This is a genomic window from Delftia sp. RIT313 (genome assembly GCF_000632165.1).
GTDB lineage: Bacteria > Pseudomonadota > Gammaproteobacteria > Burkholderiales > Burkholderiaceae_C > Comamonas > Comamonas acidovorans.
The window spans coordinates 1-53065 of sequence record NZ_JFYT01000059.1; the positions used below are offsets into that span (position 1 = coordinate 1).

Genomic DNA, 53065 nt, shown 5'->3' on the forward strand with positions numbered 1-53065 from the left:
CCCCTCTTTTCATCTTCCTCGCCCTTGCCCCCGCCCATTTCCGACGAGCAGTTGCACGCCCTGGTCGATGGCCGCCTGCCCGCGCAGCAGGCGCAGGCGCTGCGCGACCAGCTGGACGAAGACAGTGCCGCGCGCGTGGAGCAATGGCAACGCCAGCGCCAGTTGCTGCGCGCCCTGCATGCCGCCCGGGATGAACCCGGCATGCCCGACGAAATGCGCGCCGCCGCCGAACAGTTGCAGGGCCTGCACCAACGCCAGCAGCAGTGGTGGCGCTGGGGTGGCATGGCCGCAGGCTGGATGCTGGCCTTCGGCCTGGGCTGGCTGGTGCATGGGCAGCAGGCGGTGCCCGCTGCCGCGCCATCAACGGCGGCCACGCTGGCTGCCGCCACCCCGGCCCGCTTCGCCCACCAGGCGGCCGTTGCCCATGCGGTCTACCAGCCCGAGCAACGCCACCCGGTCGAGGTGGAGGCAGCGCAGCAGGCCCATCTGCTGCAGTGGCTGTCCAAGCGCCTGGGCCGGCCGCTGAAGCTGCCGGCACTCACGGACCTGGGCTATGAGCTGGTGGGCGGCCGATTGCTGCCCGGCGACAGCGGCGCACGCGCCCAGTTCATGTACCAGGACGCGGCCGGCGAGCGCATCACCCTGTACCTGGGCGCGCTGCAGGACCCGGCCACGCACAGCGAGACCGCCTTTCACTTCAGCAGCGACGGCCCCGTGCCCAGCTTCTACTGGGTGGACCAGGGCTTTGGCTATGCGCTCAGCGGCGCCCTGCCGCGCAACCGGCTGCTGCAGCTGGCCACGGCCGTGCACCAGCAGCTTTGAAGCCTGGGGCCACGGCTACCAGGGCAGCGGCGCCGCCTCGCCGTTGCCATGCTCGCCGTAGTACAGCGAGGGCAGGAAGCGCGACAGGTAGGTGAACTCCGTGTAGCAGTGGCGCAGCAGGCCCAGGCCCAGCGCGTCAGGCAGCTCGGCCGCCGGGTCGGCGCAGGACTGGCCCAGCAAAAAGCGGCTGCGCAGCACGCAGCCAAAAGGCGTGTCACGCGCCAGGTGCACCATCTGCCCGTCCATCGGGTCCCCGCTGGCGTCCAGCTGCACATGCTCGCCGAAGCCGATGCGCGCATACACGGCGGCCGAGGCGCGTTTTTCGGCAAAGGCCAGCTCCAGCTGCGCAGGGTCGAACAGCTCGCGCGGATCATGGAACTTGAGCCTGGCCGCCACGGGCGGAATATCGGCCAGGGACTCCACGGCCTCGATGGACGCGCCGATGTAGCTCTCGCCCTTCTTCCATTGCGCATCCCAGCCACGATGCGCGATGTGGTCATGCGGATGCCACCACTTGATGTGCTGCGTGGTCTCGAAGAACTTGAACCACCAGTCCAGCATGCGGCCGCTGCAGCCATGCAGGTCGGTGCGGCAGGCCACCACCAGGCAGCCGCTGGGCAGCCGCTGGATTCCCGTCTCCAGCCGCAGCGGCGTGATGTGCAGCAGCTCGTCGATGCGGGAAATGTCGGGCTCGAAGGCATGGGAGTTCATGGGTGTTTTCCGTTCCTGGATTGATGAGGAAAAGCCATCTTATATTAAAGAAACGAACATCGTTTCCAAACAATCGGATAATCCCTGCCGGGTAACAAAATGCTGCACAACCAGGCACGACCCTGCACAACACCGAACGGAACGACAAGAAATCCAATGGAATCCGAAATCACTCCTGCGGCCCCCAGGCCGCGCGGGCGGCCGGCCCGGCCCGAGCACGAGGCCAACGATGCCGCCCTGGCCGCCGCCACCTGGCTCTTGCTCAACGAAGGCTATGCCGCCACCACCATGGAAGCCGTGGCCAGGCGCGCGGGGCTGGCCAAGAAGACGCTCTACCGCTTTGCCGCCAACCGCGAGGACCTGGTAGCCCTGGTGGTGCGCGGCTGGACCGACGGTTTCCGCCCCGCCCTGTCGGCCGATGCGCAATCGGCCGCAGAGGTCGCGCCAGCGCTGGCCGAGATCCTGCGCGTGATTGCCGCGCGCGTGCTGTCGGCCGAGGCGGTGGGCATGTTCCGCCTGCTCACCACCGATTTCCCCGCCAAGCCCGAGCTGCTGGAGGTCTACCAGCGCAACGGCATAGAGCGCGGCCGCGGCATGCTGGTGGACTGGCTGCGGCGCCAGTGCAGCAAGGGGTTGCTGCGGGCCGAACAGCCCGAAGTCGTCTGCGACCTGCTGCTGTCCATGGTCATTGCCGAGCCCCTGCGGCAGATGGCCCTGGGCCTGACCCCGCCCGTGCCCGAATGGGACCCGGGGCCGCGCATAGAGCATGCGGTCCGGCTGCTTGCCGGCCAGGCCTGCAGCATGGAGCCGGCGGATCGTTGAATGAAAAAAGGCCACCCGGCATGGCGCCGGATGGCCTTTTGAACCCTTGGAGGTTTGAGCAACCGCCGCGCGATCAGTCCAGCGCTGCCAGCGGATGCGAATGCGCAGGCCAGGGGCTGTCGAAGAAGGCGCGCCATTGCGCTTCCTGTACCTCCTCGATGCTCGCAGGGTTCCAGCGCGGGTGGTGGTCCTTGTCCACGGCCAGTGCGCGTATGCCTTCGATGGTCTCGCTCTGGCCCGGGCGCAGGTAGAAGCAGTGGCGCACCATGTCGCGCTCCATGCGCAGGTCCTGGGCCAGCGTCATGCCGCGCGCGCGGCGGATCTGTTCCAGCACCACGTGCAGCATCAGGGGCGAGCGCTTGCGCAGCGTGGCGGCCGTGTGCCGGGCCCACTCGCCATCGGTGGCTTCAAGCGCCTCGACCATGGCAGCCACCGTAGGCAGGGCGAACACGCGGTCGATCTCGGCGCGAGGCTGGGCCGCAGGCTTGGCCGGGACCGTGAACTTCGACTTCACCAGGGCCTCGACGGCCGCTGCATCGGCAAAGCTGCCGGCGGCCAGCGCGTCCCACAGCGCAGGCTGCTGGTCCGAGGGCAGGTAGCCATCGGCCAGGCCGAAGTCCAGCGCATCGGCCGCGCCGATCACATCGCCCGTCAGCGCCAGCCACTCACCCGCGTGACCCGGGCAGCGCGAGAGGAAGTAGCCGCCACCCACATCGGGGAACAGGCCGATGGCCGTCTCGGGCATGGCCATCTTGGTGCGTTCGGTGACGATGCGCAGCGTGCCGCCCTGGCTGATGCCCATGCCGCCGCCCATGACGATGCCGTCCATGAAGGCGATGTAGGGCTTGCCAAAGGTGTGGATCAGGTGGTTGAGCGCGTACTCCTCGGTGAAGAAGTCCTCCAGCTGCGGATTGCCCGTGCTGCCCGCGCCATGCAGGAAGCGGATGTCCCCGCCCGCGCAGAAGGCGCCGAAGACCCCCTCCTTGCCCATGCCTCGGATGGCCACGGCCAGCACCTGCTCATCCTTTTGCCAGGCCAGCAGGGTGGCCAGCAGATCGCGCACCATGCCCAGCGACAGCGCATTCAGCGCCTTGGCCCGGTTCAAGGTGATCATGCCCATGCGGCCCCGCACTTCGCTGAGGACTTCGCCGGCAGCTCCCGTCATATCTTGCTCCTTGTTGCTATGCATGCCCTGCCCCGGCAGCCCGGGGCAATGAGCCGCAACCATAGCTGAAAAACCGCGCCCACCCCTGACAAACAGGTGCCAATATGCGCAACTGCGCGACTGCGCGACAGGCGCCGCAACGCCCCGCTCTCAGTCCAGAGAGACACCCGTGCTCTTGACCACGCCGGCCCAGCGCTTGATCTCGCTGCGGATGTAGGCGCCGTATTCCTCCGGCGTGGAGCCCAGGCCTTCGGCGCCCTGCAGCTGCAGCTTCTCGACAACGCCCGGGTCCTTGAGCGCGCGCATCAGCTCCTGGTTGAGCCGCTGGATGATGGCGGCCGGCGTTTTGGCCGGCACCATCACGCCCTGCCAGGCCCCGGCTTCGAAGCCGGACATGCCGCTTTCGGCCAGCGTGGGTGCATCGGGGAAGTTGGGCAGGCGCTTGGAGGAACTCACGGCCAGCAGCTTGAGCCGCCCCTCCTTGATGAAGGGCGCGACGGAGTTGATGGTGTCGGTCATGAAGTCGATCTGCCCGGCCACCAGATCCACGTCGGCCGGCGCGCTGCCCTTGTAGGGCACGTGGCTGGCCTCGATCTGGTAGTGCTGCACGACCTGGAAGGCCGCCAGGTGGGTGACATTGCCGTTGCCGGCCGAGCCATAGGACAGCTGGCCGGTCTTGTCCCTGGCATGGCGCACGAACTCCTGCACGTTCTTCACCGGCAGCTTGGGATTGACCACCAGGCCCAGCGGCACCACGGCCGTCAGCGCCACGGGCATCAGGTCCTTGCCCACGTCGTAGCTCATCTTCTTGTAGAGCGACGGGCTCAGCGCAATGGACGAGGTGTTGTAGAGCAAGGTATAGCCATCGGGCGCGGCCTTGGCCACCAGGGCATTGCCGATGTTGCCGTTGGCACCGGGCCGGTTGTCCACGATCACGGTCTGGCCCAGTTGCTGGCCGACCTGCTGGGCCAGCACGCGCGCCACCAGGTCGGTGGGGCCGCCCGGCGGGAAGGGCACGACCATCGTGATGGGCTTGCTGGGCCAGGGCTGCTGCGCCAGCGCGGCGCCGGGCAGTGCCGCACCCACTGCCACCGCCGCAGCCGCCGCAATGGGGGCCGCCAGGGTGACCAGCGCAATGCGGCGTCCTCTTTTGCGGGCCGCCTTGTCGATCTGCTTGTCCATGCTTTTGTCTCCTGATGTCGTTATGGGAATGCTTGTGGCCGCCTAGCTGCGCCCGGCCAGCAGGCGCACGGCCGTGTATTCCATGACCTTCTGGTGGCCATGGTTGAAGACCTCGATGCGCGAGGTGACGACGGCGCGGTTGCCCTTGGAGGTGGGCTTGATGGCGGTGACTTCGACCAGCGCCTCGATGGTGTCGCCCACCAGCACGGGGCCGAGGATCTTCTGGTGCAGCTCCAGCATGGCCAGGCCCGTGCCCTGGATCATGCTTTGCAGGATGAAGCCTTCGATCAGCGCATAGGTCATGGCGCCCGGCACGGGGCGGCCGGCAATGGCGCCGCCGTCGTAGCCCTCCTCGATGAAGATGGCCTCCAGCATGCCCGTGGCATTGATGAAGGCGACCAGGTCGGACTCGGTCACGGTGCGGCGGAAGGTGCGCAGCTGCTGGCCAACCTGCAGGTCCTGCCAGAAAAAGCCCTGGCCCATGCGGGGCACGGCGTTCCAGGCGGCGCCAGGGTGGGGCTGCGGGGTGTTCACTGTCATCTCATGTCTCCTGTTGCGTGATCTGCAGGCCGGCGATGCGCTCGGCGCTCCAGCCCGCCTGGGCCAGCAGCGCCGCCGTGTGCTCGCCCAGGCGCGGTGGCATGCCCATGGGGGCCTGCCGGCCATCCATGCGCACGGAGGAGCGAGGCAGGTGCACGGTGCCCATGGCGGGGTCCTGCAGCGGCACGAAGAACTCCGTGGCCTGCAGGTGTGGATCGGCGGGCAGATCGTCCATGCGCGCCACGGGGGCGGCGGGAATCTCCAGGCGCTGGCAGGTATCGAGCCAGTGCTGGGTGCCGTGCAGTGCCACATGCTCGCCCGCGGTCTCCAGCAGCTCGGCGATGTGGGCAGTGCGGCTGGCCTGGCTGGCAAAGCGCGCATCCAGGGCCAGCTGCGGCTGGCCCACGGCGGCGAAGAAGCGCTGCCAGTGCGCATCGGTGTACGGCATCATGCAGACGTGGCCGTCCAGCGTTCGGTAGGGCTTGCGCCAGGGCGCCATCACGCGCGGGTAGCCTGCGCCGCTGAGCGCGGGGCTGAAGTGCATGCCGTAGAAATGCTCGACCAGGTTGAAGCCCACCATGGTCTCGTACATGGGCACTTCCACAAAGCAGCCATGGCCGCTGCGCTCGCGCTGGAACAGCGCCGCCAGCACGGCATGCGCGGCCACCAGGGCGCAGGTCTTGTCGGCCGCAATGGTGGGCAGGTAGCGCGCCTCGCCCGTCTGGCGTTCCATCAGGTCGGCCAGGCCGCTCATGCCCTGGATGACGTCGTCATAGGCGGGCATGCCTGCATAGGGGCCGTCCTCGCCAAAGCCATGCAGGCCTGCATAGACCAGACGCGGATAGCGCTCGCGCAGCGTTGCGGGGTCCAGGCCCAGCGGGGCCAGCTTTTGCGGGCGCATGCTGTGCATGAACACATCGGCCGTGGCCAGCAGAGCATGCAGGGCCTGGCGCGACTCTTCCCGCTTGAGGTCCAGCACCACGCTCTTCTTGCTGCGGTTGGTGCCCATGAACATGGCTGCCATGCCGGGCTCCACGGCCGGGCCGGTATGGCGCGTGGAGTCGCCGGCCGGCGGCTCGATCTTGATGACTTCGGCGCCATAGTCGGCCAGCACCTGGCTGGCCAGCGGCCCGAACACCACGCTGGACAGATCCAGCACCCGAATCCCTGTCAACGCAGCCTGCACTGTGGTCTCCATGTTGCTTCAGGGAGCCAGTATTTGATATCTTCAAAGCTGCGTCTAAGACTTAATTCAGCATCTCTGATACACGGTAGATATCAATGGACCTGCGCCAACTGCGTCACTTCGTCACCCTGGCCCGCACGCTCAACTACCGGCAGGCGGCCGAGCAGCTGCACATGTCGCAGCCACCGCTGTCCCAATCCATACGCCGGCTGGAAGACAGCCTGGGCGTGCAGCTGTTCCAGCGCGACCGCCGGGGCACGGCGCTGACCGAGGCAGGCCTGGCGGCCCTGGAAAGTGCCGAGCTGGCCCTGCACCATGCGCGCCAGATGCAGGAGGTCTCGCGCGCCACGGCCGGCGGCGAGCGCGGACGCCTGCACATAGGCTTCATAGGCTCGGCCACGTTCTCGTTGATTCCGCGGCTGGTGCAGGCCTTTCGCAGCGAATATCCGCTGATCGACCTGGTGCTGACCGAATCGACCACGCGCGAGATCTGCGCGCAGGTGGCCAGCGGCGATTTCGATGCCGGCCTGCTGCGCTACCCGGTGACGCAGGCCACCGAGCTGTCCATCACGCCCGTGGAAAAGGACGAGCTGGTGGCCGTGCTGCCCGAAGGCAACCCGCTGCTGCAGCGGCCCGCCTTGCGGCTGCGGGATCTGGCGGACCAGCCCTTCATCAACTACCGCCCCAGCGAGGTGCCCGGCCTGCACGCGCTGGTGGTGCTGGCCTGCCAGAACGCGGGCTTCATGCCGCAGGTCAAGCAGCATGCCGTGCAGGCGCAGACCCTGGTCAGCCTGGTGGGTGCGGGACTGGGCGTGGCGCTGGTGCCAGCCGTGGTGGCCAAGGGCAGCACGCCGGGGGTGGTGTTTCGCGCGCTGGCAGATACCGAGAACCTGCCCTCCATCGGCCTGGCCCTGGCGCTCAATCCGCAGCAAAGCGCAGCGGCCGGGCAGCGCCTGCGCGAGTTGCTGCTGCAGCTGCAGTAGCAAGCAACAGCAGCAGCAGTTCCTTTGCCGTTGCGCCGGCACACCTGAGAGCGGCGCGCCAAAAAGACAAAGGCCGCAGATGCGGCCTTTGACAGTCAGGGCGGTGAAGCCAGGTGGCTTGCGTGCGCCCTGGTCGCAACAGCGCTTATGCGCCGCGCGAAGCGCGCTTGCGCTCGTTCTCGGACAGGTGGCGCTTGCGAACGCGGATGCTCTTGGGGGTGATTTCCACCAGCTCGTCGTCCTCGATGAATTCCACCGCGTATTCCAGCGACAGGTCGATCGGGGGCGTGATCTTGATGGCATCTTCCTTGCCGGACACGCGGAAGTTGGTCAGCTGCTTGGTACGCGTGGCGTTGACCACCAGGTCGTTGTCACGGCTGTGGATGCCGATGATCATGCCTTCGTACACGGGATCGTTGGCCTTGACGAACATGCGGCCACGGTCATCCAGCTTGCCCAGGGCGTAGGTGAAGATTTCGCCTTCGTCCATGGAGATCAGCACACCGTTCTTGCGGCCGCCGATTTCGCCCTTGTGCGGCTCGTAGCTGTCGAAGATGTTGGAGATCAGGCCGGAACCACGGGTCAGGTTCAGGAATTCGTTGGTGAAGCCGATCAGGCCACGCGCAGGAATGCGGTACTCCAGGCGCACGCGGCCGCGGCCATCGGGTTCCATGTTGACCAGCTCGCCCTTGCGCTCGCCCAGGGCCTGCATCACGCCACCTTGGTGGCCTTCTTCGATGTCGGCCGTCACCAGCTCGATAGGCTCGTGGCGCACGCCGTCCACGTCGCGGTAGACCACGCGGGGCTTGGACACGGCCAGCTCGTAGCCTTCGCGGCGCATTTCTTCCAGCAGGATGGTCAGGTGCAGTTCGCCGCGGCCCGACACTTCGAAGATGCCGTCTTCGTCGGTTTCCTTGACGCGCAGGGCCACGTTGGAACGCAGTTCCTTTTGCAGGCGGTCCCAGATCTGGCGGCTGGTCACGAACTTGCCTTCACGACCTGCCAGCGGCGAGGTGTTGACGCAGAAGTTCATGGTCAGCGTGGGCTCGTCGATCTTGAGCATCGGCAGCGGCTGGGGGTTCAGCGGGTCGGTCAGCGTGACGCCCATGCCCAGGTCGGCGATGCCGTTGACCAGCACGATGTCGCTGGGACCGGCTTCGGTCACTTGCACGCGGTCAATGCCCTGGAACTTCAGAACCTGGTTGATGCGGCCCTTGTAGCTCTTGCCGTCAGGACCTTCCATGACCAGCACGTCGGTCGAAGGCTTGAGCGTGCCGGAGGTGATGCGGCCCACGCCGATACGGCCCACGAAGGTGGAGTAGTCCAGCGCCGAGATCTGCATCTGCAGCGGAGCGGCAGGATCGCCCTTGACGGCGGGAACGTGCTTCAGGATGGTGTCGAACAGGGCCGACATGTCGGGGCCCCACTGTTCGCCGGGAGCGCCTTCTTCCAGCGAGGTCCAGCCGTTGATGCCCGAGGCGTACACCACGGGGAAGTCCAGCTGCTCGTCGGTGGCACCCAGCTTGTCGAACAGGTCGAAGGCGGCGTTGACCACGTAGTCGGGACGCGCACCGGGCTTGTCCACCTTGTTGACCACGAGGATGGGCTTCAGGCCCAGGGCCAGTGCCTTCTTGGTCACGAAGCGCGTCTGGGGCATGGGGCCTTCCTGCGCGTCGATCAGCAGCACCACGCCGTCCACCATGGACAGGGCACGCTCCACTTCACCGCCGAAGTCCGCGTGGCCGGGTGTGTCGAGGATGTTGATGTGCGTCTCGTTCCAGCTCACGGCGCAGTTCTTGGCCAGGATGGTGATGCCACGCTCGCGTTCGATGGCGTTGTTGTCCATCACCGTGTCCACGACTTTCTCGTGTTCGGCGAAGGTTCCGGATTGGCGCAGCAGCTGGTCCACCATGGTGGTTTTGCCGTGGTCCACGTGGGCGATGATCGCGATATTGCGGATTTGTTTGCTCATAGTGTTTTCCCATTGCCGCTGCGTCATGGGCGCGGCGTGTCTTCCAAAATCTGTTGAATTTCCAGTGAACTGAGCAGGCGCCCGGGGATGAGTTCCCCACGCACCACGCGCCCCACTCCCAGCAGAGCCTGTGGGTTCTCGCCATACACAGCCACCGCCTCGGCATCGGCCCAAGCGCCCTTGCGGGGCAGGCCCGTGAGAAAACGGGCCGCATCTTGCTCGCCCAGCGTGACAGCCGTGTGGCTGGCCAGCAGGGCGTCGACAGGCTGCAACTGCTGCAGACGCTCGCCCTCGCCCATGGCGGCCAGCGCCTCCAGCGAGATACAGCGCTCGACACCCAGCCCCCCGGTGTCGATACGGCGCAGCGCGCGCAGGTGCGCGCCGCAGCCCAGGGCCTCGCCCACGTCCTCGGCCAGCGTGCGGATGTAGGTGCCCTTGCTGCAGGTCACCAGCATCCGGATCGCAGGCAGCCCTTCGCTGTCTTGCGTCAGCGAAAGCTCCAGTGCGTGGATTGTCACTTCGCGCGCCGGGCGCTCGACTTCGATGCCGGCACGCGCATATTCATAGAGAGCCTTGCCGTCCTTCTTGAGGGCGCTGTACATGGGTGGCACCTGGCGGATCGCACCCGTGAAATGCGCCTGCACGGCGGCCAATCGCTCGGCCGTGAGGGCGGCGAGGTCAACGGCGCGCTCGCGCAGCACCTCGCCCTCGGCATCGGCCGTGGTCGTGGTCTGGCCCAGGCGCGCAATCGCCTCGTAGGTCTTGGCAGCTTCAAGCTGCAACTGGCTGAACTTGGTCGCCGCACCGAAGCACAGCGGCAGCACGCCGGTGGCCAACGGGTCCAGCGTGCCGGTGTGTCCGGCCTTTTCGGCGCGCAGCAACCACTTGACCTTTTGCAAGGCGTCGTTGCTGGACAGCTCCAGCGGTTTGTCGAGTAGCAACACCCCATGCACAGGGCGCCGCTGCACCCTTGTGCGTGGCGCGTTCATGGGGCTACTCTTCCTTTCCGCGCGAAGAAACGGCCTTGGCGATCAAGGCGTTCATGTCGGCCGCACGCTCGGAGGTGCGGTCGTAGATGAAGTGCAGCGTGGGCACTGTGTGGATGTGCAGGCGCTTGAACAGGCCATTGCGCAGGAAGCCTGCGGCCTGGTTCAACGCTTCCTGCGTCGCCTGTGGATCGCCCACGAGCAGGCTGAAGTAGACCTTGGCGTGGGCATAGTCCGGAGTCACCTCCACGCTTTGCAGCGTGACCATGCCCACGCGCGGGTCCTTCAACTCGCGCGCGATCAGCTCTGCCAGATCACGCTGGATCTGGTCAGAGACTTTGAAGCTGCGATTCGGCGCAGCGGACTTGCGTGTTGCCATGGCGAATTACAGCGAGCGCGCGATTTCCTTGATCTCGAACACTTCGAGCACGTCGCCTTCGCGAATGTCGTTGTAGTTCTTGAGCTTGATACCGCACTCGAAGCCTTCCTTGACTTCCTTGACGTCGTCCTTCAGGCGCTTGAGCGATTCGATCTCGCCCGTGTAGATGACCACGTTCTCGCGCAGCAGGCGGAAATGCGCATTGCGCGTGACCTGGCCTTGCGTGATGTACGAGCCGGCCACGGTGCCGATCTTCGAAGCCACGAACACGGTGCGGATCTCGGCCATGCCGATGATCTCTTCCTTGCGCTCGGGAGCCAGCATGCCCGACATGGCCGCCTTCACCTCTTCGACTGCGTCGTAGATGATGTTGTAGTAGCGCAGGTCCACATCGTTGCTCTCGGCCGTCTTGCGCGCCTGGGCATCGGCCCGGACGTTGAAGCCGATGATGATGGCCTTGGAGGCCAGCGCCAGGTTCACGTCGGACTCGCTGATGCCGCCCACGCCCGAGTAGACCAGCTGAACGCGGATCTCGTCGGTCGAGAGCTTGAGCAGCGATGTGCCCAGCGCTTCCTGCGAGCCCTGCATGTCGGCCTTGATGATGATGGGCAGGGTCTGGACCTCGCCTGCACCCATTTCGGCAAACATGTTCTCGAGCTTGGCGGCCTGCTGGCGGGCCAGCTTGGTGTGGCGGAACTTGCCGGCACGGTAGGTCGCGATTTCGCGGGCACGACGCTCGTCCTGCAGCACCATGAAGTCGTCGCCGGCCTGGGGCACGTCGGACAGACCCTGGATTTCCACCGGGATGGAGGGGCCGGCAGACTTGGTCTGCTTGCCGTCTTCGTCCAGCATGGCGCGCACGCGGCCGTAGGTCTGGCCTGCCAGCACCACGTCGCCCACCTTCAGCGTACCGGACTGCACCAGCACCGTGGCCACAGGGCCGCGGCCCTTGTCCAGCTGGGCTTCGATGACCAGGCCCTTGGCAGCGGCTTCCACGGGAGCGGTCAGCTCCAGCACTTCGGCCTGCAGCAGAACCTGCTCCAGCAGCTCGTCGATGCCCTGGCCGGTCTTGGAGGACACGGCGATGAACGGGGACTCGCCGCCGTACTCTTCAGGCACCACCTGCTCGGCCACCAGGCCTTGCTTGACACGGTCGAGGTTGGCATCGGGCTTGTCGGCCTTGGTGATGGCAACCACGATGGGCACACCAGCCGCCTTCGCGTGCTTGATGGCTTCCTTGGTCTGGGGCATCACGCCGTCGTCGGCCGCGCACACCAGGATGACGATGTCGGTGGCCTGGGCACCACGGGCACGCATGGCCGTGAAGGCCTCGTGGCCCGGGGTATCCAGGAAGGTGACGATGCCGCGGGGCGTCGTCACATGGTAGGCACCGATGTGCTGGGTAATGCCACCGGCTTCGCCCGATGCCACCTTGGTGCGGCGGATGTAGTCCAGCAGCGAGGTCTTGCCGTGGTCCACGTGGCCCATGACGGTGACCACGGGAGCACGCGACTCCTGGGCAGCTTCCTGCTGGGACACTTCCTCGGCCGTGAAGGCTTCGGGATCGTCCAGCGCAGCGACCTTGGCCGTATGGCCCATTTCCTCGACCACGATCATGGCCGTGTCCTGGTCCAGAGGCTGGTTGATGGTGACCATCTGGCCCATCTTCATCAGCACCTTGATCAGCTCGGACGCCTTGACCGACATCTTGTGCGCCAGCTCGGCCACGGTGATGGTCTCGGGCACGTGCACTTCGATGGCGCGGAATTCCGCTGCCGCGCTCTGGTGCTGACCGTCATGACGGTCATTGCCACGACGGCCGCCACGCGGGCCGCCGCGCCAGTTGGAACGGCCACCCACGCCACCGGAGCTGTCGCCACGGGTCTTGATTTCCTTCTTCTTGCCATCGCCAGCCCAGCTCGACGAGAGCTTGGCGGACTTGACTTCCTTGCCGGCACCGGCAGGCGCACCCGCACGCGCACCGGCTCCACCGGTGGTCGTGCCAGCGGGCTTGTGCAGCGTGGTCTTCTTGGCATCGCCGGCAGCGGGCGCTGCAGGCTTGGCCACGGGCTTGGGCTCTTCAGGCTTCTTGGCCACGAGCACCTTCTTGGGCGCAGCCATCATGGCGCGAATGGCTTCGGCCTCGGCCAGCGCCTTGCGGCGGCGGTCTTCCAGATCCTTGGCGCGTTCGGCTTCCTCGGCCGCACGGGCCTTGGACTCTTCCTCGGCCTTGACGCGAGCCGCAACCTGGGCTTCGGCGCGCGCGGCCTGGCCTGCAGCCTGCTCACGCGAAGCTTCCTGCTTCGCGCGGTTGGCCTCGAGGATCTTTGCGGCTTCTGCAGCCGCATAGGCGCTTGCGCGCTCTTCGGCTTCTCGTTCGCGTTGTTGAACTAGTTCGCGCTCTTCGCGCTCACGGCGTTGCTGTGCCAATTCTTCCTCCTCGCGGCCGATCATTTCGGCCTGGCGACGTGCTTCCCCTTCGCGGCGCACCAGATCCTGGGACTCGCGCTCCGATGCCGCGCGCTGCTCCTGGGCAGCGGCAACGACAGCGGGATCGGAGGCGCCCTCGGCGACCTCGTCACGCTTGACGAAGGTGCGCTTCTTGCGCACTTCCACCTGGATGGTGCGGGCGCGGCCCGACGAATCGGCCTGCTTGATCTCGCTTGTGGACCGTTTGGTCAGCGTGATCTTCTTGGCGCCACTTCCGTGGCTGGCCTGCAGATGGCTGAGCAGTTGCTGCTTGTCGCCGTCGGTCAACGCATCCGATGCGTTGTCCTTGGCGACGCCTGCAGCCTTGAGCTGCTGCAGCAACGTGTCAGGGGTCTTGTTGAGCTCTCTTGCAAACTCGGCAACCGTATTACTGGACATATATGCTCTGAACCTCCCTGACCTTACTCTTGCCCTTCGGTGAACCAGTGTTCACGCGCCTTCATGATCAAAGCCTTCGCTTCTTCCTCGGTCTGCCCGGTCAGCTCGGTCAACTCGTCGATGGCCAGATCGGCCAGATCGTCTCGGGTGTGCACATCGGCCTCGGCCAGCTTGTCCACGATCTCCGGAGTCATTCCCTCGAGCGTCAGCAGATCCTGCGACACTTTGCCCACGTTTTCCTCGTGCGCGATTTCCTGCGTCAGCAGTGCATCTTTCGCCCGGGTGCGCAACTCGTTCACCGTCTCTTCGTCGAACGCCTCGATTTCGAGCATTTCCTGCAGCGGCACATAGGCCACTTCTTCCAGGGTCTCGAAACCTTCCTCGATGAGGATGTTGGCGATTTCCTCGTCCACATCGAGCTTTTCCATGAACAGCTGGCGCGCAACAGCGGACTCGTCCGCCTGCTTTTGCGCAGACTCAGCCGCGTCCATGATGTTGATCTTCCAGCCGGTGAGCTCGGAAGCCAGGCGAACATTCTGACCGCCACGGCCGATGGCGATGGCGAGGTTTTCCTCGTCAACCACCACGTCCATGGCATGCTTTTCCTCGTCCACAACGATAGACGACACATTGGCCGGAGCCAGCGCGCCGATCACGAACTGTGCAGGGTCTTCGGACCACAGCACGATGTCCACGCGCTCGCCAGCCAGTTCATTGGTGACGGCGTTGACACGGGTGCCTCGCACGCCGACACAGGTGCCGATGGGATCGACACGCTTGTCATGGCTAAGCACGGCGATCTTGGCGCGGCTGCCGGAATCGCGAGCGCAGCTCTTGATCTCCAGCAGGCCCTGCTCGATCTCGGGCACTTCGTTGCGGAACAGCTCGACCATGAACTCGGGCGCCGAGCGCGACAGGATGATGGGCGCGCCGCGCAGCGTGGCGTCCACTTCCATGATCATGGCCCGCACGCGGTCGCCGTTGCGCAGGTTTTCCTTGGGGATCATCTCGTTGCGGCGCAGGCGTCCTTCGACACGGCCGGCCTCGACGATGATGTCGCCCTTGTCCATGCGCTTGACGGTGCCCGTGAAGATCCGGTCGCCGCGCGACAGGAACTCGTTGAGCAGCATTTCGCGCTCGGCGTCACGGATCTTCTGCAGGATGACCTGCTTGGCCGCCATGGCGCCGATGCGGCCGATGGGCACCGACTCGATCTCTTCCTCGATGTACTCGCCTTCGGAGATACCGGGGACGCGGTCCTGTGCGTCCATCAGCATTTCTTCGGCATCGGGGTTTTGCAGGCCCGCATCATCGGGCACCACCAGCCAGCGGCGGAAGGTGTCGTAGTTACCGCTATCGCGATCGATGGCCACGCGGATGTCCACCTCACCTTGGTACAGCTTCTTGGTGGCCTGGGCCAGGGCCGATTCCACTGCACCGAACACCAGATCGCGCTCCACGTTCTTTTCGCGCGAAATGGCTTCTACCAACATCAACAATTCGCGATTCATGCGACGACTCTCCTATTTCAATCACACAGGAAGGGGATGGCAGTGCCCTTCCTGCCCCAATGATTCGACGTACCCTGCCTGCTCCGATCAGACCGGCTTGGCAGAACGCCCCTTGAAATCCACGATGGGAGCCAGACGCGCCTCGCGCAGCTCCTCCAGAGTGAAGCCCAGCGCCTGCAGGGGCGCGGGAACACGCTTTTTGCTGACCTTCTGGCCAGGCTTGACGGGTGGCTCGTCGCTCCAGACGATCTGCCAGCCACCATCTTCGGCACGCTCCAGCGTGCCGCGGAATTTCTTGCGATTGGCGCTGACCTGCCCTTCAGCGGCGGCGCCGATGGGCTCCTTGAGGGTCAGGTCGATGACTTCACCGACAAAGCGGGTGAAGTCCTGCTCGTGCCGCAGGGGGCGGTCGATACCAGGGGAGGAGACCTCAAGGCGCGTGTAATCTGCGCCATCAACCTCAAGCGCGAACTGCAGCTGGCGCGTGATCTTCTCGCAGTCCTCGACTGTCACGAACTGCTCCGGCACCACCGGCTCACCCTCCACCGGGGGCTGCCAAGGCAAATCAATTGTGACGCGCAACAGCCCGCCCGCCGAGCGTTCTATTTCCACCAGGTCATAGCCCAGACCTGTCACGGTTTGTTCAACGATTTGCTGTAGTGCCACGTGTATTTAAATTCAGTCCTGCAAACACAAAAGACCCGGAACGCCCCTGAAACATTGGCAGCAGCCATGTCCCAACAGCGCCGAGCCCCATGGCAATCCCGAAGGTCGCCCGAAGATCGCCCAAAAAAAAGGGCGGTTGGTACCCGCCCGTTTGGTCGTGAATATGCCATTGTATCCGCAAACGACCTTCAGGCCAAGCCCGCCCCGCACAAAAGCGGGGACAGGACGGGGTGCTCAGGCCCGCCCGCGCACTCTTGGCCCGGCGTCAGGCGCCAACGCGCTCCAGCGCCTGCGCCGACTGGAGCCGCCGCAAGAGGGCCTGCGCCTCGGCGGGGTCGGCAGGGGCCGCGCCCGGGTCCTGGGCCAATGACTGCAGCATGCGCGCCACAACCCCCGCCTGGGGCAGCACCGGCCCCAGAAAACGTGCGCGCTCGCCATCGGCCACCAGCAGCGAGGGGAAGGTTTCGATGTCCAGGTCTCCGGCCACGTCCTCGCGGTCCTCGACATCAAGCCAGACAAAGCGCATCTGCGGGAACTGGCTTGCCAGTTCCGCAAACGTGCTTCGGTATTGGTTGCAAACGCCGCACCATTGCGCGCACAGGCAAACCACCCACCAGGGGCGGGTGGCGTCGCTGTCGTCCGGCAGCTTGCCGGCCATTGAATCCATGAAAGCCTCTCAGAAACCACGCCCTTCCCGGGCGCGATAAACCTCCATGTTACCGATTTCCGCCGCCTTGTTGCCCCAGGCGTTGCGCACATAGCTGGCCACGGCGGCCACCTGTGCGTCGGACAGCACATGACCGAAAGGCGGCATGCCGTGCGGCTGCGGCTGCTGCCGGGTGGAGGGTGGGTAGCCCCCCTCCAGCAACACCAGCAACAGGTTGCGCGGCTCGGCCAGGGTCACGGAGGCATTGCCCGCAAGCGCGGGAAACGCGCCCGGCGTTCCCTGGCCCTCGGCACCGTGGCAAACCGCGCATTGCCGCTCGTAGATGGCCCGCCCCAGGGCCATTTGCCCGGATGGCACGGGCGCGGCAGCAGGCCTGCTCCTGGGCGGGCCTGCTGCCGCGCCCTGCTCCTGCAGGTAGGAAGCGAGGGCCTGCAGATCCTGCGGCTGCCAGTGCTGTGTGCTGCGCGCCACGACTTCGGCCATGGGGCCCAGCGCCGATCCCGAAGGACCCGAGCCCGTCTGCAGCAACTGCACCCAGGCGGACTCCTGGCCTGCGCACACGCCAGCTTCTCCCGGATCAAGCAGCGATGGCGCATACCAGGCCTGCCCTGCCACAAAGCCACCGGACATGGCCTGGGACGAGGCACCCATGCCGTTGCGCGGTGCATGGCAGGCCGCGCAGTGCCCCAGGCCCTGGGCAAGATAGGCACCGCGATTCCAGGCAACCGCCTTCTGCGGCCGGTCCTGCCAATCCTGCGGGGTGAAGAACAGCGCGCGCCAGACAGCCAGCGAGCCCTGCCAGCCATAGGGAAAGTCCAGCGCATGCCGGGGCACCTGCGCGCGCACGGCAGGCAGGCTTTGCAGATAGGCAAACAATGCGTCCGAGTCGGCGCGCGTCACATGGGTGTAGCTGTCATATGGAAAGGCCGGATACAGCAGGCGCCCTTCCCGTGACCGCCCGTTATGCATTGCACGCCAGAAGTCCTGGGCCGTCCACAGCCCCAGGCCACTTTCCTTGTCAGGCGTGAGATTGCTGGTGTAGAGCGTGCCGAACGAGGTGGGCAGGCCCCGCCCGCCCGCATACTCGGCGCCGCCAGCCGCCGTATGGCAGCCTGCGCAGTTGCCCACGCGGGCCAGGTAGGCACCGCGCTCTATCAAGGCGGCCGGCGTTTCGCGCGCGCCTGACCAGCCGCCATGGCCGTAGGCGTGCACGCCCTGCTCGCCCCGCAGGTTGAGCCAGACCAGGAGCGCGCCCAGCAGGGCGATGATCAGCAACGCCAGCCCTGCCACCCTGGCCAGCCGCCGTCGCCCGTGTGTGTTCCCGCTTGCCGCGTTTTCTGCCAGGGTGTTCATGGCTTGCCCTCCTGGACAGCAATGGCGGCTACAGCGCCGCAGCGCAGCGGCATGGGCAGGGCCAGGGCTTCATGTCCGCCCGGCGCCGCCAGTGCAGGGCGCGATGACAGCCAGGCCGTGACGGCCACAACCTCCTGCGCCGTCAGCGCCTTGGCCACCTGGTCCATGCAGTCGGGCGCTGCCGCCTTGCGCTGGCCGGAGCGCCAGGCACCGATCTGGCTGTTCAGATAGTCGCGCGACAGGCCCAGCAGGCCCGGAATATCGTCACCCGCACCCATGAGCCGCTCACCATGGCAGGCAGCGCAGGCGGGCAGGCCGCGCTGCGCGTCGCCCCGCAAGACCAGTTGCTCGCCACGGGCGAGTTCAGCGGGCGGCAGTTGCGCCGGCACGGGCGGGGCATAGGGAAGCTCCAGGCCTGCGAAGTGCGTTGCGATCTGTCGCAGATAGTCGTCCGACATGAATTCGATCAGCCGGTTCATGGCGGGATAGCTGCGGCGTCCTTGCTGGAAGTTCTTGAGTTGGCGGTACAGATAGCCTGCGGGCTTGCCCGCAATGCGCGGAAAGTAACCGCTGGGCGTGGCCCGGCCCTCGGGACCATGGCAGGCCGTGCAGGCCAGCACCCTGGAGGCCATGGAGCCCACATCGGGCAGCGGGGCGCTGACCACGGCCGGCGGCAGGTCTGCCATGGGCACGCCTGGTGCTGGCTGCATGGTCTGCGCGGTCTGCGCCATCACCCCGCAGGTTCCACACGCGCCGGCCACCAGCCATGCGCCCAGCAGGGCCCTCCATCCCCTGGAGCCTGTGCGCCCCCGCCCAGCCCGCCACCGACTGCCATGTGCCATGTCCGACGCCTCCTGTTCCGTCCTGCCGACGCGCGAATGTAATGAACCCGTCACAAGATGCCAGTCAAGCAGGAAAAGGCACATCGGTTGAGACCCTGCCATGACCGGGCTATGCTGCTTTCGGGTTTGTCCAGAACATCGCCCGCAAGGGCCGGAGGACGGAAATTCATGGATTACAAGGACTACTACCGCATCCTGGCCGTGGACAGGCAGGCCAGTGCCGATGACATCAAGAAGGCCTACCGCAAGCTGGCGCGCAAGTACCACCCCGATGTCAGCAAGGAGGCGGACGCCTCCGAGCGCATGGCCGAAGTCAACGAAGCCAATGCCGTGCTGTCGGACCCCGAAAAGCGCGCAGCCTATGACGCCCTGGCCGATGCGCCGCGCCGCAGCGGGCCCGGCGCCGGCGGCTTCCAGCCACCGCCCGGCTGGGAAGGGCAGGACTTTCACTTTCGCAGCAGCGACGGCGCCATGCCGGAGGGCGACGCGGACTTCAGCGAGTTCTTCTCACAGATGTTCGGCCAGGGCGCGCGTGCCCGTTATGCGGGCGGAGGCGGCCAGCATCGCGCTCCGCCTGACCTGCGCGGGCAGGACCAGCACGCCAGCATCGAGCTGGACCTGCTGGACAGCTACCAGGGCGCGCAGCGCAGCCTGCACCTGCGCACCACGGTGCTGGATGACGACGGACACCCGGTGGCGCGCGACAAGGAATTGCAGGTCAGCATTCCCAAGGGCGTGCGCGAAGGCCAGATGATCCGCCTGGCCGGCCAGGGCGGCCCGGGCCTGGGCAACGGCCCGGCAGGCGATCTGCTGCTGGAAGTGCACCTGCGCCACGACCCGCGCTGGTGGGCAGAGGGCAAGGATGTCTACCAGCCCGTGTCCCTGGCCCCCTGGGAAGCCGCACTGGGCGGCCCGGTCCGCGTGGCCACCATTGCCGGTGAATTCGAGGTCAGCGTGCCCGCAGGCAGCCGCGCTGGCCGCAAGCTGCGCATCAAGGGCAAGGGCTTGCCCGCCGCCACGCCGGGCGACCTGTACCTGGTGCTGGGCATCGCCCTGCCCGAGCCCCAGACCGACGCCCAGCGCCAGGCCTATGCGGCACTGGCCCAGGCCTTTCCCTCGTTCGATGCCCGCCAGCACGCAGCGGGCCAAGGAGCCACGCGATGAGCACGCCGCTGTACCCCTTCTACGAACCCGCAGAACTGCTGGGCGAAGGCGCTCTGGACCTGCAGGATCTGGCCCGCCACTGCCAGCGCAACACCGCCTGGGTGGTGGAGCGTGTGCAGACCGGCGTGCTGTACTGCGAAAACGAGCCGTCCGGCGAAGCGGCCGCGCCGCAGGCACAGTGGCGCTTCAGCAGCCAGACCCTGGTGCGCGCGCGCCGCATAGCCCATCTGGAGCACAGCTTCGATGCCGACCCTCAGCTGGCCGCGCTGACGGCGGACCTGATCGAGGAAGTGCAGATGCTGCGCCGCAAGCTCCAGGCACTGCAGCATTGAGAACGCCGCCTCAAAAGCAAAAGCCCTCGTAAGAGGGCTTTTGCTTTCAGAACGCGGCCGCAGCAGGCGCGCATGCGGCCCGCCGTGCTCAGCGGTGACGCTTGCCGGGGTTCTTCTTGGTGTGGGTGTGGGCGCCACGGGCGCGGCTCACGCGCTGGCCACGGCCGGGCGTCGGCAGGGTGACGCCGTTGGGCAGGGGAGGCTGGGGAGTGAACTTGCGGTCGGCTTCGGTAACGATCTTGTTGCCCATGGCATTTCCTTCTTCAAAAAAATGAGAACGCGCAATTAGGCCATAGACCTGCATGACCGCGCACAAAAAAACACATGGCCTGCTCTGGCATAGGGAAAGTTCCAGCGTTGCGCGGCCCGCACAGCACCGGCGCAGGCAGCGCCGGCCTACACTGCGGCCCGGTTTTCTGTCCTAAAGTAGGAGCACGCTGCCAAGCGCGCAAGACCCTGGCATGCACGTCTGCCTGAACACGGAGTTCCGCACCATGTCACCCCGCCACCCCAATACAGAGTCAACCACCCCATCCACTTCCCGCCCCGCCTGGGTGCTGCCCACGGCCGGCCTGGCAGGGCTTGCCGTAGGCGCCGCCGCAGCAGCGTTGCTGTGGAAGGGCCTGCGCAACCCACCCATCCCCCCTACCGTGGAGCCGGTGCGCGGCTGGGACATCCAGCGCTACATGGGCCGCTGGTATGAAGTGGCCCGCATCGACCACAGTTTCGAAAAAGGCCTGGAGCGCACCCAGGCCGAGTACACACCGCTTCCCGACGGCACGGTGCACGTGCTGAACCGGGGCTACGACGCCCGCCACCGGCGCTGGAAATCCTCCGAGGGCAAGGCCCGCACGGTGCACGGCCCGGACGTTGCGGCGCTCAAGGTCTCGTTCTTCGGCCCGTTCTACGGCGGCTACAACGTGGTGGCTCTTGATGCCGAGTACCGCTGGGCCATGGTGGTGGGATCGGACCTGCGCTATTTCTGGATTCTTTCGCGCACGCCCGAACTGGCCGACGGCGTGGCGGCACGCCTGCTGGCACAGGCCCGGCTGCTGGGCGTGCCCGTGGACAAGGTCCAGTGGATCCTGCAGGACGGAGTCAATCCCACGGGCAGCTGGTAGCGCGGTCCGGCAACTGCCTCAGAACCCCTCGGGCATGCCGTCGCCCGAGAAGCCGGCGGCCTCCACCAGCCGCTGCGTGTACGCCTGGCGCGGCGCGCCCAGCACCTGGGCGACGGGGCCGGATTCGACGATGGCGCCATCCTTCATGACCACCACGTCATGGGCCATGGCGCGGATCACGTCCACGTCATGCGTGATCAGCAGATAGGCCAGTCCCCGCTCGCGCTGCAGCCGCTGCAGCAGGCCCAGCACCTGCTGCTGAATGGTCACATCCAGCGCGCTGGTGGGCTCGTCGAGCACCAGCACCTCGGGCTCCAGCACCAGAGCGCGTGCAATGGCGATGCGCTGGCGCTGACCTCCCGAGAATTCGTGGGGATAGCGGTCAAGCAGGCCGGGAAACTGTTCCTGCGTCAGGCCCACGGCCGACAGCATCTCCACGATGCGGTCGCGTTGCTGCGGCGCCGTCAGCGACGGCGCATGCACGCGCAGGCCTTCGCCAACGATCTGCTCCAGCGTCAGCCGGGGCGACAGCGATGAGTACGGGTCCTGGAACACCACCTGCACCTTGCGCCGCAGCGCACGGTTGGCGGGCGAGTTGCGCGTGGCTGGCTGCTGCCAGGCATGGCCGGCAATGCGCAGCCGTCCTTCATGGGGCAGCAGCCCCAGCACGGCCTGGGCCAGCGTGGACTTGCCCGATCCTGATTCACCGACCACACCCACGGTGCGCCCGGGCAACAGCGCCAGGTCTGCGGACTGCACGGCGACGAAGCGCCCCTGGCCGAACCATCCGCGCATGCCTGCCAGCGGCACCGGATAGCTGACCTTGAGGCCCTGGGCCTGCACCAGCGGCTCGCCAGCCGTGGCCTGGGCGCCTGCCTCCACCTCGATCAGGTCGCGGCGCGGCACGCTGGCCAGCAGCTTGCGCGTATAGGCATGGCGCGGAGCCGCCATGACCGCCGACACCCCGCCCTGCTCCACCAGTTGCCCGCGCTCCATCACCGCCACGCGGTCGGCAAAGCGCCGCACCAGGTGCAGGTCGTGCGTGATCATCAGCACGGCCATGCCGGTCTGGCGCTGCAGGTCATCGAGCAACTGCAGGATCTGGCCGCGCAGCGTGACATCGAGTGCCGTCGTCGGCTCGTCGGCCAGGAGCAGGCGCGGGCTGCTGGCCAGCGCCATGGCGATCATGGCGCGCTGGCGCTGCCCGCCACTGAGCTGGTGGGGAAAGGCGCGGGCGCGGCGCACAGGCTCGGCAATGCCGGTGGTCGCCAGCAATTCGGTGGCCTGGACCAGGGATTGCGCTCGCGTCAGCCCTTGCTTGAGGCGAAGCACCTCGCCCACCTGCTCGCCCACGGTCATCAGCGGGTTGAGCGCCGTCATGGGCTCCTGGAAAATCATGGCCACGTCGCCGCCGCGCACGGCGCGCATCTCGCGCTCGGGCAGGCGCAGCAGGTCGCGGCCGTCGAACAGGGCCTGGCCTCCCAACTGAGCGTCTCCAGCCAGCCGCAGCAGCGACAGCGCGGTGATGGTCTTGCCCGAGCCGGACTCGCCCACCAGCGCCAGCTTCTCGCCTGCCGCCAGGTCGAAGCTCACGCCGTGCACCACATCCTTGCTGCCGAAGCGCACGCGCAGGTTGCGCACGGACAGCAATGTCCGGCCACGGCCGGGGGGCGAAGGTAGCTCCATTGCCGGCTGCTCTGCGTTCATGCGGCGTCCTTTGCATCGACACCGGGGGCGGCATCGCTGGCAGCGGCCTTGCGCGGGTCCAGCGCATCGCGCAGCGCATCGCCCATGAAGGTCAGCAGCAGCAGCGTCACCACCAGCACGGCAAAGGTGGACAGCGAGATCCACCAGGCATCGATGCTGTTCTTGCCCTGGTTCAGCAACTCACCCAGGCTGGGGGTGTCAGGCGGCACGCCCAGCCCCAGGAAGTCCAGCGAGGTCAGGGCCAGGATGGCCGCACTCATGCGAAACGGCAAAAAGGTCACCACGGGCGTCATGCTGTTGGGCAGCAGATGGCGCCAGATCAGCGCGCCATTGCCCACGCCCAGCGCCCGCGCCGACTTCACATAGTCCAGCTGGCGGTTGCGCAGGAACTCGGCACGCACGTAGTCCGACAGGCCCATCCAGCCGAACAACGACAGCAGCACCAGCAGCAGCGAGACGCTTGGCGCCAGCACCGCGCTGAAGATGATCAGCAGATACAGCTCGGGCATGGAGCCCCAGATCTCGATGAAGCGCTGGAATGCCAGATCGGTCCTGCCGCCGAAAAAACCCTGGACGGCCCCCGTCACCACGCCCAGCACCACGCCCGACGCCGTCAGCGCCAGCGCAAACAGCACGCTGACGCGAAACCCGTAGATCAGCTGGGCCAGCAGATCGCGCCCCCGGTCATCGGTACCCAGAAGGTTGTCGCGCGAGGGCGGCGCCGGATTGGGCGAGGTCGCAAAGTAGTTCAGCGCCTGTGGCCCATAGGGATTGAGCGTATACAGCGCCCAGTTGTCGCCCTGGCTCAGGCGGTCGCGGATGAAGGGGTCCAGGTAGTCGGTGGCCGTCTCGAAGTCGCCGCCGAAAGTCTTCTCGGAATAATCGTTCCACAGCGGCCAGTAGGTCTGGCCTTCGTAGCGCACCACCAGGGGCCGGTCGTTGCTGATCAGCTCGGCGCCCAGGCTCAGCACCACCATCACGCAAAACGCCACCAGGCTCCAATATCCCAGCCGATTGCGCCTGAACCGCATCCAGGCCCGCCGCGCCGGCGAAACCGCCGCCGCCGCCAGCGGTGCAGGCGCCCCAGCCCCTGGCAGCCCCGTTCCAGAAACCACAACGGATTGCATTTCAGTGTCCATGTCGCTCCAGGAAACGAAGCCCGGCGCCACGCGCCGCCCGTCCGCCCCCCGCGATACAGGGCGCCGTGCATACCGGGCAAGCCGCGAAGCGGCTCGGAAGGTACCTAGTCAAACCGTACACGCGGATCCACCCACACATAACAAAGGTCACTGACCAGCTTGGTCACCAGGCCGATCAGCGTGAACAGATACAGCGTGCCCAGCACCACGGGATAGTCGCGCCGAATCACGCTGTCATAGCTGAGCAGGCCCAGGCCGTCCAGCGAGAACAGTGTCTCTATCAGCAGCGAGCCCGTGAAGAAGGCCCCGATGAAGGCGGCCGGAAATCCGGTGACGATGGGGATCAGCGCATTGCGCAGCACGTGGCGGTAGAGCACCTGCCGCTCGGACAGGCCCTTGGCACGCGCAGTCAGCACGTACTGCTTGCGGATCTCTTCCAGGAAGGCATTCTTGGTCAGCATGGCCGTGATGGCGAAGCTGCCCGCCACCATGGCCGTCACCGGCAGCGCGATATGCCAGAGATAGTCCACGATGCGCGCGCCCCAGGACAACTCGTCCCAGTTGGAGGAAGTCAGCCCGCGCAGCGGAAACCACTGCAACTGGCCGCCAAAGATCACCAACAGCGCCACGCCCAGCACGAAACCCGGAATCGCATAGCCGACCAGGATCAGCAGCGTGGTGGCGAAGTCGAACCGCGAGCCGGCCCGCACGGCCTTGGCAATGCCCAGCGGCACGGCAACGAGGTAGCTGATGAAAAAGGTCCACAGTCCCAGGCTGGCCGAGACCGGCAGCTTCTCCTTGATCAGCTGCCAGACATCCTTGTTCTGAAAGAAACTGCGCCCCAGGTCGAACCGCGCGAACTGCCCGAGCATCTGGAAGAAGCGCTCATGGGCCGGCTTGTCAAAGCCGTAGAGGGCCTTGATCTGCTCTATGCGCTGGGGGTCCACCCCCTGGTTGCCACGGTAGGCCAGGCCACCGCCCTCGCCGCCACGGCCCACGCTGGCCTTGGCCTCGGCCAGATACTGCTCGACCGGGCCACCGGGCACGAACTGCACGACCACGAAGGTCAGCAGCAGTACGCCCAGCAGGGTCGGCACCATCAGCAGCAAGCGTTTGAATATGTAGGCCCACATAAGAAGTCTTGCATTATGTCCATTGCGGGGAGGGGCCCCGGCCGGGGGACGCCCTCATCATGCAACGGATCGCAACGACACAGCCGCAACGCCGGCTCATGGAGGCGGCGCGGTCAGCACCGGCATGCGGGCCCACCAGGTGTCCATGGCCCAGCTCTCGCCCTTCGCATAGGCCGGAACCACGGCCGGCCGCACCAGGCGCCAGGAGTCGTAGACCATGCGGTGCGTGCCCGCGCTCCACTGCGGAATCAGATAGTGGTCGTGCGTGATGATGCGTTCGAGTGCGTGGCAGGCAGGCAACAGTTGCGCCTCTGTCTTGGCCTCGGTCATGCGGCGGATCATGGCGTCGACCGCCGGGTTCTTCACGCCGGGGAAATTGCCGGAACCCTCGGTTGCCGCCGCCTGGCTGCCGAACAGGTCGGCGAACTCCTGGCCCGGATTGTTCGTGCCCTGGTAGGCGATGGAGATGATGTCGTAGTCGAACTTCTCCACGCGCTGCTGGTACAGCGCAAAGTCCGCCGAGCGAAAGCGCAGCCGGATGCCCAGCTTTTCCAGATTGCGTATCCAGGGCGAGACCTGGCGTATGCCCGACTCGCTGCTGTCCAGGTACTCCAGCTCCATGGCCTGGCCCCGCGCGTTGCGCAGCACGCCATCCTGAATGGTCCAGCCGGCATCGGCCAGCAGTTGCCGCGCCTGGCGCAGATTTCCGCGCAACGAGCTGTCGCCATCGGTGCGCGGCGGCTCGGCCATGGGGCCGAAGGCCTCCGGCGGAATGCTCTTGCGCAAGGGCTCCATCAGCGCCAGCTCCTCTGGCGAGGGCTCGCCATGGGTCTCGCAGGCCGTGTTGCCGAACAGCCCGCGCACGCGCTGGTAGGAACCGTAGAACATCTGCCGGTTCATCCACTCGTAGTCCATGGCCAGGCCCAGGGCGCGGCGCACCCGAACGTCCTGCAGCACAGGCCGGCGCACGTTGAGCACATAGCTCTGGAATCCCGATGGCAGCTTGTTGCTGAACTCGCCCTTGACCAGCTCGCCCCGGTCGAAACGCTTGCCGTACAGGCGCCGCGCCCAGTCGCCGGCGCTGTAAAAGCGCATGAGGTCGAACTCCCCGGCCTTCAGCGCCTCCAGCCTTGCCGTGTTGTCGCGGTAGATCTTGACGGAGATGCGATCGAAATTGGCCGTGCCCACGCGCACAGGCAGATCACGGCCCCAGTAGTCCGGGTCACGCACATAGGTGATGTCCTTGCCGAATCGCACGGGACCTATCTTGTAGGGCCCGCTGCCGATGGGCGTGTCCGTCACCACCTGGTCGAAGGGCTTGGCCTTGCCGTTTTCCACGCCCCAGTCGCGGCTGAACACTGGAATGGCCCCCACGGTCAGCGGCAATTCCCGGTTCGGCTGCTTGAAGCGAAAGCGCACGGTGCGCTCGTCCAGCACATCGACGCCCGCCACATCGAAGAACAGCGTTCTGTAGCCGGGCAGTGCATGCGGGCCCACCAGCGTGTCATAGCTGAACTTGACATCGGCGGCCAGCACGGGCTTTCCGTTGTGAAAGCGTGCCTGGGGCCGCAACCGGAATGTGGCGGACAGGCCGTCGGCCGCGGCCTGCACATCCTCGGCCAGCAATCCGTAGCCGGTGGCGGTCTCGTCCAGCGAGGGCCACAGCAAGGTGTCGAACATCAGCTCCGCCAGATAGGCGGGCGACGACCCCTTGATGGTGAACGGGTTGTATTTGTCAAAGGTGGAGATGCGCAGATTGCTCACCAGGCGCAGCTCGCCGCCCTTGGGGGCCTTGGCGTTGACATAGTCGAAATGGCTGAAGCCCTCGGCATAGCGGGGCTCGCCCCACAGGGCATAGGCATGCGAGCCCCAGGCCGGCACACACGCCGAGGCCAGCAGCAGCGAAGAAATCATCCAATGGCGCATGCGACAATTCTGCACCACGCAGCCAGCCCTTCCGCTGGCAAACGCTGACGCGGGCCCCGGCCGTCGCCGCCAGCTGGTGCGCACTTCCACTCACTTTCTCTGGAGAACAACAATGGGCTTTCTCGCCGGTAAAAAACTGCTGATCACGGGCGTTCTGTCCAACCGCTCCATCGCCTACGGCATCGCCAAGGCCTGCCATGCACAGGGCGCGGAGCTGGCCTTCAGCTATGTGGGCGAGCGCTTCAAGGACCGCATCACCGAGTTCGCCGCCGAATTCGACTCCAAGCTGATCTTTGACTGCGACGTGGCAGACGATGCCCAGATCGACAAGCTGTTCGCCGACCTTGGCGCGACCTGGGGCAAGTTCGACGGCTTCGTGCACAGCATCGGCTTTGCACCGCGCGAGGCCATCGCCGGCAACTTCCTGGACGGCCTGTCGCGCGAAGGCTTCAAGATCGCGCACGACATCAGCGCCTACAGCTTCCCGGCCATGGCCAAGGCGGCCCTGCCCTACCTCAACGACAAGTCCTCGCTGCTGACGCTGTCGTACCTGGGCGCGCTGCGCTCCATCCCCAACTACAACACCATGGGCCTGGCCAAGGCATCGCTGGAAGCCTCGGTGCGCTACCTGGCCGAGGCCGTGGGCCGCACGGCAGACGGCCGCGCCATCCGCGCCAACGGCATCTCGGCCGGTCCCATCAAGACCCTGGCCGCCTCGGGCATCAAGGACTTCGGCAAGCTGCTGGGCCGCGTGGCCGATGCATCGCCGCTGCGCCGCAACGTGACCATCGAGGACGTGGGCAATGTGGCCGCCTTCCTGCTGTCGGACCTCGCCTCGGGCGTGACGGCCGAGATCACCTACGTGGACGGCGGCTTCAGCCAGACTGCAGGCCTGTCGGCCGACCAGGTCTAAGTCAACGCCAGACTGCGACCCGCCCCGCAGGCATTGCCGCCTGCGGGGCTTTTTTTCGCCTGGAATCCAGGCATCCGCATCCTGCCGATGCGCGAAAGGGAATACACATCGGATCGCATACGGTCATTTTTGTTTTGAATGAGAATGATTCTCATGAATAATACAATTCTCAGATCAATATCAAAGAACCTCTGAAAACCTCGGAGCCAGCAGATATGCAAGCAACCTCTGACCTCAGTCTGCCCTCTCCCGTCCCGGCACCCTCCGAAGCATCCCTGAATCAATGGGAACAGCTGGCGCGCCGCGCCCATGGGCATTTCCATGCAGGCCAGATCGAGAGCGCGCTCGCCATGCAGATGAAGGCCCTGCATGTGGCGCAGCGCCTCATCGCCGGCCCGCTGCTGGCGGAACACGCCGATCACTGCATGGCCGCCTGGGTGGTCTCCCACCACAACCTTGCCGAGTTGCTGGCATTGCGCCAGCAGCCCGCACTGGCCATCGAATACCTGTGCGAGGCGCACCAGGGCCTGCTGGCCCTGGGTGATGCGCGCCACTATGCGGCCGCCGTGTGCAGCGCCGCCTGGCGCCATATGCGCGAAACCCATTCAGCCCTGCTGCAGTGGCAGCGCCAGCACGGCAGCCAGCCCCGCATCGATGCGGCGCTTCAGGCCTCGGCCCGCGTCTTCGACTGCACAGCCACGGCCCTGCCGCCCCGGCTGGCGCATTGATTGCCGCCGCACAGGCATCGCAACGCACCGATTTTTTCCCCGTAGTCCCTGAAAGAAACCACATGAGCAACTACACCCTGCCTCCCCTGAACTACGCCTACGACGCGCTGGAGCCCCATATCGATGCGCAGACCATGGAGATCCACTACACCAAGCACCATCAGGCCTATGTGAACAACCTGAATGCCGCGCTCAAGGACACGCCGCACGGCAGCCAGCCCGTGGAGCAGTTGATCGCCGACCTGTCCCTGCTGCCCGAAGGCGTTCGCGGTGCCGTGCGCAACAACGGCGGCGGGCACGCCAACCACAGCCTGTTCTGGACCGTGATGGCCCCCGTGGACCAGGGCGGCGGCGGTGCTCCCTCGGGCGAACTGGCACAGGCCATTGACCGTGAACTGGGCGGCTTCGATGCCTTCAAGGCCGCCTTCACCCAGGCCGCGCTCACGCGCTTTGGCAGCGGCTGGGCCTGGCTGGTGGTGGGCAAGGACGGCAAGCTGGCCGTGGAAAGCAGCGGCAACCAGGACAGCCCGCTGATGGCCGGCATCGGCTCCGGCGCCACCCCCATCCTGGGCCTGGACGTGTGGGAACACGCCTACTACCTCAAGTACCAGAACCGCCGCCCTGAATACATCGCGGCGTTCTACAACGTAGTCAACTGGGCCGAAGTGGCCCGCCGCTACGCCGCCGCACGCGGCTGAACGGTCCGCAACGCCAACCTCTGACCTCGACCAGCATGGATCTGCCACAACGCTTCCGCTCCAAGACCAGCGTACGGTCCAACATCCGCCTGTGGATAGGCCTGGCCATCATGATGGCCGGCGCCTGGGCGCTCACCAGCCAGTTCTGGGCCTACGCCCAGAACCATCCGGTGGTCTTCCAGGCCCTGGCCGGAGGCTCGGCCGCCGCGCTGGCGACCGCACTGGGCACCGTGCCCGTGATGCTGTCCCAGCGCCTGTCCGAGCGCACGCAGGACACCCTGTTCGGCTTTGGCGCCGGGGTCATGCTGGCCGCCTGCGCCTTCTCGCTGATCCTGCCGGGACTGGAGGCCGTGCGCACCCAGGAACTGTTCGGTGGCGGCAGCTGGGCGGCTGGCGGGGTCATAGGTTCGGCCATCCTGATGGGCGGTGCCGCCCTCATGCTCATGGACAGGCTCCTGCCCCATGAGCACTTCATCAAGGGCCGCGAAGGCCTGGACCCGCAAGGCGCGCGCAAGCTGCAGCGCACCTGGCTGTTCGTCTTCGCCATCACCCTGCACAACCTGCCCGAAGGCCTGGCCATCGGCGTGGGCTATGCGGGCAACGACGGATTGCGCGCCAATGCGCTGGCCACGGGCATTGCCATACAGGATGTGCCCGAAGGCCTGGTGGTGGCCGTGGCCCTGCTGGCCGCAGGCTACAAGCGCAGCTTTGCCGTGTTGCTGGGCATGGCCTCCGGCCTGGTGGAGCCCGTGGGCGCCGTGCTGGGGGCAGCCATCGTGAGCGGCTCGGCAGCCATGCTGCCCTGGGGCCTGGGCTTTGCAGCGGGCGCCATGCTGTTCGTGATCAGCCACGAAATCATTCCCGAGTCGCACCGCAAGGGCCATGAAGCCTTTGCCACGGGCGGCCTCATGCTGGGTTTCGTGCTGATGATGGTGCTGGACACGGCCCTGGGCTGAGCCAGCGTACCGCGCACGCCTGGCTCAGGGCAGCAAAAGCCCCAGGTCCCGCGCCGCCGCCAGCACATGGCGGGCGTGGCGCTCTTCATAGCGGTGGGCTGGCATGGTCAGTGTCAGCGCCGCTGCCAATTCCCCATCGCGCTTGAACACGGGGGCCGAAATCCCGGCGATCTCGCGGTGCCTGTCTCCCACCATGGCGCAGTAGCCATCAGCGCGCACACGGGCCAGTTGCGTGCGGCTGCCGCCGCGCGATGCGGCATACAGCTCGGCATCGAAAGCCGACAGCACGCGCCCGCCTGCGCCCTGGCCCAGCGGCAGCAGATCGCCCGTGCGTGCATGGTCGCGCACGGGATGGGGCGAATCCACGCGGTACAGGCACAGCCGGTCCTGGCCCTGGCGCACGTGGTAGGCCGCACTTTCGCCCGTGGCCTGCACCAGGGTGCGCAGCACGGGCATGACCACGCTGTCCAGCGAGAAATGCCGGGCATAGACGGTGTTCAGCCGCGCCACGGCCGCGCCCACGGCGTAGCGGCCGTCATCCATGCGCAGCACCCAGCCGCCATGCTCCAGCGAGGCCAGCAGCCGCAGCACGGTGCTCTTGTACAGGCGCGTGCGCTCCGACAACTGGGCCAGCGTCAGCCCGTCGTCGCCGTCGCGAAACGCTGCCAGCAGGCTCAAGGCCCTGTCCACGGCCGCCACGCCGCCCGGCGCGGCGTTCTCGTCGGCCACCGATTCCGTCACTGATTTGCGAGGCATAAAAAGGCACCCAAGGGAAAACCCCAGGCACGCAGGCTTGACGATGGCGCGTGCAGCAGGGAATATTTCAATAGAAAGAATACAGTTCTATCTATTAGAACCACACAGAACCCCGATGTCAACAGGTGAATCCGCCACCATCGACACCCACCACCGGATGCAACTGCCCATGTCCTCCCACCGTTTTGACGTACTCATCAGTGAAGTCGGCCCGCGCGATGGCCTGCAGTCCGTGGCCTCCACCATGTCCACGGCGCACAAGCTGGCCTGGATCGCCGCGCTGGCCCATGCAGGCCTGCAGGAGATCGAGGTCGGCTCCTTCGTCTCGCCCAAGCTGCTGCCGCAGATGGCCGACGCGGCCGAGGTGGTCGCCCAGGCCATCACCCTGCCCGGCGTCACCGTGATGGCACTGGCCCCCAATCTGCGCGGCGCCGAGGCCGCGCTGCGCGCCGGCGCCCACAAGGTCACGCTGCCCGTCTCGGCCAGCCCCGCGCACTCCATGGCCAATGTGCGCAAGACGCCCATGCAGATGGTGGACGAGGTGCGGGCCATTGCCGCGCTGCGCGACGAGATCGCGCCGCAGGCCCTGATCGAGGCGGGCATCTCCACGGCATTCGGCTGCACGCTGCAGGGGCTGGTGCCGGAGGACGAAGTGATTGCACTGGCCCTGGCCTGCGTGGCGGCGGGCGCCGATGAATCGGGCCTGTCCGACACCACGGGCATGGCCAACCCGGCCCAGGTGCGGCGCCTGTTCACACGGCTGCGCGCCGAGCTGGGCGAACATGCAGGCGCGGCCCACATGCACAATACGCGCGGCCTGGGCCTGGCCAACTGCCTGGCCGCCTACGAGGCAGGCGTGCGCACCTTTGACGCCTCGCTTGCCGGCCTGGGCGGCTGCCCGTATGCGCCCGGAGCCTCGGGCAACGTGGTCACCGAAGACCTGGTCTTCATGTTCGAGGCCATGGGCATCCGCACCGGCGTGGACATCGATCGCCTGATCGCCGCCCGCCAGCCGCTGGCCGCAGGCCTGCCCGGTGAGGAGCTGCACGGCATGACGCCGCTGGCCGGCCTGCCCAAGGGCTTTGTGCCCCGCATCTACGCACCGGCCTGAGCCGCAGCGACAACCCCCACATTCATTCACCGTTTTTCCATGAGCCAACCCACCTCCCCCGACACGGCCGCAGGCCAGACCGCGCCACTGCCCTACGCAGGCATCCGCGTGGTCGAGTTCACCCACATGGTCATGGGCCCCTCCTGCGGCATGATGCTGGCCGACCTGGGCGCCGAAGTCATCAAGATCGAGCCCGTGGGCCACGGCCGCGACGGCGATGCCACGCGCAAGCTGCTGGGCTCGGGCTCGGGCTTTTTCCCGCTGTTCAACCGCAACAAGAAAAGCCTGACGCTGGACCTGCAGACCGAGGAAGGCAAGCAGGCCGCGCTGCGCCTGATCGCCACGGCCGACGTGGTCTGCGAGAACTTCAAGCCCGGCACCATGCGCAAGCTGGGCCTGGACTACGACAGCCTCAAGGACCGCTTCGAGCGCCTCATCTACGTGAGCCACAAGGGCTTTCTGCCCGGCCCCTACGAGCACCGCACGGCGCTGGACGAAGTGGTGCAGATGATGGGCGGCCTGGCCTACATGACGGGCCGCCCCGGCGACCCGCTGCGCGCCGGTGCCAGCGTCAACGACATCATGGGCGGCATGTTCGGCGCCATGGGCGCGATGGCTGCCCTGGCCCAGCGCGAGAAGACCGGGCGCGGCCAGGAAGTGCAAAGCGCGCTGTTCGAGAACAACATCTTCCTGGTCGCCCAGCACATGATGCAGTTCGCCGTCACCGGCAAGCCGGCCGCGCCCATGCCGGCACGCATCTCGGCCTGGGCCATCTATGACGTGTTCGAAGTCCGGGACGGCGAGCAGATCTTCCTGGCCGTGGTCAGCGATGGCGCCTGGCGCCTGTTCTGCGACGCCTTCGGCCTGGGCAAGCTGCGCGACGATCCGCGCCTTGGCAGCAACAACGACCGCGTGCTGGCGCGCAGCTGGCTGATGCCGCTGCTGCGCGAGAAGATGGCCCCGCACAGCGCCGCCCACATTGCGGAGATCTTCGAGAAGAACGGCCTGCCCTTCGCGCCCATTGCACGCCCGCAGGACCTGCTGGAAGACCCGCACCTGAACGCCACGGGCGCGCTGGCCCCCATCACCCTGCCCGATGGCCGCGAGACCAAGACCGTGCTGCTGCCCTTCACGCTGGACGGCAAGCGCCTGGATGTGCGCCTGTCGCCCCCGCGCCTGGGAGAGCACAGCCTGGAGATCCTCACCGCCCTGGGCTACAGCAGCGAGCAGGCCCTGGCCCTGGCCCGGGGCGACGCCACCGACAGCCACGCCAAGGCTTCCCACTGACGCCAGGCTGAGCCACTGAAGGCGCCGCCGTCCACCCGGCGCGCGGCGCCCCTGCAACCTTGCACCCCATCCACCCCACACCGGACGACGCTTGCCGCGCGCCCGGCGGGGAGGCCTTTTCCCAAAAATTCCCGGAGACAACACCATGCCCGCCACCCACCGCAACCCGGCCGCCCAAAAACAGATACAGACACTGACACAGACCCAGGCCCGCCCTTGTTCCGCCCCGCGCCGCCAGTTGCTGCTGTGCGCCCTGCCCGCATTGGCTGCCGCCCTGCTCCCGCTGGCGGCCCAGGCCCAGCCTGACCACTGGCCCTCACGCGCCGTGCGCATGGTCGTGCCCTACACGCCGGGCGGCGGCACGGACGCGGTCGCGCGCCAGATCAGCGAGCGCGTGGGCACGCTGAACAAATGGACCGTGGTCGTGGACAACAAGCCCGGCGCGGGCGGCAACATCGGCCTGGATGCCGTGGCAAAGTCCGCGCCGGATGGCTATACCTTCGGCATGGGCCAGACCGCCAACCTCGCCATCAACCCCGCCCTGCTGCCCAGCATGCCCTTCAACCCGCGCACCGACCTGATCCCCGTGGCCCTGGTCGCCGCCCAGCCCACGGTGCTGGTCGTGCCGCAGGACTCGCCATGGAAGTCGGTGCAGGACCTGGTCAAGGCCGCCAAGGCCGACCCGGGCGGCATCCGCCAGGGCCTGGCATCGACGGGCACGGTAGGCCACCTGGCCGGCGAGATGCTGGCCTTCAAGGCCGGCATCCAGGTGCTCAACGTGCCCTACAAGGGCGCAGCGCCGGCCGTGACCGACCTGCTGGGCAAGCAGACGCACTACATGTTCGGCACGCCCCAGGCCGTCTATCCGCTGCTCAAGGGCGGCAAGCTGCGCGCCCTGGCCGTGACCTCGGCCAAGCGCCTGCCCATCCTGCCCGAGGTGCCCACCGTGGCCGAGTCGGGCTATGCAGGCTTCGAGGCCGTGGACTGGAAGCTCATCGTCGCGCCCAAGGGCACGCCGGCTGCCATCGTGCAGAAGATGAACACCGCCGTGAACGCGGCCCTGCAGCAGCCCGCCGTGCAGCAGCAACTGCAGGCCGAGGGCAGCACGGCCCTGGGCGGCAGCATCCAGGACGCGGCCCAATACCTGCTCAAGGAACAGACGGACTGGGCCGCGCTGATCCGCGACGCAAAGATACGCCTGGAGTGACCACGGAATAACAACGCCGCAGCGGCGCAATGAAAAAGGCGCGGAGCCCCTTTCGGGACCCGCGCCTTTTTTATGGGCCGTCAGCCGGACCGGCGATCAGATCGTGCGGCCGAAGGGACCATCGTCCCCCACCTGCACCATCTTGCGGCCGCGCGCAGGCTTGGCTGCGGTGCCGACTTCAGGCGCGGCGGGCTGCGCCTTGCGCGCTGCGGGGCGCTTGGCAGGCGCCTTGACCCCGGTGACCGCGGCGGCCTTGGCAACCTTGCCGGCCGGCTTGGCTGCCGGTTTCGCGGCTGCCTTGGCAACTGTCTTGGCGGCTGCCTTGCCAGCTGTCTTGGCGGCTGCCTTGGCCGCAGGCTTGGCTGCCGTCTTCACGGCCTTTTTCGCAGCAGGCTTGCCACCTGCCGGCGTCTTGCGGGCCGGCGCGGTCCCGGCCACGCAGTCGGCGTAGTAGCGCACTTCGCCATCTTCGCTTTGCAGTTCCACCAGGCCGTGGATGTCGGTCTCGAAGCCCGGGCACTCCTTGGCGAACTCGCGCGCAAACAGCAAGTAGTCCACGATCTTGCGGTTGAACACTTCGCCGGGAATCAGCAGCGGAATGCCGGGCGGGTACGGCGTGACCAGGCCCACGGTGATGCGGCCTTCCAGGTGGTCGATCTCCACGCGCTCGGTCTTGCGCTGCGCGATGTGGGCGTAGGCATCGGTGGGCTTCATGGCGGGCTGCAGGTCCGACAGGTACATCTCGGTCGTCAGGCGGGCGATGTCGTACTTGGCGTACAGCTGGTGCACGTGCTGGCACAGGTCGCGCAGGCCCATGCGCTCGTAGCGGCGGTGCTGCTGGCAGAACTCGGGCAGGATGCGCGCCAGCGGCTGGTTGCGGTCGTAGTCGTCCTTGAACTGCTGCAGCGCCGTCAGCATGGTGTTCCAGCGGCCCTTGGTGATGCCGATGGTGAACATGATGAAGAACGAGTACAGGCCCGTCTTCTCCACCACCACGCCGTGCTCGGCCAGGTACTTGGTCACGATGGAGGCGGGGATGCCCGTGTCCGAGAAATCGCCGTCCAGGTCCAGGCCCGGCGTCACGATGGTGGACTTGATCGGGTCCAGCATGTTGAAGCCGTCGGCCAGCTCGCCGAAGCCGTGCCAGTTGTCGAACTCCTTGCCGTTCTTGGCCTTGGAGCGCTTGGGCGCCGCGTCATGGCCGCGGATGATCCAGTCCTGGGCCGAGCCCACGCCTTCATCGGCCAGCTTCTCGGGACCCCAGACCTCGAACCACCAGTCGTCGTCGCCGAACTCGTCCTCCACTTTGCGCATGGCGCGGCGGAAGTCCAGCGCTTCCAGAATGGACTCCTCCACCAGGGCCGTGCCGCCGGGCGGCTCCATCATCGCGGCGGCCACGTCGCAGCTGGCGATGATGCTGTACTGCGGGCTGGTCGAGGTGTGCATCAGGTACGCCTCGTTGAACAGGTGGTGGTCCAGCTTTTCGGTCTGGCTGTCCTGCACCAGCACATGCGAGGCCTGGCTGATGCCGGCCAGCAGCTTGTGGATGGACTGCGTGGCATACACCACCGAGTGCTTGGGGCGCGCGCGCTTCTTGCCCATGGCGTGGTAGCTGCCATAGAACGGGTGGAAAGCCGCGTGCGGCAGCCAGGCCTCATCGAAGTGCAGGTTGGCCACATAGCCGTCCAGCATGCTCTTGATGGTCTCGGTGTTGTAGAGCACGCCGTCGTAGGTGGACTGCGTCAGCGTCAGCACGCGCGGCTTGACCGTCTTGGCATCCACGCCCTTGAGCAGCGGATTGGCCGCGATCTTGGCCTGGATGGACTCCACCGAGAACTCGCTTTGCGGGATCGGGCCGATGATGCCGAAGTGGTTGCGCGTGGGCTTGAGGAACACCGGAATCGCACCCGTCATGATGATGGAGTGCAGGATGGACTTGTGGCAGTTGCGGTCCACCACGACCACGTCGCCGGGCGCCACGGCGTGGTGCCACACGATCTTGTTCGACGTGGACGTGCCGTTGGTCACGAAGTAGCAATGGTCGGCATTGAAGATGCGGGCGGCATTGCGCTCGCTCTCGCCGATGGCGCCGTTGTGGTCCAGCAGCTGGCCCAGCTCCTCCACCGCGTTGCACACGTCGGCGCGCAGCATGTTCTCGCCGTAGAACTGGTGGTACATCTGGCCCACGGGGCTTTTCAGGAAGGCCACGCCGCCCGAGTGACCGGGGCAGTGCCAGCTGTAGGAGCCGTCTTCCGCATAGTCCAGCAGCGCCTTGAAGAACGGCGGCTGCACGCCTTCCAGGTAGCTCTTGGCTTCGCGGATGATGTGCTTGGCCACGAACTCCGGCGTGTCCTCGAACATGTGGATGAAGCCGTGCAGCTCGCGCAGGATGTCGTTGGGCAGGTGGCGGCTGGTCTTGGTCTCGCCGTAGATGTAGATCGGCACATCGGCGTTCTTGCGGCGCACTTCGCCGATGAAGCTGCGCAGGCTGTGGATCACGGGATCGGTTCCGCCATCGCCCAGCGAGAACTCCTCGTCATCGATGGACAGAATGAAGGCACTGGCCCGGCTTTGCTGCTGCGCGAATTGCGACAGGTCGCCGTAGCTGGTCACGCCCAGCACCTCGAAACCTTCTTCCTCGATGGCCTGGGCCAGGGCGCGGATGCCCAGGCCCGAGGTGTTCTCGGAGCGGTAGTCCTCGTCGATGATGACGATGGGAAAGCGAAACTTCATGGGGGCAGCCTCCGTAACCTGAGCGGGCCAAAAAACGAAACAGGCGCGAAGTGTAAGGAATATCCTTATTGCGCCTTTGAAGCGTGCGGATTTTCACCCAGAATGTGCTGCACTAAACACAAGCAACTGTCACAAAGGGAGTCTCACGCATGGAATATTCCACCATCTGGTGGCTAGTCGCCGGCGCCTTGGTCATCGCCGAGCTGCTGACCGGCAGCTTCTATCTGCTGATGCTGGCGCTGGGCGCCATCGTCGGCGCGCTGTGCGCGCATGCGGGCCTGGCGCCCATTGCACAGATCATCATCGCCGCCGCGCTGGGCAGCGCCTTCGTGCTGGCCTGCTATCTGGTGCGCCGCCGCCAGCCCAGCCGCCAGCCGGCATCGAGCAACCGCGATGTCAACCTCGACATAGGCGAGTCCGTCATGGTCGAGCAATGGAATTCCGACGGCACGGCCCAGGTCCGCTACCGTGGCGCCCAATGGACCGTGATCGGCCGCCCGGGCAACCTGCCCTCGGCCGGCATGCACCGCGTGGCCGAGGTTGTCGGCAACCGGCTGCTCGTGGACAAGCTCTGAGCCACCGCTTCGCCTCTTGCGCACACCTGGGGATGCAGTCCTCGCGCCCCTTCGCCTCACCCTCTTGTTTCACTGAACGCCCTCCGGGCTTGGAGACACCATGGAAATCGCCATCGTCATCGCCGTCATCGCGGCCATCTTCATCGCACGATCCGTCAAGGTCGTGCCCCAGCAGCACGCCTGGGTCAAGGAACGCCTTGGCAAGTACGCCGGCACGCTCACGCCGGGCCTGAACTTCCTCGTGCCCTTCGTGGACCGCGTGGCCTACAAGCACAGCCTCAAGGAAATCCCGCTGGATGTGCCCAGCCAGGTCTGCATCACGCGCGACAACACCCAGCTGCAGGTGGACGGCATCCTCTACTTCCAGGTCACCGATCCCATGCGCGCCAGCTACGGCTCGTCCAACTACATCATGGCCGTCACCCAGCTGGCCCAGACCTCGCTGCGCAGCGTGATCGGCAAGCTCGAGCTGGACAAGACCTTCGAGGAGCGCGACATGATCAATGCCCAGGTGGTCTCCGCCATCGACGAGGCCGCGCTCAACTGGGGCGTGAAGGTACTGCGCTATGAAATCAAGGACCTGACGCCGCCGGCCGAAATCCTGCGCTCCATGCAGGCCCAGATCACGGCCGAGCGCGAAAAGCGCGCCCTGATCGCCGCCTCCGAAGGCCGCCGCCAGGAACAGATCAACATCGCCACCGGCGAGCGCGAAGCCTTCATCGCACGCTCCGAAGGCGAGAAGCAGGCCGTCATCAACAAGGCCCAGGGCGAGGCCGAATCCATCAAGGCCGTGGCCGACGCCACGGCCCAGGCCATCGAACGCGTGGCCAACGCCATCCGCCAGCCCGGCGGCGAACAGGCCGTGCAGCTCAAGGTGGCCGAAAAGGCCGTCGAGGCCTACAGCCAGGTGGCATCGGACGCCACCACCACCTTGATCGTTCCCAGCAACATGACCGAGGTATCGAGTCTGATCACCTCGGCCATGAAGATGATCCAGACCGGGCAGCGCACCAGCTGAGATCTGCCGGAACCCCACCAAGAACGGGCCATCGCGGCCCGTTTTTCATTGCGCGCCGGTCTGCTGCACCAGTGCCATGGCGAAGCGCCCATGGCCCACGGACCAGTCCGAGTAGTCGTTCTCATGCATGAAGATGAACACATCGGCCGGCGCAACCCCGGCCCCCTCGTGCAGGTTGCGCGCAATGGCCGCATACAAGGCCTTCTTCATCGCGTCGCTGCGTCCGCGCCGCATGGTGATCTCGACCACCACCACCGCATCCGAACGCGCCACCCCGTTGAAACTGCGGCTGAACGCGAACTGCCCGGGAGCGTACGGGTGCACCATGTTGAACAGCTCGTCCTCGGGCATGCCAATGCCTTGCACCAGCGCCTGGTGGATGCCCTGCACGACGGCATCGCGCTGGGAAGTGGAGGTGGACTGGGGCAGATAGGTGTGGACGAAGGGCATGGTGCTATGTGCTTTGGGATCGAATGGAGAGGGAGAGTCCGGCCAGAATCCACGCAGGATTGCCGGCCGAATCGGCAAATCTATCCACCGGCCCATTGCCTGAAAAGCGATGATTTGGCCGGTTCTATGTACCTGGAACTCACATAGCCTCCACCCGCCCGTGACCCGACTCGTGACCCGACTCATGACCCCACCCATGACCCACCGCCTGCCCCCGCTGGCCGCCCTGCGCGCCTTTGAAGCTGCCGCACGCCTGGGCCGCATGACGGCGGCGGCAGACGAGCTGTGCGTCTCGCCCGGCGCCGTCAGCCGCCAGGTACGGCAGCTGGAGCAGCACCTAGGCCTGGCGCTGTTCGCGGGCACCAAGGCCCGCCCCACGCTCACCGCAGCGGCGCGCACCCTGCAGCCCGCGCTCACCCAGGCCTTCGAGCAGATCCAGGAGGCGGTGCGCAGCCTGGGCGACGCCCACGAAGGCCCGCTGGACGTGGCCTGCTTCAGCACCTTCACCGTCAAATGGCTGATCCCCCGGCTGTTCGACTTCCACGCGCACCACCCCGGCATCGAGGTGCGCCTGCGCACCACGGACACCGGCACCGACGCTGCACGCGAAGGCTGCGACCTGCTCATCACGGCCATCCCCACCGACAGCAGCGGCAACAGCGGCCAGGCCATTGCAGACGACGAGAGGGCCCTGCCGCTTTTCGACGAATACCTGGGCCCCGTGATGTCCCCCGCAATGGCCGGGCCTGTCGCGCGGCCCCAGGACCTGGCCAGCCTCCCCTTGCTGCACACGCGCGGCCGGCGCGATGCCTGGGACCTGTGGGCCGCCTCCATGGACATGGCCCCGCCCGCAGCGGCAGGCCCCGTCTACGAGCACTACTACTTCACGCTGGAAGCGGCGCTGCGCGGCCTGGGTGCAGCCGTTGCTCCCTGGCACCTGGTGATGGACGACGTGCAGGCCGGCCGCCTGCTGGCACCCTTCGGCTTCACGGCCTCCGGCTACCGCTACCTGGCACTGCGCCGCAGCACCGCCGCGCCTGCCCGGCTCGACACCCTGTGCACGTGGCTGCAGGCGCAGGTGCGGGCCATGCCGCAAGTGCCAGCCGTCCAAGGCATGCCGATCACGCAGGCAGGCAACTTCGCCGCCGCCCCCAAAAATCGATGCTAGAATCGCGGTCTTCGGAGAGGTGGATGAGCGGTTTAAGTCGCACGCCTGGAAAGCGTGTGTGGGCTAATCCCCACCGCGGGTTCGAATCCCGCCCTCTCCGCCAAAATGATCTAAGCCCTTGATTGATTCAATCAAGGGCTTTTTTCTTTGTGCAGCGTGTGACCGCACGACAGGCATCAGGCGAACCCGCTCCTGATCGCAGCGGGTTCGATTCAGGCCTGCCGCCCGGCCTACCTGAGCCGTGGCTGCACGATGATCTTCACCGCCGATTCGTTATTGTGAATCAGCGTATCAAAGCCCTGCGCCACCAGGTCATCGAGCTGGATGCGCTGGGTGATGAAGGGCTCGAGGTTGATCTTGCCCTCCTCGACCAGCTTGATGGTTTCCTGGTGGTCGTTGCAGTAGGCAATGGTGCCGCGCACGTCCAGCTCCTTCATGACCACGCTGTGCACGTTGATGGTGGCCGGATGGCTCCAGATGGACACGATCACCACCACGCCCGTGGCCTTCGTCACGGCCACCAGCGTGTCCAGCACCTTGTTCACGCTGGAGCACTCGAACGACACATCCACGCCCTTGCCGCCGGTGAGCTTCATCACCTCGGCCACCACGTCCACTTCGGAGGGGTCCAGGATGTGATCGGCCACGCCCGATTCACGCGCCTTCTGCTTGCGCTTGGCGCTCAGTTCGGTGATGACCACCGTCAGGCCCTTGGCCTTCAGGATGGCGGACAGCAGCAGGCCGATGGGGCCTGCGCCGCCGACCAGCGCCACATCACCCGCCTTCGCGCCGCTGCGGGTGTAGGCATGGTGGCCCACGGACAGCGGCTCGATCAGCGCGGCCTGGTCCAGTGGAATGGCATTGGAGATCGGGTGCACCCAGCGGCGCTTGACCGCAATCCGCTCGGACAGCCCGCCGCCACGCCCGCCCAGGCCGATGAAATTCATGTCCTTGGACAGGTGGTAGTGGTCGCCCGGCCCCGTGGGCACGTCGTCGGCCACGATGTAGGGCTCCACCACGACGTGCTGACCGACCTTGATATCGTCGACGCCCGCGCCCACGGCGTACACCACGCCGGAGAACTCGTGCCCCATGGTGATGGGTGCGGACTCGCCCGAGATGGGGTGCGGATGGCCGCAGGGCGGAATGAAGATCGGCCCTTCCATGAACTCATGCAAATCCGTGCCGCAGATGCCGCACCAGGCCACCTCGATGCCCACGGTGCCGGGCTCCACCACGGGTTCGGGGATGTCTTCGATGCGGATGTCGCCCCGGTCGTAGAAACGTGCTGCTTTCATGATTGAACTTTCTGTTTTGCAAGGCTGGGTTGGCGGGCGGCACAGCCGCCCCATGGCGATTATTCGGCCTTACCGCAGGTGATGAACTTGCTGCAGGTCATAGACACGCACTGGCAGGCCTTCCTGCCGCGCCTTGAGCTGCAGCGCCAGGTACAGCGAGTAGTGGCGCGACTGGTGCAGGTTGCCGCCGTGGAACCACAGCGCCTCTTGCTGCGTGGGCTTCCACATGTTGCGCTGCTCACCCTCCCACGGTCCCGGGTCCTTGGTGGTGTCCGAGCCCAGGCCCCAGACCTTGCCCACCTTGTCTGCCACCTCCTGGCTGATCAGGTCGGCCACCCAGCCGTTCATGGAGCCATAGCCGGTCGCGTAGACCACCAGGTCCGCCGGCAGCTCGGTGCCATCGGCCAGCACCACCGCGTTTTCCGACAGGTGGCTGATCTGCTTGCCCGCCTGCAGCTTGATGCTGCCGTCGATCACCAGATCGCAGGCCCCCACGTCGATGTAGTAGCCCGAGGCGCGGCGCAGGTACTTCATGAAAAGGCCGGAGTCGTCATCACCGAAGTCCAGCATGAAGCCGGTCGCCTCCAGCTGGCGGTAGAAGTCCGCGTCGCGCTCGCGGATGCGGTCGTACACCGGCACCTGGAAGTCGGCCATGATGCGGTAGGGCAGCGAGGCGAAGATCAGGTCCGCCTTCCTGGTCGTCACGCCGCTGGCCACGGCGCGCTCCGAATACAGGTCGCCCAGGCCGATGTCCATCAGCGAATCGGAGCGCACGATGTGCGTGGACGAGCGCTGCACCATGGTCACATCGGCGCCGTGCTCCCACAGGGCCGCGCAGATGTCGTGCGCCGAATTGTTGGCGCCGATCACCACCACCTTCTTGCCCGCATAGGCATCCGGGCCATGGTGCTGGGACGAGTGCTGCTGCTCGCCCTTGAAGACGTCCTGGCCCTTGATCTTGGGCACATTCGCCTTGCCCGACATGCCGGTGGCAAACACCACATGCTTGGGGCGCAGCACCTGCGTCTCGCCGTTGCGCTCCACGGTGACTTCCCATTCCTGCCTGTCCTCATCGAAGCGGGCGTTCAGGCAGTCGGTGGAGGGCCAGTAGTTGACCTCCATCACCTTGGTGTACATCTCCAGCCAGTCGCCGATCTTGTCCTTGGGCGCGAACACGGGCCAGTTGTCCGGGAAAGGCATGTACGGCAGGTGGTCGTACCAGACCGGGTCGTGCAGGCACAGCGATTTATAGCGGTTGCGCCACTGGTCGCCGGGGCGCGCCTGGCGGTCGATGACGATGTGCGATACCCCCAGCTGGCGCAGCCGCGCGCCCAGCGCAATGCCGCCCTGGCCGCCGCCGATGACGAGCACGAAAGGCTGCTTGTCACGGCCCAGCTCCTGGGCCTCCTGCTGTCGGCGCTCCAGCCAGGTCTGGCGGCCACGCCGGATGCCGTGCTCGGCCCCCATCGGGCGGCGCGTGCCCATGGGCTCCTCATGGCCCTTGAGCTCCTGGGCGGCCGTCAGCAGCGTCCAGATGCGCCCGTCCCTGATGCGGACATGGCCGCCGCCGCGCGCATGGCGCGTGTCGATCACGATCCAGGCGGACACCACGCCATCGGCCTCCTCCACCGTCTCGCGCTCGTCCAGCGAAAAGCGCACGGGCGCCGCGGCGTCCAGCTGCGCAGCCAGCATGTCGGCGATCTGGCTGCGCCCTTCCATGGTCTTGATGTTCCAGGTCAGCAGCACCAGGTCGCGCCAGTAGCATTCATCGGCGAACAGGCGGCTGGCGGCCGCGAAGTCGCGGTCTCCCAGGGCATGGTTGAGTTGGTCAAGCAGCGCCTTGGCGCGGGCGTTGGGCGTCGTATCGGTCATGGTTGTCTCCTTGATGCGGTCATGCCCGCTGGTTTTTCTTCGGGCAGGCCCTCTTACGCAATCACCATGCCAGGCAGGCCCGGCGGCAGGATGCGCCAGGCAAATCAAGGGGTTGCCTGCGCGCCTCCGGTACAAACCCTGCGCCTTGCACCCCGCTGCCCGGCGTTGCCGCCCGCGACAGGTGGGGCAGCCCTGCGACACCTGTCGCACCAGGCGTGCTGCAGCGCAGCAGGGGCAGTGGGTAAGTCTTGATTGGCGCTGCGCCGCACAGGGCACAGAATCGTCTGCGGCACGTTCAAAGCCCGCATCGACTCCACGCCATGCCCCTGCAGTCCTACGCCTCGCACATCCAGGAAATCGAAGCCTTCGGCCTGGGCTACTCCAACCGCGGGCAGGAGCGCGACCGCGCCGTGCTGCGCAGCTGGCGCCGGTGCATCGATTCCCACCGGCTTGACCCGGCGCATACCAGCGAAGCCCACATCGTGACCGACGGCCAGCTGCGCGCGCACCGCGAGGAGTCCGAGCCGCTGATCCACATCGCCCGCCATGCGCTGGAGCGGCTGTACCAGCAGCTCAAGGGCCTGGACTACGTGCTGCTGTTGGCGGACCGGCACGGCGTGGCCGTGGACTTCCTCGGGCACGAGGCCGACGCTGGCGACCTGCGCCGCGCAGGCCTGTACCTGGGCGCGCAGTGGCGCGAGGACCACTCGGGCACCTCGGCCGTGGGCGCCTGCCTGGAAACGGGCGAGGCGCTGACCGTGCACCAGAGCGACCATTTCGACTTCACCCACACCGGCCTGTCCTGCACGGCCGCGCCCATCTACGACATGCACGGCGAACTCGCTGCGGTGCTGGACCTATCGCTGCTGCGCTCGCCCGCCGAGCGGGCCAGCCAGAACCTGGCGCTGAACCTCGTCGTGGCCGCCGCGCGTCGCGTGGAGCAGGCCAACCTGATGGCCCAGTCCGGCCAGGACTGGGTGGTGCGCCTGGCGCAGTCGCCCGATTTCCTCGACGTCGATCCCGATGCCTCCATCAGCGTGGACTCACGGGGCCGCATCCGCGCCATGACCCACGCAGGCGCCCGCCTGCTGGTGGCCGCAGCGCAGCTGGACTGGCGCCAGCGCCACAAGCTCATCGGCCAGCCGCTGGAGCACTTCTTCGACGTGGACCTGCGCCACCTGCCCGAGCTGCGCCGCCATCGCCCGGCGCAGGAGCGCATCATCCGCGCCCGCGACGGCAGCATCCTCTTCGCCCATGCCATGGAGCCACAGCGCCCGACACGCCGCCTGCGCGCGCAGGCCATGCCGGCGCAGCCCCCGCTGCCGGCAGCGTTGCAGGCGCTGGACACGGGCGATGCCAGGCTGCAGACGCTGCTGCGCAAGGCCGCACGGCTCGCGCCGCAAACGCTACCCATCCTGGTGCAGGGGGAGACCGGCGCAGGCAAGGAATACCTGGCCCGCGCGCTGCATGCCAGCAGCGGCCGCAGCGGCGCCTTCATCGCCATCAACTGCGCGGCCATTCCCGAGGCGCTGCTGGAAAGCGAGCTGTTCGGCTACCTGCCCGGCACCTGGACCGGCGGCGCCAGCAAGGGCCGCGAGGGCCTGATCGCCGCGGCGCACGAAGGCACGCTCTTCCTCGACGAGATCGGCGATATGCCACTGGCCCTGCAAGCGAAGCTGCTGCGTGTCCTGTCCGAATCCGAAATCACCCCGCTGGGCGCCCGCGCGCCACGGGCCGTGTCCGTTCGCGTCATCTCGGCCTCGCACCGCCCGCTGGCCGAACTGGTGCGGCGCGGCAGCTTCCGCGAAGACCTGCTTTACCGCCTCAATGCCGCCGAGCTGCAACTGCCCGCCCTGCGCCAGCGCAGCGACCTGCAGGCCATTGCCGACCAGATGCTGGCCACGCTGGGCAGCCATCTGCACCTGGGCGACGCGGCCCGCGCGCTGCTGGCCGCGCACGCCTGGCCCGGCAACCTGCGCGAACTGCACAACGCGCTGCGCTACGCCGCAGCCCTGTGCGGGAACGATGGCGACGGCAGCATCGAGCCCGACCACCTGCCCGACGCGCTGCACAATGCCCCGCCCTGCAGCGCCGCCCTGGCCAACAGCACCAGCAACACCAGTGAGCCCGCCGCACAGGCGCTGGAGCAACTGCTGGCCCAATGCCAGGGCAACGTCTCCGAGGCGGCGCGCCAGCTCGGCGTCAGCCGCTCCACCATCCACCGCCGCATCCAGCAGCTGCAGCTGGGCGTGCGGCATGCCCAATGGCGCGGGCCATAGGGCCATAGGGCCAAGCGCCAACGGGCAACGGGCAACCGGCAATCCCGAAGCGTCGCTGACACGGTGTTACAGGAGCTGCGGCGTTCACCAGTAGATTGGCGCGTTTCGTCCATTGCAGCCCCAAAAAAAGATGAAACCCAAGATCAACTTCATTGAACGCGAGCGCCTGTTCCGGCGGGAACTGAAACGGCGAAAGGTCAGGTTCCTGCCCATGCAGGTATTGCGCCGGCTGTTCGAGAAGGCAGGTGTCTGAGCCCTCCCCCCACGGCTGCAACAACTGGAGCAGGTCCGGCTGCGCATGCAGCCTCGTCAAACCCGCCGCATTCAGCGCTACACTGCCCGGCTCGCTGCCCATGGGCGATGCAATGAATACGGCCGGATGACTTGGCATGCATGGGCAGCTTTGGCTTTGGATTGCCCCAGAAAAACGGGAGAGTGGCTTGCCGATATACAGCTTGTCTTGTGCCAATTGCTCCGCTCCACTGGAGATTGGAAGTGACACGGAACGCTTCATCTGCGCGCATTGCGGAAGCGCCCAAATTCTTGAACGTCAAGGCGGAATCATTTCACTGAAAAAGGTGGAAAACTCCCTTCACGCCATCCAACGGGGCACGGATCGCACAGCGGCAGAACTGGCCATTCCAAGGCTGACGCAAGAAAAGCAGCAGATTCTTGCGCTGCGTGCACAAGCGTTGGAAGCCCATCAAAAGAAGCGTGCACACGCACGCGGCCGAAGGTTGAAGCTGGCCGGCATCAGCTTCCTCGTTCTGCTTCTTGCGGGTCCTACGGCGATAAACCAGATCAAGATGACTGCCCTCAACACTGCGCTCACGTTGGCGTGGATGCTTTCCTTGATCGTCATACCCGTTCTTGTTTTTCTAAAAACAAGGATGCCGCGGAGTACCTCCGCGCAAGTCATCAGTGATTACGACGCGCAACTGGCGTCGATTGAAGCCCACCTGCAGGCCAATCGCGCCATTGTTTCCACCCTGCCATCTTGATGTGATGGCTTGCGAAAACGCTTCGCAGGCCATCTCCATGGGTGCTCACGCCCTCATCAACTGATGCAGCAACTGGCTCAGATCCTCCTGCGAATACGGCTTGGCCAGCCGCGTCATTCCAGGCGGCAGCGCCGGGATGTCTGCAAAGCCGCTGGCCAGGATGAAATTCAAGCCTGGATACCGCTGCGCAATGTGTTCGGCCAGCTCGACGCCGTTCATGCCGGGCATGGCGTAGTCGGAGATGACCACGTCAAAGCGTGCCTGGCGCGCCAGCAGGTCGATGGCTTCCTGCCCGGCGCCGAGGGCCGTGACACGGTGGCCCAGGTCCTCCAGCAGGGCCGAGGCGTTGGCCAGCACCAGCGGGTCGTCGTCCACCAGCAGCACGTCCATGGGTCCCACGTCCTGCGTGCGCTGGGCGCCCAGGTGGCAGGCCGTGCTCTCGTCCTTGGAGATGGGCATCCACATCTCCACCGTGGTGCCGTTGCCCGGTGTGCTGTGCAGCACGAGCTTGCCGCCGGATTGGGCCACCAGCCCGTCCACCATGGCCAGGCCCAGACCGGTGCCCTTGCCCACGCCCTTGGTGGTGAAGAAGGGCTCGACCACGCGGGACAGCGTCTGCTCGTCCATGCCCTCGCCGGTGTCCTCCACGCGCACGCAGACATACGAGCCTGCGGCAAGGCCTGCAAGCTGGCGCGGCAGCATCGTTTCCACGGCCGCCGCGATCTTGATGACGCCGCCGCCCGGCATGGCGTCGCGCGAGTTGGCGACGAGGTTGAGCATGCTGCTCTCGAACTGGCTGGGGTCGGTGAGGATGCGCGGCAGGTTGGCGGCCAGGGCCATCTTGAGAAAGATATGCGGGCCGGCCGCCTGCTGCAGCAGGCCTTGCAGGCCCGACAGCAGCACCGCCACGTCCACGGCCTCTGTCTTCAATTCCTGCTGCCGCGCAAAGGCCATCATGCGCTGGGTCAGCGAGGCGCCACGCTGGGCGCCGCGCGTGGCGGTTTCCACCAGCGCGCGCAGCCGCTCGTCGGGCGGCATGCGCTTGCGCAGCAGCTCCAGGCTGCTGAGCACGGCCATCAGCAGGTTGTTGAAGTCATGGGCCACGCCGCCCGTGAAGCGGCCGATGGCCTCCATCTTCAAGGCCTGGCGCAGCTGGGATTCGGCGGCCTTGCGCTCGGTCACATCGCGGGTGACCTTGGCAAAGCCGATCAGCCGGCCGTCATCGTAGATGGCATCGATGACCACCGAGGCCCAAAAGCGCGAGCCATCCTTGCGCACGCGCAGGCCTTCGGCCTCCATGCGGCCCGTGCTGACCGCCGTGCGCAGCCCCGCCTGGGGCAGCCCGGCCTGCTGGTCTTCGGGCGTGTAAAAGCGCGAGAAATGGGTGTTGAGGACCTCCTCCTCCTCATAGCCCTTGATGCGCTTGGCGCCCAGGTTCCAGCTCACGATGCGGCCTTCGGGGTCGAGCATGTAGATCGCATAGTCGGTCACGCTTTGCACCAGCAAGGCAAAGCTGCGCTCGGCGCTGGAAAGCGGGCTGGACAGGGGCGGCGGCGCGGACGGCGGCGCTGCAGGCGAGTGCGCATCGGCCTCGCGCACGCACAGCAGCAACGCCGGGCTGCCGTCCGGCAGCCGTATGCGCGATGTGCTCGAAGCCACGGGCCGCTCGCGCCCTGAACAGGTCAGCAGCGGCCAGCAGCTGGCCTGCCGGGGCTGTGCGGCCTGGGCAGGAGGCTCCCATTGGCGGCTTGCCCAGCCTGAACGCGCAGCCTGGGCGACGAAACGCTCTTCGAAAACGCTGCCCTCCAGCGCATCTCCGGAGTGGTCCAGCAGGCTGCGGGCCTGGCGGTTGCAGTGGGCCAGACGGCCGTCGAGCCCGACGACAAAGACGGCGTCGGGAAACGCATCCAGAACGGCGTGGCCCGGGTCAAGGGGCAAGAGAGCGTCGGAGCCTGGAGAGGCCGACGCCAGACCATTCGAGGTCAGCATGTGAGCGACTCCGTAGGCAAATGGGTTGAATGCGCCGCGAAAATTGTAAGCAGCACGGATTCATCGCAAGCGGTTGCATCACAGGATCAGGGACGCGCTTCCTGCTCATGCTCGGAAGCCACCGGGGCAGGCACGGCGTCCAGGTCGGGCTCGGAATGCAAAGCCTCGCTGAGCTGGTCCACCACCAGCGCCCAGGTCGCATCGGCATGCCACTGCTGCGAGAACAGGGCGCGTTGCGCATCGGTCCAGAAAGGCGCGTCCACCAGCAGCGTGTTTTTCTCCAGGCGGTGCGAAAGAATGAACTGACGGATGCCCTCCGGGCTGGAATCCAGTCCCAGCTGATCGAAGAGGTTGGTCATGGTGGGTTCGGCTGTGATCATGGTGTGTCCTTGTTGGGTGTTGGCGGGGGTTGGTCCAAGGCTAGAAGCTCGGCCGGCTGCCCCATGTCGGACACCGAAGCAAGCTACCGTCGGAAGCCCTTCTGCGCTTGGGCCGCAGTGCCCGCGCACAGCACAGCCCTGCTCCTACAAGGCGGCACCAGCGCACTGGCGCACCATGCAGCCACTTCATCACAGGACACCTATTCCATGAAAAAACTGCTGCTTGCCACCGCCATCTCCCTTGCCTTCGCCGCAGGCCTGTCGACCGCCCACGCCCAGGTGGGCAAGGCCGCCTCCGAGGCCGCCGACGCCGCAGACCACAAGGTGAAGGAAAAGCAGGCCGACGCCAAGGCCAAGGACAGCGGGCCGGTCGGCAAGGCCGTGAACAACGTCAAGTCGGACTACCACAAGAAGCGCTCCAAGCAGTCGGCAGACAACGCCAAGGACTCGCTGAAGAAGGCGACCGAGTAAACGGCACGGCCCAAATGGACAAAGGCCCACTTGCGTGGGCCTTTGTCTTTTGCAGAGGCCGGCGCTGCCGGCGCGGCCTCAGAAGCTGTGCCGCAGCGTCACCATCACATTGCGCGGCGCACCCGGCAGGTTCAGGTTGGGGCTGGTGCCGTGGGCCGAGACGATGTAGCGGCGATCGAACAGGTTGCGCAGGTTCAGCTGCACCGTGGTGGCACGGCCGATGCGGTACTGGGCCATGGCATCCACCACCGTGTAGGCGGGTAGCGTGACGGTGTTGCCGGGGTTGGCAAAGCGGTCGCCCACGTAGTTGAGGCCGCCGCCCACGGTCCAGGCATCCCCCAGGCGCTGGGTCAGCCAGACAGACAGGGAGTTCCTGGGCGTGATGGTGGCGCGCTTGCCCTGCACGGGCTGGCCGGCGTCCACGGTGGTGGATTCGGTGACCACGGCATCCAGGTAGGCGTAGCTGAAGGTGGCCTGGGTGCCGGGGCGCAGTTCGCCGGACAGCGACAGCTCCAGGCCGCGAGTGCGCTGCGTGCCGATGGGGATCAGCTGGGTGGGCTGGGCCGGGTTGGTGGTCTTGATGTCGGTGCGTTCCAGCTGGAACAGCGATGCCGTCGCCATGGCCTTGCCGTCCATCAGGTCCCATTTGCCGCCCACTTCATAGTTGGTGGTGCTTTCCGGCTTGATGGCGGCATTGGTCGCCGACAGCGCAAACATCTCGGCCGAAGGCTGGTAGGAGCGGCTGACCGACAGGTAATAGGACTGCACGGCATCGGGCTGCCACACCAGGCCGGCGCGCGGGCTCCAGGTGGAGTCCGTGCGGCTGAAGTCGCTCTGGCCGGCCAGGCGGTTGTCGGTTTCCTGGCCGAAGCGGTCATAGCGCAGGCCCACCAGCAGCTTCCACTGCGGCGACAGCGTGACCTGGTCCTGCAGGTACAGGGCCCGCGTGAGGTAGCGGTTGAGCGTGCTGCCGCTCAGGGTGCCGCCGCCGTTGAGCGGGGCCACGGGCAGCACGGGGTTCCAGAGGTTCACGTTGGCCAGGGTGCCGCCGCTGTAGGACAGCGCATCCTTGTTCTGCTGGCCCAGCTCCAGGCCGTAGAGCACTTCATGCTGCACGCTGCCGGTGCTGAAATTCTGGATCAGCTCGGTCTGGTTGAAGATGCCGTGCTCGTTGCGGTCCACGCCCGAGCGGGTCAGCGCCACGGTGCCGGCCGCCTCGTTGGTGGTGCCAGCCGGCAAGGTGTTCTGGCGGTCCAGCTCGTAGTGGTAGTAGCGCAGCGCGTTGCGCACGCGCAGCGTGTCCGAGAAGCGGTGGTTGAAGGTGGCAGTGAAGGAGCCCACGGTGGATTCGGAGGTGTCCGCATCGCGCGCATTGGCCGAGCCGTAGTAGGTGCCGGGCGCCACATCCACGGGGCGGCCGCGATAGGCGGGAATGCCGAAGTCGGTGACGCGCTTGTCGCTCAGCAGCTCGGCCTGCAGCGTCAGCGAGGTATTGCCGTCCGGCTTCCACATGACGGAGGGGGCGATGGTCTCGCGCTTGAGGAACTGCTGGCTGCGGTAGCTGTTGGCGTCTTCGGCGGCGCCGGTGACGCGCCAGGACCAGTCGCTGCCCTCGGTCGCGCGGCCCACGTCGAATTCGGCACGCTTGTCGGCCCAGCTTCCCACGCTGACGGCCACGTCGGAGACATTGACGCCCGGCTTCTTGGTCACGCGGTTGACCAGGCCGCCCGAGGAGCCGCGGCCATAGAGCACCGCGGCCGGGCCCTTGACGACTTCCACGCGCTCGATGTTGGAGAGGTCACGAAAATACAGCGCATCGTCGCGGAAGCCATCCACGAACTGGTCGCCGATGCTGGTGAAGCCGCGGATGCTGACCTGGTCGCGCTGGCCGTCGCCGTGCGACAGGCCGATGCCGGCCACGTTGCGCAGCGTGTCCTGCAGCGAGGTGGCGGCCTGGTCGCGCATGACCTGCTGGGGGATCACATTGATGGTCTGGGGCACGTCGCGCAGCGGCGCCTCGGTCTTGGTGCCGCTGGCGGCCGAGGGAGCGTAGTAGGCCGTGTCCTCCGCGCGCGAGGCCAGCACGCGCACTTCTGCCATGACGGCACCCCCAGCGCCGGAGCTGGCAGCCGGGCCGCCGCTGCGCTCCACGGTGAAGGTGCGCTCATCCTGCGCACGCACCTGCAGGCCGCTGCCGGCCAGCAGGCGCTGCAGGGCCTCGCGCACTTCCAGCGTGCCGCGCAGCGCGGGCGCCTGCAGGCCCTGGGCCACATCGGTGAGGAAGATGATCTGGGCGCCGCTTTGGCGCGCCAGCGCGTTCAGCGACTGGGCCAGCGGCTGGGCCGGCAGGTCCACGGCCAGGGGCTGGGCATGGGCCAGGCCGGCAATGCACAGTGCGGCGGCCAGGGCCACGATGCGAAGGCGCGGCAGGCCGGTGACGGTAGGGGAAGGGTTCATGGCGACATCTCTCCTGAGGCGTTGGGTACGGAATACGGGGTACGGCGGTGGCGGCAGGCCCCTTCAGGGCCAGCTCGGCCCCGGGCGCGATGCCGGTCTGCCTGTAAGCCGCTGCAGCGCGCAGGTTTGTACACATGGCCACGGAAAATTTCTGGATCAGGCCAGCGGCGGCAGGGACAACTGCCGGGCGGCCTACCTGCGCCTACCTGCACCTACCTGTGGCGCGTGGAGATCAGCACGCGGCCGTCGTCCTCATGCCGCACCTGCACGGGCGCAAGGCGGGGCAGCAGGTCCAGCAGCTGGTCGATGCGGTCCAGGTCGAACTGCCCCGAGATGCGCAGCTGCGCCGCATGCCGGTCGGCCAGCACGATGGGTGCGCTGCGGTAGCGCTGCATCTGCGCCACAGCCTCGGACAGCGGCGTGCCGTCCCGCCCCCCGCGGCCCCCCCCCCCCCGCCCCGCCGCCCGCGGCCGGGGGCCCGCCCACCCCCGGGCGCCCCCCCCCCCCCGCCGGGGCCGCCGCCGGCGGCGGGGCCGGGGGG

At 66.7% G+C, this 53065-nt stretch carries 48 protein-coding genes and 1 tRNA gene; 21 read left to right on the plus strand and 28 right to left on the minus strand.

Annotation, left to right across the window (positions count from 1 at the left end; genetic code table 11):
* The first annotated feature begins 24 nt into the window (after positions 1-24).
* Positions 25-822 carry an anti-sigma factor family protein gene (locus BW39_RS18280; protein WP_043823535.1) on the plus strand — a complete coding sequence of 266 codons (798 nt, stop codon included), beginning with the start codon at positions 25-27 and terminating at the stop codon, positions 820-822.
* Positions 823-837: 15 nt separating this feature from the next.
* Here the strand turns inward: BW39_RS18280 and BW39_RS18285 are convergent, their stop codons facing one another.
* A complete protein-coding gene (locus tag BW39_RS18285) occupies positions 838-1533 on the minus strand; it encodes a DAPG hydrolase family protein (RefSeq protein ID WP_012204844.1) in 696 nt (231 codons plus the stop codon).
* A 156-nt stretch (positions 1534-1689) separates the two neighbouring features.
* Here BW39_RS18285 and BW39_RS18290 point away from each other — a divergent pair, with 156 nt between their 5' ends.
* Positions 1690-2355 (plus strand): TetR/AcrR family transcriptional regulator, encoded by a 666-nt coding sequence (locus BW39_RS18290; protein WP_043823536.1) that lies wholly within the window; start codon positions 1690-1692, stop codon positions 2353-2355.
* A 73-nt stretch (positions 2356-2428) separates the two neighbouring features.
* Here the strand turns inward: BW39_RS18290 and BW39_RS18295 are convergent, their stop codons facing one another.
* The 4 genes from BW39_RS18295 to BW39_RS18310 all read right to left on the minus strand — a co-directional run bounded on the left by BW39_RS18295 (position 2429) and on the right by BW39_RS18310 (position 6440).
* Positions 2429-3520, minus strand: coding sequence for an enoyl-CoA hydratase/isomerase family protein (locus tag BW39_RS18295; protein WP_043823577.1), 1092 nt, complete (start codon positions 3518-3520; stop codon positions 2429-2431).
* A gap of 150 nt (positions 3521-3670) precedes the next feature.
* Positions 3671-4702: a Bug family tripartite tricarboxylate transporter substrate binding protein gene (locus BW39_RS18300; RefSeq protein ID WP_043823538.1), complete on the minus strand. Its 1032-nt coding sequence runs from the start codon at positions 4700-4702 to the stop codon at positions 3671-3673.
* Positions 4703-4744: 42 nt separating this feature from the next.
* Positions 4745-5242, minus strand: coding sequence for a MaoC family dehydratase (locus tag BW39_RS18305; RefSeq protein WP_043823539.1), 498 nt, complete (start codon positions 5240-5242; stop codon positions 4745-4747).
* A 1-nt stretch (position 5243) separates the two neighbouring features.
* A complete protein-coding gene (locus BW39_RS18310) occupies positions 5244-6440 on the minus strand; it encodes a CaiB/BaiF CoA transferase family protein (protein WP_043823540.1) in 1197 nt (398 codons plus the stop codon).
* Between the two features lie 83 nt (positions 6441-6523).
* Between BW39_RS18310 and BW39_RS18315 the strand changes: the two genes are divergently transcribed.
* The gene (locus BW39_RS18315) at positions 6524-7411 is read left to right on the plus strand and encodes a LysR family transcriptional regulator (protein WP_043823541.1); all 888 of its coding nucleotides are present in this window, start codon (positions 6524-6526) and stop codon (positions 7409-7411) included.
* Between the two features lie 145 nt (positions 7412-7556).
* Here BW39_RS18315 and typA read toward each other — a convergent pair whose 3' ends face one another.
* The 9 genes from typA to BW39_RS18360 form a co-directional block, all read right to left on the minus strand.
* Positions 7557-9383 carry a translational GTPase TypA gene (typA, locus tag BW39_RS18320; protein WP_034398352.1) on the minus strand — a complete coding sequence of 609 codons (1827 nt, stop codon included), beginning with the start codon at positions 9381-9383 and terminating at the stop codon, positions 7557-7559.
* A gap of 23 nt (positions 9384-9406) precedes the next feature.
* Positions 9407-10372 carry a tRNA pseudouridine(55) synthase TruB gene (gene truB / locus BW39_RS18325; RefSeq protein ID WP_043823543.1) on the minus strand — a complete coding sequence of 322 codons (966 nt, stop codon included), beginning with the start codon at positions 10370-10372 and terminating at the stop codon, positions 9407-9409.
* A gap of 4 nt (positions 10373-10376) precedes the next feature.
* Positions 10377-10748 (minus strand): 30S ribosome-binding factor RbfA, encoded by a 372-nt coding sequence (gene rbfA / locus BW39_RS18330; protein ID WP_012204835.1) that lies wholly within the window; start codon positions 10746-10748, stop codon positions 10377-10379.
* Positions 10749-10754: 6 nt separating this feature from the next.
* Positions 10755-13616 carry a translation initiation factor IF-2 gene (infB, locus tag BW39_RS18335; protein WP_034392162.1) on the minus strand — a complete coding sequence of 954 codons (2862 nt, stop codon included), beginning with the start codon at positions 13614-13616 and terminating at the stop codon, positions 10755-10757.
* A gap of 23 nt (positions 13617-13639) precedes the next feature.
* Positions 13640-15127, minus strand: coding sequence for a transcription termination factor NusA (nusA, locus tag BW39_RS18340; RefSeq protein WP_012204833.1), 1488 nt, complete (start codon positions 15125-15127; stop codon positions 13640-13642).
* 87 nt (positions 15128-15214) lie between these two features.
* Positions 15215-15793, minus strand: a complete 579-nt coding sequence (rimP, locus tag BW39_RS18345; RefSeq protein WP_034392158.1) for a ribosome maturation factor RimP — start codon at positions 15791-15793, stop codon at positions 15215-15217.
* A gap of 265 nt (positions 15794-16058) precedes the next feature.
* A complete protein-coding gene (locus tag BW39_RS18350) occupies positions 16059-16460 on the minus strand; it encodes a thioredoxin family protein (RefSeq protein ID WP_052155372.1) in 402 nt (133 codons plus the stop codon).
* A 9-nt stretch (positions 16461-16469) separates the two neighbouring features.
* Complete coding sequence (locus tag BW39_RS18355) at positions 16470-17813, minus strand: c-type cytochrome (protein WP_043823545.1); 1344 nt, start codon at positions 17811-17813, stop codon at positions 16470-16472.
* Complete coding sequence (locus BW39_RS18360; protein ID WP_043823546.1) at positions 17810-18655, minus strand: c-type cytochrome; 846 nt, start codon at positions 18653-18655, stop codon at positions 17810-17812. The genes BW39_RS18355 and BW39_RS18360 overlap by 4 nt, the downstream gene beginning before the upstream one ends.
* A 168-nt stretch (positions 18656-18823) precedes the next feature.
* Here BW39_RS18360 and BW39_RS18365 point away from each other — a divergent pair, with 168 nt between their 5' ends.
* Both BW39_RS18365 and BW39_RS18370 read left to right on the plus strand, forming a co-directional pair.
* Positions 18824-19819: a DnaJ C-terminal domain-containing protein gene (locus BW39_RS18365; RefSeq protein ID WP_043823547.1), complete on the plus strand. Its 996-nt coding sequence runs from the start codon at positions 18824-18826 to the stop codon at positions 19817-19819.
* Positions 19816-20151 carry a chaperone modulator CbpM gene (locus tag BW39_RS18370; protein WP_043823548.1) on the plus strand — a complete coding sequence of 112 codons (336 nt, stop codon included), beginning with the start codon at positions 19816-19818 and terminating at the stop codon, positions 20149-20151. The genes BW39_RS18365 and BW39_RS18370 overlap by 4 nt, the downstream gene beginning before the upstream one ends.
* An 88-nt stretch (positions 20152-20239) precedes the next feature.
* On the opposite strand, the gene BW39_RS31720 is transcribed toward BW39_RS18370, so the two are convergent.
* Entirely contained in the window at positions 20240-20401 is a 162-nt protein-coding gene (locus BW39_RS31720) for a hypothetical protein (RefSeq protein ID WP_012204826.1), read from the minus strand.
* A 244-nt stretch (positions 20402-20645) separates the two neighbouring features.
* Between BW39_RS31720 and BW39_RS18375 the strand changes: the two genes are divergently transcribed.
* The gene (locus BW39_RS18375; RefSeq protein ID WP_043823579.1) at positions 20646-21272 is read left to right on the plus strand and encodes a lipocalin family protein; all 627 of its coding nucleotides are present in this window, start codon (positions 20646-20648) and stop codon (positions 21270-21272) included.
* A gap of 18 nt (positions 21273-21290) precedes the next feature.
* Here BW39_RS18375 and BW39_RS18380 read toward each other — a convergent pair whose 3' ends face one another.
* The 4 genes from BW39_RS18380 to BW39_RS18395 form a co-directional block, all read right to left on the minus strand.
* Complete coding sequence (locus BW39_RS18380) at positions 21291-22979, minus strand: ABC transporter ATP-binding protein (protein ID WP_043823549.1); 1689 nt, start codon at positions 22977-22979, stop codon at positions 21291-21293.
* Positions 22976-24118, minus strand: coding sequence for an ABC transporter permease (locus tag BW39_RS18385; RefSeq protein ID WP_081816243.1), 1143 nt, complete (start codon positions 24116-24118; stop codon positions 22976-22978). The genes BW39_RS18380 and BW39_RS18385 overlap by 4 nt, the downstream gene beginning before the upstream one ends.
* 104 nt (positions 24119-24222) lie before the next feature.
* The gene (locus tag BW39_RS18390; RefSeq protein WP_013803046.1) at positions 24223-25251 is read right to left on the minus strand and encodes a microcin C ABC transporter permease YejB; all 1029 of its coding nucleotides are present in this window, start codon (positions 25249-25251) and stop codon (positions 24223-24225) included.
* 96 nt (positions 25252-25347) lie between these two features.
* Complete coding sequence (locus BW39_RS18395) at positions 25348-27165, minus strand: extracellular solute-binding protein (RefSeq protein WP_081816244.1); 1818 nt, start codon at positions 27163-27165, stop codon at positions 25348-25350.
* A 124-nt stretch (positions 27166-27289) separates the two neighbouring features.
* On the opposite strand from BW39_RS18395, the gene fabI reads away from it, so the two are divergent.
* From fabI to BW39_RS18415, 4 genes are all read left to right on the plus strand, one after another.
* Complete coding sequence (fabI, locus tag BW39_RS18400; protein ID WP_012204820.1) at positions 27290-28090, plus strand: enoyl-ACP reductase FabI; 801 nt, start codon at positions 27290-27292, stop codon at positions 28088-28090.
* 215 nt (positions 28091-28305) lie between these two features.
* A complete protein-coding gene (locus tag BW39_RS18405) occupies positions 28306-28818 on the plus strand; it encodes a hypothetical protein (protein WP_043823551.1) in 513 nt (170 codons plus the stop codon).
* Between the two features lie 62 nt (positions 28819-28880).
* Positions 28881-29516 carry a superoxide dismutase gene (locus tag BW39_RS18410; RefSeq protein WP_012204818.1) on the plus strand — a complete coding sequence of 212 codons (636 nt, stop codon included), beginning with the start codon at positions 28881-28883 and terminating at the stop codon, positions 29514-29516.
* Between the two features lie 35 nt (positions 29517-29551).
* Positions 29552-30472, plus strand: a complete 921-nt coding sequence (locus BW39_RS18415; RefSeq protein ID WP_012204817.1) for a ZIP family metal transporter — start codon at positions 29552-29554, stop codon at positions 30470-30472.
* Between the two features lie 24 nt (positions 30473-30496).
* On the opposite strand, the gene BW39_RS18420 is transcribed toward BW39_RS18415, so the two are convergent.
* Positions 30497-31228 (minus strand): IclR family transcriptional regulator, encoded by a 732-nt coding sequence (locus BW39_RS18420; protein WP_043823552.1) that lies wholly within the window; start codon positions 31226-31228, stop codon positions 30497-30499.
* 157 nt (positions 31229-31385) lie between these two features.
* Here BW39_RS18420 and BW39_RS18425 point away from each other — a divergent pair, with 157 nt between their 5' ends.
* The 3 genes from BW39_RS18425 to BW39_RS18435 all read left to right on the plus strand — a co-directional run bounded on the left by BW39_RS18425 (position 31386) and on the right by BW39_RS18435 (position 34833).
* Entirely contained in the window at positions 31386-32339 is a 954-nt protein-coding gene (locus BW39_RS18425; protein ID WP_043781550.1) for a hydroxymethylglutaryl-CoA lyase, read from the plus strand.
* A gap of 39 nt (positions 32340-32378) precedes the next feature.
* Positions 32379-33626, plus strand: coding sequence for a CaiB/BaiF CoA transferase family protein (locus BW39_RS18430; RefSeq protein WP_043823555.1), 1248 nt, complete (start codon positions 32379-32381; stop codon positions 33624-33626).
* A gap of 145 nt (positions 33627-33771) precedes the next feature.
* A complete protein-coding gene (locus tag BW39_RS18435; protein ID WP_043823556.1) occupies positions 33772-34833 on the plus strand; it encodes a Bug family tripartite tricarboxylate transporter substrate binding protein in 1062 nt (353 codons plus the stop codon).
* Positions 34834-34929: 96 nt separating this feature from the next.
* Here the strand turns inward: BW39_RS18435 and BW39_RS18440 are convergent, their stop codons facing one another.
* Positions 34930-37566 carry an arginine/lysine/ornithine decarboxylase gene (locus BW39_RS18440; RefSeq protein ID WP_043823557.1) on the minus strand — a complete coding sequence of 879 codons (2637 nt, stop codon included), beginning with the start codon at positions 37564-37566 and terminating at the stop codon, positions 34930-34932.
* A 149-nt stretch (positions 37567-37715) separates the two neighbouring features.
* Here BW39_RS18440 and BW39_RS18445 point away from each other — a divergent pair, with 149 nt between their 5' ends.
* Positions 37716-38141: an NfeD family protein gene (locus BW39_RS18445; RefSeq protein ID WP_012204811.1), complete on the plus strand. Its 426-nt coding sequence runs from the start codon at positions 37716-37718 to the stop codon at positions 38139-38141.
* Positions 38142-38241: 100 nt separating this feature from the next.
* Positions 38242-39159: an SPFH domain-containing protein gene (locus BW39_RS18450; protein ID WP_012204810.1), complete on the plus strand. Its 918-nt coding sequence runs from the start codon at positions 38242-38244 to the stop codon at positions 39157-39159.
* Between the two features lie 45 nt (positions 39160-39204).
* Here the strand turns inward: BW39_RS18450 and BW39_RS18455 are convergent, their stop codons facing one another.
* Positions 39205-39609: a tautomerase family protein gene (locus tag BW39_RS18455; RefSeq protein ID WP_012204809.1), complete on the minus strand. Its 405-nt coding sequence runs from the start codon at positions 39607-39609 to the stop codon at positions 39205-39207.
* 196 nt (positions 39610-39805) lie between these two features.
* Between BW39_RS18455 and BW39_RS18460 the strand changes: the two genes are divergently transcribed.
* Positions 39806-40777 carry a LysR substrate-binding domain-containing protein gene (locus tag BW39_RS18460; protein ID WP_043823558.1) on the plus strand — a complete coding sequence of 324 codons (972 nt, stop codon included), beginning with the start codon at positions 39806-39808 and terminating at the stop codon, positions 40775-40777.
* Positions 40778-40790: 13 nt separating this feature from the next.
* Positions 40791-40880: transfer RNA gene (locus tag BW39_RS18465), tRNA-Ser, on the plus strand.
* A 127-nt stretch (positions 40881-41007) separates the two neighbouring features.
* Here BW39_RS18465 and BW39_RS18470 read toward each other — a convergent pair.
* Both BW39_RS18470 and BW39_RS18475 read right to left on the minus strand, forming a co-directional pair.
* Complete coding sequence (locus BW39_RS18470; RefSeq protein WP_013803056.1) at positions 41008-42075, minus strand: 2,3-butanediol dehydrogenase; 1068 nt, start codon at positions 42073-42075, stop codon at positions 41008-41010.
* 69 nt (positions 42076-42144) lie between these two features.
* Positions 42145-43947 (minus strand): NAD(P)/FAD-dependent oxidoreductase, encoded by a 1803-nt coding sequence (locus BW39_RS18475; RefSeq protein ID WP_043823560.1) that lies wholly within the window; start codon positions 43945-43947, stop codon positions 42145-42147.
* Between the two features lie 320 nt (positions 43948-44267).
* Between BW39_RS18475 and BW39_RS18480 the strand changes: the two genes are divergently transcribed.
* The 3 genes from BW39_RS18480 to BW39_RS18485 all read left to right on the plus strand — a co-directional run bounded on the left by BW39_RS18480 (position 44268) and on the right by BW39_RS18485 (position 47227).
* Positions 44268-46226, plus strand: coding sequence for a sigma-54-dependent Fis family transcriptional regulator (locus tag BW39_RS18480; protein WP_043823561.1), 1959 nt, complete (start codon positions 44268-44270; stop codon positions 46224-46226).
* A 130-nt stretch (positions 46227-46356) separates the two neighbouring features.
* Positions 46357-46479, plus strand: coding sequence for a hypothetical protein (locus BW39_RS32175; protein ID WP_013803059.1), 123 nt, complete (start codon positions 46357-46359; stop codon positions 46477-46479).
* A 136-nt stretch (positions 46480-46615) separates the two neighbouring features.
* Positions 46616-47227, plus strand: coding sequence for a hypothetical protein (locus tag BW39_RS18485; protein WP_043823563.1), 612 nt, complete (start codon positions 46616-46618; stop codon positions 47225-47227).
* Positions 47228-47272: 45 nt separating this feature from the next.
* On the opposite strand, the gene BW39_RS18490 is transcribed toward BW39_RS18485, so the two are convergent.
* Together BW39_RS18490 and BW39_RS18495 are read right to left on the minus strand one after the other, a co-directional pair.
* Positions 47273-49216: a hybrid sensor histidine kinase/response regulator gene (locus BW39_RS18490; protein WP_043823566.1), complete on the minus strand. Its 1944-nt coding sequence runs from the start codon at positions 49214-49216 to the stop codon at positions 47273-47275.
* An 86-nt stretch (positions 49217-49302) separates the two neighbouring features.
* Positions 49303-49596, minus strand: coding sequence for a DUF2789 domain-containing protein (locus BW39_RS18495; RefSeq protein ID WP_043823569.1), 294 nt, complete (start codon positions 49594-49596; stop codon positions 49303-49305).
* 207 nt (positions 49597-49803) lie between these two features.
* Between BW39_RS18495 and BW39_RS18500 the strand changes: the two genes are divergently transcribed.
* Complete coding sequence (locus BW39_RS18500; protein ID WP_043823571.1) at positions 49804-50067, plus strand: hypothetical protein; 264 nt, start codon at positions 49804-49806, stop codon at positions 50065-50067.
* Between the two features lie 78 nt (positions 50068-50145).
* Here the strand turns inward: BW39_RS18500 and BW39_RS18505 are convergent, their stop codons facing one another.
* Positions 50146-52524, minus strand: coding sequence for a TonB-dependent siderophore receptor (locus tag BW39_RS18505; protein WP_043823573.1), 2379 nt, complete (start codon positions 52522-52524; stop codon positions 50146-50148).
* A 212-nt stretch (positions 52525-52736) separates the two neighbouring features.
* The gene (locus BW39_RS18510) at positions 52737-52940 is read right to left on the minus strand and encodes a hypothetical protein (protein WP_326923864.1); all 204 of its coding nucleotides are present in this window, start codon (positions 52938-52940) and stop codon (positions 52737-52739) included.
* Positions 52941-53065 lie beyond the last annotated feature (125 nt).

Excerpts from the sequence above, each read along its gene's own strand:
- BW39_RS18295 (WP_043823577.1), bottom strand. The coding sequence starts at position 3,520 with ATGACGGGAGCTGCCGGCGAAGTCCTCAGCGAAGTGCGGGGCCGCATG.
- typA (WP_034398352.1), bottom strand. The coding sequence starts at position 9,383 with ATGAGCAAACAAATCCGCAATATCGCGATCATCGCCCACGTGGACCAC.
- nusA (WP_012204833.1), bottom strand. The coding sequence starts at position 15,127 with ATGAATCGCGAATTGTTGATGTTGGTAGAAGCCATTTCGCGCGAAAAG.
- BW39_RS18350 (WP_052155372.1), bottom strand. The coding sequence starts at position 16,460 with ATGGATTCAATGGCCGGCAAGCTGCCGGACGACAGCGACGCCACCCGC.
- BW39_RS18395 (WP_081816244.1), bottom strand. The coding sequence starts at position 27,165 with ATGATTTCTTCGCTGCTGCTGGCCTCGGCGTGTGTGCCGGCCTGGGGC.
- BW39_RS18370 (WP_043823548.1), top strand. The coding sequence starts at position 19,816 with ATGAGCACGCCGCTGTACCCCTTCTACGAACCCGCAGAACTGCTGGGC.
- BW39_RS18380 (WP_043823549.1), bottom strand. The coding sequence starts at position 22,979 with ATGAACGCAGAGCAGCCGGCAATGGAGCTACCTTCGCCCCCCGGCCGT.
- BW39_RS18490 (WP_043823566.1), bottom strand. The coding sequence starts at position 49,216 with ATGCTGACCTCGAATGGTCTGGCGTCGGCCTCTCCAGGCTCCGACGCT.
- BW39_RS18285 (WP_012204844.1), bottom strand. The coding sequence starts at position 1,533 with ATGAACTCCCATGCCTTCGAGCCCGACATTTCCCGCATCGACGAGCTG.
- BW39_RS18485 (WP_043823563.1), top strand. The coding sequence starts at position 46,616 with ATGCATGGGCAGCTTTGGCTTTGGATTGCCCCAGAAAAACGGGAGAGT.
- BW39_RS18475 (WP_043823560.1), bottom strand. The coding sequence starts at position 43,947 with ATGACCGATACGACGCCCAACGCCCGCGCCAAGGCGCTGCTTGACCAA.
- BW39_RS18430 (WP_043823555.1), top strand. The coding sequence starts at position 32,379 with ATGAGCCAACCCACCTCCCCCGACACGGCCGCAGGCCAGACCGCGCCA.
- BW39_RS18505 (WP_043823573.1), bottom strand. The coding sequence starts at position 52,524 with ATGAACCCTTCCCCTACCGTCACCGGCCTGCCGCGCCTTCGCATCGTG.
- BW39_RS18460 (WP_043823558.1), top strand. The coding sequence starts at position 39,806 with ATGACCCACCGCCTGCCCCCGCTGGCCGCCCTGCGCGCCTTTGAAGCT.
- BW39_RS18390 (WP_013803046.1), bottom strand. The coding sequence starts at position 25,251 with ATGTGGGCCTACATATTCAAACGCTTGCTGCTGATGGTGCCGACCCTG.
- BW39_RS18445 (WP_012204811.1), top strand. The coding sequence starts at position 37,716 with ATGGAATATTCCACCATCTGGTGGCTAGTCGCCGGCGCCTTGGTCATC.
- BW39_RS18450 (WP_012204810.1), top strand. The coding sequence starts at position 38,242 with ATGGAAATCGCCATCGTCATCGCCGTCATCGCGGCCATCTTCATCGCA.
- BW39_RS18355 (WP_043823545.1), bottom strand. The coding sequence starts at position 17,813 with ATGAACACCCTGGCAGAAAACGCGGCAAGCGGGAACACACACGGGCGA.
- BW39_RS18405 (WP_043823551.1), top strand. The coding sequence starts at position 28,306 with ATGCAAGCAACCTCTGACCTCAGTCTGCCCTCTCCCGTCCCGGCACCC.
- BW39_RS18420 (WP_043823552.1), bottom strand. The coding sequence starts at position 31,228 with ATGCCTCGCAAATCAGTGACGGAATCGGTGGCCGACGAGAACGCCGCG.
- BW39_RS32175 (WP_013803059.1), top strand. The coding sequence starts at position 46,357 with ATGAAACCCAAGATCAACTTCATTGAACGCGAGCGCCTGTTCCGGCGG.
- BW39_RS18310 (WP_043823540.1), bottom strand. The coding sequence starts at position 6,440 with ATGGAGACCACAGTGCAGGCTGCGTTGACAGGGATTCGGGTGCTGGAT.
- BW39_RS18435 (WP_043823556.1), top strand. The coding sequence starts at position 33,772 with ATGCCCGCCACCCACCGCAACCCGGCCGCCCAAAAACAGATACAGACA.
- BW39_RS18375 (WP_043823579.1), top strand. The coding sequence starts at position 20,646 with ATGTCACCCCGCCACCCCAATACAGAGTCAACCACCCCATCCACTTCC.
- truB (WP_043823543.1), bottom strand. The coding sequence starts at position 10,372 with ATGAACGCGCCACGCACAAGGGTGCAGCGGCGCCCTGTGCATGGGGTG.
- BW39_RS18425 (WP_043781550.1), top strand. The coding sequence starts at position 31,386 with ATGCAACTGCCCATGTCCTCCCACCGTTTTGACGTACTCATCAGTGAA.
- BW39_RS18440 (WP_043823557.1), bottom strand. The coding sequence starts at position 37,566 with ATGAAGTTTCGCTTTCCCATCGTCATCATCGACGAGGACTACCGCTCC.
- BW39_RS18385 (WP_081816243.1), bottom strand. The coding sequence starts at position 24,118 with ATGGACACTGAAATGCAATCCGTTGTGGTTTCTGGAACGGGGCTGCCA.
- BW39_RS18300 (WP_043823538.1), bottom strand. The coding sequence starts at position 4,702 with ATGGACAAGCAGATCGACAAGGCGGCCCGCAAAAGAGGACGCCGCATT.
- BW39_RS18360 (WP_043823546.1), bottom strand. The coding sequence starts at position 18,655 with ATGGCACATGGCAGTCGGTGGCGGGCTGGGCGGGGGCGCACAGGCTCC.
- BW39_RS18410 (WP_012204818.1), top strand. The coding sequence starts at position 28,881 with ATGAGCAACTACACCCTGCCTCCCCTGAACTACGCCTACGACGCGCTG.
- BW39_RS18480 (WP_043823561.1), top strand. The coding sequence starts at position 44,268 with ATGCCCCTGCAGTCCTACGCCTCGCACATCCAGGAAATCGAAGCCTTC.
- BW39_RS18305 (WP_043823539.1), bottom strand. The coding sequence starts at position 5,242 with ATGACAGTGAACACCCCGCAGCCCCACCCTGGCGCCGCCTGGAACGCC.
- infB (WP_034392162.1), bottom strand. The coding sequence starts at position 13,616 with ATGTCCAGTAATACGGTTGCCGAGTTTGCAAGAGAGCTCAACAAGACC.
- BW39_RS18500 (WP_043823571.1), top strand. The coding sequence starts at position 49,804 with ATGAAAAAACTGCTGCTTGCCACCGCCATCTCCCTTGCCTTCGCCGCA.
- rbfA (WP_012204835.1), bottom strand. The coding sequence starts at position 10,748 with ATGGCAACACGCAAGTCCGCTGCGCCGAATCGCAGCTTCAAAGTCTCT.
- BW39_RS18455 (WP_012204809.1), bottom strand. The coding sequence starts at position 39,609 with ATGCCCTTCGTCCACACCTATCTGCCCCAGTCCACCTCCACTTCCCAG.
- BW39_RS18415 (WP_012204817.1), top strand. The coding sequence starts at position 29,552 with ATGGATCTGCCACAACGCTTCCGCTCCAAGACCAGCGTACGGTCCAAC.
- BW39_RS18315 (WP_043823541.1), top strand. The coding sequence starts at position 6,524 with ATGGACCTGCGCCAACTGCGTCACTTCGTCACCCTGGCCCGCACGCTC.
- BW39_RS18290 (WP_043823536.1), top strand. The coding sequence starts at position 1,690 with ATGGAATCCGAAATCACTCCTGCGGCCCCCAGGCCGCGCGGGCGGCCG.
- BW39_RS18365 (WP_043823547.1), top strand. The coding sequence starts at position 18,824 with ATGGATTACAAGGACTACTACCGCATCCTGGCCGTGGACAGGCAGGCC.
- fabI (WP_012204820.1), top strand. The coding sequence starts at position 27,290 with ATGGGCTTTCTCGCCGGTAAAAAACTGCTGATCACGGGCGTTCTGTCC.
- BW39_RS18495 (WP_043823569.1), bottom strand. The coding sequence starts at position 49,596 with ATGATCACAGCCGAACCCACCATGACCAACCTCTTCGATCAGCTGGGA.
- BW39_RS31720 (WP_012204826.1), bottom strand. The coding sequence starts at position 20,401 with ATGGGCAACAAGATCGTTACCGAAGCCGACCGCAAGTTCACTCCCCAG.
- BW39_RS18470 (WP_013803056.1), bottom strand. The coding sequence starts at position 42,075 with ATGAAAGCAGCACGTTTCTACGACCGGGGCGACATCCGCATCGAAGAC.